This is a genomic window from Bacillus cereus group sp. Bce019, from assembly GCF_051781745.1.
Lineage (GTDB): Bacteria > Bacillota > Bacilli > Bacillales > Bacillaceae_G > Bacillus_A > Bacillus_A cereus.
Map to the genome: position 1 here is coordinate 460,360 of NZ_JBPWJX010000002.1, position 57,671 is coordinate 518,030.

Here is a 57,671-nt window from a genome sequence, read left to right on the forward strand (position 1 = left end):
TAAAGTCAATTAACAACTCGAAAAAAGTGAGTGTTAAGACGAATCGTCAAGAAATCATTGATGGATTACTTGATATTTATAACGATTATCAATTATTGTTCGATACATTTAAAGATGAAGAATATAAAATTGTAATGGATGTTGTTCATAATTATTTAGTTAAATTGACAGAGAAAAAATAGTTAACTAGAAAGAGAGAATAAATTGAACAACAACATATGCAGTATAAGGTATGCCTACAACTATTAAAAAAATAAAAAGCCACTTTATAAGAGAGTCTGCCCATTGATCTTCATGCATGAACTCTTCTTTTGTTTGTCCTACTTCATATTGATTTTCCATTATTATTTCCCCCTTTGAATAGCTTGTACTACAATCGTATGCATCTCGTCCAAAGCTTATGACCTATAAAAAAATAAAATCTATTTTTCTAATCTCATATACATAATTTTGAGATTTTTTCATAAAACAGAAATAAAGGAGTGATGCTCATGAAGGAAATTGAAGTCGTGATTGATACGGAAGAGATTGCGGAGTTTTTTTATGAGCAACTAATTGAAAGAGGGTACGTCCCAAAACGAGAAGAAATTGAAGATCTCGCAGATATTACATTTGAGTATTTATTAGAGAAATGCATGATTGATGAAGTTTTTGATGAAGAGGATGAATGAAAGTAACGACGGGCATAACTCGTCGTTTTTTACTCTTTACAAACCTGTCACAAATATAGTCAATAATTATTGGTATAATGAAAAGGAAATTTTACTCAAGAGGTGAAGGAATGTTCAAAAAAATTATTGATTCTTTATTAGGAAAGAAAAAATATCGTTCGTATTCAAGTAGTGATTATCGTCGTAGAGGGCGCTCGTATTCAAGTAGCGATTATAAACGACGTTCATCTGGTTATGGACACCAACATTATAAAAGAAAACGTAAAAGCCGTAGCTTCTTTTCAAGTAGCTGATGAAATGGCGTCGTGTACTAGCATTATTTGATAGACCACTGCGAAAAAATACAATTGTTGCAGAGCGTTATAAAATTGAATCAGTAATTGGAATGGGCAGTTATGGGGTTACATATGTCGTTAATGATTTACAAATAAATAGATATAAAGTCTTAAAACAATTAAGACAAAGTAAACAAAGATATGAGTCTGGTAGAAAATCATTTGAACAAGAGAAAATGATTTTACAAACATTAAATCATCATGCAATTCCTAGTCTATATGATCATTTCCTATGGGAGAAAAAGAGCTTCTTTGTGATGGAGTACATGCCTGGTAAAAATTTTGAAGATTATATTTTCATAGATGGGTATGTATATACAGAACGTGAAGTTTTTGAGATTTTATATAAAATATTAGAAATTGTATCGGTGTTTCATAGTGAAGGCATTATTCATCGAGATTTACGCATTCCAAACATACTAATGAAAGAAAATCAAATTAGTATTATCGATTTTGGATTGGCTAAATGGAAAGGTGAAGATGATGAGCGAGCTACAACTTACGAAGGTGAACAAGCTTTGATGCGAGAAGTTCACTTTCGTAGCGACTTTTATGCGCTCGGTCATTTCTCATTATTTTTATTATATGCAGGATATGAATCTAATGAAAAACAGGAAAAACCATGGTACGAAGAATTAACTTTGGAACATTATAATCGTGAAATGCTTATGCGAATGTTACAAATAAAAACGCCGTACTATGAGAATGTACAAGATTTAAAACAAGATGTAGCTTCTGCTTTAGAAAGGATGGAGACTCCATGTTTCAAAAGTTTTTAGCAAGCGTTGGTATTGGAAGTGCAAAGGTAGATACTGTTCTTGAAAAAGATGAGTATATTGTTGGGGAAGAAATAGTTGGAAAGGTTCATATAACTGGAGGTTCAGTTAGCCAACAAATTGAAAGCATTTACTTAACATTATCGACGTCGTATGTACGAGAAGTGGATGATAAAAAAGTAACAGCAACATATGATTTAGAGCGAGTACGCTTAACAGAACCTTTTTCTGTAGAACCGAATGAAAAAGTTGAAATTCCATTTTCTTTTCCAATGCCAATTGAAGCACCACTTACACTTGGTATGAAAACGGTTTGGATTCATACAGGTCTTGATATTAAACATAGTATAGACCCAAGTGACCGCGACTACGTTCAAGTGTTACCTAATGCATTATTAAGTAGTGTTTTAGATAGTGTAAATGAATTAGGGTTTAAAGCACGTCATATAGAATGTGAAGAATTACCGCATCGATTACGTAAGCAAGTTCCATTCGCACAAGAATTTGAGTTTATTCCGGTTTCTGGAGAGCATTATGGGAAATTAGATGAATTAGAATTATTAATCTTGCCACGTGCATACGACCGACTAGAAATTATTATGGAAGTAGATAGAAAATCCCGTGGTTTAGCTGGATTATTCGCTGAGGCGCTTGATCTTGATGAGAAGGTGATTCGTTTTACCGTAACAAGAGAAGATATCCCTGAGATGAAGCGAAAAATTAATAATTATATTTTTTAATAAACTATGCATAAAAAAGAAATGGAGAGGAAAACTAAAACAACCGCTCCATTTTTTTGCATAGTGAGGTTATGTATGTGAAACGATATCGACATTTATACTTACTAAGTTTTACGTTACTCATTTGTTTTGTCGTATTATCACTTTCGTATCATACCGCTTGTATTGAGAACTTTGACAATATAGTCGCACATTTTATTCAAAGCTTTCGAAACGATTATTTGACGACCTATTTTACTTGGGTGTCTTTTATCGGTTCCAAAAGAATATATTTTCCATTACTCATTATTCTTGTAATGTATTTTCTCGTTAGAAAAAAGTTACTTAGTGCGTTACTTCTAACAATTAATTACTACGGATCTCGTTATTTAAACAGTATGCTTAAACTATGGTACGAACGAGCAAGACCTGATGTCACGCAGCTTGTTACTGCAACTGGATATAGTTTTCCGAGCGGTCATACGATGAATGCTACTGCTTTTTTAGGATTTATTGCATACGTCACAATTACTGAAGAGCGTATTTCGTTGCATAAAAAATTATTAATTATTCTTATAGCAAGCTTTGTTGTATTATCTATTTCAGTTAGCCGAATATATCTTGGCGTGCACTATCCATCTGACATATTAGCAGGATGGGCAGCTGGCGGTAGCTGGCTCGTTTTATGTGTTATATTCCATAAAACGTTCATAAAAAAAGAACCTATGTCATAATAGGTTCTTTTTTCATTGGCTCAACATGAATGTGTGCATGGTAAATTCCAAACTTTTTGCGCAGCATAGCTTCGATGTTGTCGGTAATACAGTGACTTTCTCCAACATCCATGCGAGCATCTACTTCAATTGTAATATCAACGTACGTTTGATTCCCATACATACGTGCTCGAATATCTACAATGTTTTCCACACCGCCAATATGCTCTATAGCATCAGCGTATTCTTCCATTTTATCAGGATCAATTCCATCTGTTAGCATATGAGAAGATTCTACGAAAATCTCCCATGCAGTTTTACAAATAATAAGACCGACAATTAAAGCGGCAATAGGGTCTAAAATAGGCATTTGGAACTGAGAACCGACAATACCTACTACGGTACCAATACTTACGAGTGCATCTGATAAATTATCCTTTGCAGCGGCTTCTAATGATTTACTTTTTGTTCGTGCTGCAATTTTTTTCGTATACAAATACACGCAGTACATAACGACAGCAGAAAATAAAGCAACCCATGCAGCGAGTACATTAGGTGCTGCTTGTTTCGGATTTAAGAAAGATTGAATGGCACTAATAACAACTTCTAATCCGACTGTTGCCATAATGAAGGACGCAACAAGTGATGCGATTTGTTCGGCCCGCGAATGCCCATACGGATGATCTGGGTCACGAGGTTTACGAGATATTTTTAGACCAATTAATATCGCTAAAGAAGCACCGATATCCGTTAAGTTATTTAAACCGTCAGCACGTAATGCACTAGAGAGGGTAATATAACTGATGATGATTTTCATAGAGGATAAAAATATGTAGGCCATAATGCTGACAATAGCACCTTTATCAGCTTCTTTATGAGAAAGAGTATCCATTTTAATCACTCACCTTTCTTTAAAGGAATTCTTTCTATAAATAGAGTATCAAACGAAAGTCGTGTGGGTCTATACAAACATTGTTGACGTTTTATAGCTTTTTAAGAAGGGGATAACAAAGTTTCGTGAAGGAAAAATATGTTGAAAAGTACAAAGTCAGGGTGTAAACCGAATTGGAGTTTATTTACTAAAGAGATAGGAGGGGAGATGGATGAAGAAACGAATACTTTTCTTACTATGTATTATTCTTATCATGACAAGGTGTAATTCATTAAACGATGAAAAACGTCAAAAGATAAGTGTGAAAATAGATGAAAGCCCTCTGAAAAATATTTTCCAGAGGGCTTTTATTTTAGTATGCTTCTAAAAACTCAGTAACTTGCTCTTCAGTTTTTGCGTTAGCACTATGTAAGTGGCCTAACTTCTCACCATTTTGGTATACAAGTAAACTTGGAATACCCATTACTTGATATTCTTCAGCGATACTTGGAAACTCATCTTTATTAATAGAATACCATTCAAATTTATTGAACTCTTCCATTACATCTCCGATAAAGTTGTCCATACGTACGCAATCTGGGCACCATGTAGTAAAGAACTTAACAACTACAGGCTCCTCGCTTGCGATGATGTCTTTGAATTCCTTGTCAGATTTGATTTCTCTCATGTTTTGTTGCTCCTTTTTCACTTGTAATATTTTAGTTTTTTTAGGCGGTGTTTCTGGTTAGAAACGAAAAATTTTCTTTCCGAATAATTCTTTTGCCAATTGATCCACCACAGTCTTTTGCAATCCTGATATAACTTGCGAGTAGGTGTTCGGCGTGATACCTACTTGTATGTTCTAATCGTTCACTTACCATCTTTGGATGAATATGCCTTAGATTATGGAAACGAATATCAGGAACCTCACTTTTCTTTATAAGCTTTTTCTAGAGCTGTGTCAAACTTCTGAAATTACATGGGTTATCGTTATAAGGTGGGCATACCAAAATATATTAGTATTATTTTTATAAGACAATATAATAAAAGAGAAACAAGGTAAGGGACAGTGTGGCGTTTTAACAGATAGCTGTGTAATTGAATAGGATAAAAGTAATTATTTAATGTTGGGATAGGTTATAAATGGAGAACCAATTAAAAGAAATATTTGGTGCATTGATAGCAGCTATAGGTACAATAACTTCCGCTATTGGAAGTACACCATTCTATTTTATAAGTAGTAATGTAAGGGAGGATCTGAATGTATATGGAAACACATTACAAGCAGTTGGTAACGCTTTAGAAGCTGATGGTCAGGGCGAAATATCTCTTGAAAAAATTGGGAACGAAATACAATCAACGGGTAATGTAACTGTAATATCAGGATTGGTTATTGATTTTAAAGATGAAACTAAAATTAAATTAGTGATTGCTGGAAATTGGATACAGGCTTTAGGAGGACTTACAGCATTAGCAGATGAATTTGAAGATGCTTCAGATAAAGATGAAACTTTTAATATTGTAGGAAATTTATTACAAGCTATAGGGAATTCCTTGCAGGCAATTGGAGGAGTTTACGAGCTGAAAAGTATTAGAGGAGAGCAGCATGATAGTAAAGAAGATCTAGTAAGTGATACAGGGGAAAATTTAGACAATCAAGTAAATAGTGACCCGGATAAAAAGAAAGAAGGTCAGTCAATAGATATCATAGGAAGTTGGATCCAAGCTGTAGGTTCTGTATTTTCATTAATTGGACAAATACGTGAAGAAAGTGAGGAGTTAGAAGGGGATGATAAATAGACTAGTTTTAAAAGAACCTCATATAGTGCGCATATTTAATGGTAAGAAACTTTTTTATTGAATTCTAAGTTTAAAATTATATGATGCAGTAGGTAAAATGGGTTTAAGGAGTATTATTAGTTTAATAAAAAAGAGCTGTTAGTAAAAACTAAAAGATTTCATAAAAACTGGTAATAGAAACTGCTTTTTAGAAAATAACTTATACTTATTAATAATGGAATAGTAAATTTAAATTGAGAGAATGAAAGAGAGCTCCTATGGAAAGAGGCTCTTTAATTAATAAATTATTGTAATGGAACCAACGCTAAAATCAAATTAATTCCGCTATTTGCGGGCAGTAAGATCCCTACCTCAAAATTAAGCGCAAGCAAAGAAGTTAGGTGGGGATCAGGCTGCCCGTAAACGCCCAATTGGTGAGGACTGATTAAAGTTTCACTTTATTAATACATTTTAGTGTTATCACTATATTTTTGAAAAGACATATGAATAACCTTGCTTTTTGAAGAATGATTTCTATATAAAAACCATAAGCTATTTTGTAAGAAAAGAAAATAGCTTATAATTTATTAAATGCTCATTAAGAGTGCCTTTTGTATATGTTTGCAACCTCGGATGTGACTGCTTTTTTATTGAACATAATGACCGTTTAAATAGAAGGTTAATAGTGCGGAAGACATTAGAAGAATTAGAAAAATGTTATTAAATGAAGGAGTAGAATATGTAGCTGTTCAGATTAGAATGGATGGATTTTCTAGTGATGAAGTAATTGTTAACGACAAATATAACATATATTCGAAACTAGCATATTACAAGGAAACGTACAATGAGGATTTAGAACATAGATGGAATCCAGGAGTTCGTATTTTAGGATTTGCATATGGTTATTCGTTCTCAGGAATTATACATGAATTAGGATTATTAATTTAGTAGTGATGAAACTTATGGTGAATATTTCAATAGATACCATTATCCAACTGGTGTCTTTTTTAATGTTAAGGAATAAAAAAGAGAGCTTAAGCCCTCTTTTTTATAACTATCTAACTTATTATGCACAAATTGGAATTCCTAATGCTATTAAAGTCAATGCTACTTGAAGAGAAAGTTCTAATCTAGCAATTTCGATTCCAGCAACTGAAACGACTAAAAGAGGTTGTCCATTAACGAACAAAACACAACTTTCCATGCTTACACCTCCTTTCTAGTAATCTAATATAGTATATGGATTAAACTTAAAAAGTGTAATAGTTAAATGTATGAATTTAATATAATTAATAAATTAAACTATTATATTTAATAAATTAAAATTAACCTAACAGCTGCTTTTTTGTCACTTTATAAGAAGGATCAGAATATATTAGAAGTATAAAAATTATAGGAGTGATAGATATGTTCTTTGCAAAGTTGCGTGGTAGAAATGAAGTTCCACCAGTAGAAACAGATGCTCGAGGAGAGAGTTTCTTTAAATTAAGTCGGGACGAGCTTAGCCTAAGGTTCAAGTTAGATTTATTCAATATAGAGGATGTAGTAGCTGCCCATCTGCATCTTGGATTAAAAGGAACGAACGGCCCTGTTGTAGCCTTTTTATTTGGACCGATAACAAATCCAGTTTCAATAGAGTGCGCAACTCTTACGGGAATGATTACTCAAGAAGATTTGGTTGGACCGTTAGCGGGTCAAACATTAGGCACTCTTGTAAATGAGATTATATCTGGAAACATATATATTAATGTTCATACAGTACAACATCCTAATGGTGAAATTCGTGGACAACTAAATTATTGCTAATGAATAATGGTAGTAGGAACATTTAGCGAGAAACAAAAAGCATCCGTTGAGGGTGCTTTTATTTGGAGAATGATATTTATATTAAAAATGTTTAAACTTAATAAAAGCTAGTGAATTAGCTTTCAGCACTCACTGAAATATAGAATCATAACATACTTTGTAATAAATTATACGGAAGTGAGTTGAAAATCATGTTTTATTCATATTTTAATTCTGAAACTGGTATGCGACCAGCGTATGGTACATCTATAACGTATAGTGGAGCACAAAGTACAGTCCAAGCTATTCAACAAGCATTGCAAATGCAACAACAAATGCAAATGCAGCAGCAAGGTGTACAACCGTATTATTCATCCGTAGAGTATTTTTACCCAGTACATCATGTTACACCGTACGGAAGTTCTTTTCTTACTATTCCATATGGAACTGTATACAACTTATAACTAATAAGGAATGAAGTGGTGTATATAAATAAGGGTGCAGGTTAATAGCGCCCTTATGAATAATAAAATAGCTAGTCCAAACCTTATAAATCAATCTTACATAATATGTAGTAATAAGTTTGAAAGGGGAATTAGTATGTCTTGTTATTACTACTGTAAGTATTGTAAGGAGTATAAAAAGAAGCATCATGATTGTTGTAAGAACACTTGTAAGTGCCATGATAACAAGGACAATCTTGTTAGAGCATCGGCATTTAGAGCTAGAAATACTGTGAATCAAAATGTTCCTGCTAATACTTTTGTGAAAGTGTTATTTCAAAATGAACAATTTGATTTAGCGAATGAGTATAATCCAGCAACATCTATTTTTATGCCGAAGACTAAAGGTGTATATTCTATTATTGGAACGATTGGTTTCTTTCCAAACGATCCAACTTTAAATTATAGAGCGCGTGTAGAAATTCGTGTGAATGGAAACGCAGCGATAGCTATAGATAATGACTTTTTTGGTCCAATAAGTTTTGGAAATGTCGTAAGTGTTTCGACGATTGTTCAATTGAATGCAGGGGATGAAGTTGAGATTTATGCACAAAGTAGTATAGATGGAGTTTTAAGTCCTTTAGAAGATGGTGCACATTTTGAAGCAGCAAGATTTCCTTCTCCAATTAAATAAAGTCATTAAACAATGAGTTTGCAGAAGCTTAAAGGTAAACCCTCACCGAAATGGTGAGGGTTTTTTAATCTATTAAAAATAGTAACAGGTCGTCCAAGCTATTCTAATCTATATAGCATACTATGTAAAAATAAGTGTAAAGGGGGACTAACTATGTCTTATTATTACTGTAAGTATTGTAAAGATTACAAAAAGGAAAGTCATGATTGTTATAGGAAAAGTAGTAAATGTGATAGGAAGTATGTAAAGGTGAAGTGTTGTGATGATAAGAAAGAGGAGCTTGTAAGGGCATCGGCATTTAGAGCTGTGAATACAGTTAATCAACCTGTTCTAGCAAATACTCCTGTTAAAGTATTATTTCAAAATGAACAATTTGATCTAGCGAATGAATATAATCCAGTAACGTCGATTTTTACTCCGAAAACTAGAGGGGTATATAGTGTATTAGGAAATATAACATTTTCTCCAAATGATTTTAATGTAAATTACAGAGCTAGAGTAGAAATTCGTGTAAATGGCAATCCGGCAATAGCGATAGATAATGATTTCTTTGGAACAGGAGTATTTTTTAATAATGATGTTTCCGTAACTACTATTCTTCAATTAGAAGCAGGAGATTTAGTTGAAGTTTTTGCAGAAAGTAGTATTGCTGGCGTAATTGTACAAAATGTTAATGGTGTAAATACGGTTCACTTTGAAGCGGCAAGATTTCCTTCTCCAACTAAATAAAACTGATTATTAAATGTTTTTTAGTAGGTTTAGTTAATCCCCTTACCAAATGGTGGGGGATTATTATTGTTTTTCTAAAATATATAAGTAAATAGGTAAAGCGTAGTTTAATTTGTAGGGGCTTCAACCTTCTTCAGATAATAAACAGAATAATAAGTAACATGCTTGTAAAAACGCATTGTTAGTAAGTTTACTAGTTTTCTTATAGAACAAGAAAGACGGAATACATAAAAGATCGTATCATTATGTTTTTTCTTTACTATATAGAAATTATATATTGAACATAGATTTGTGTAGGGAATGCTAATACACTGAAAAGAATAGCATAAAGGCGATTACACTATATAAAAACAAAATCAATCCTAAGATGAGTAGTATTGGATGCAACTTGAACATATTTGACCTCCTTGAGTATATAAAGAATTTTAATATATTGTTGGTCAATTTAGAAGGGGGACGGTTACATAAAAAAAGAGCATACATAAAAAGTACGCTCCAAAGAAAGATAGGTTTTATGAGTGGATAATCTCCATACGATAATATATGTTCTTTTCATAAAAACGTGTAAAAAATCAATGAATTATCAATGGAATATCATAACATGAGTAATTTTAGTCTAGGAATGCAGTTATTTTCTTTCTCGGTTATTTTAGGTAATAAAGTTGTGAAAATCGTGCATTATGCGGACTAACAACGGGATAGCGATCGTACTTCCGTTACATATTTCTTAAAGTCTGGGTATTGCGTGATAGTTTGACATTTAGGGGTGCATAGTTGATTAATTATAGACACATTTGTAATTACTTCGTTACAAGGACCGAAAAATGTAATTTTTAGCTTTGAATTTGGTGGGATTTTGAACACGATAGGTTTTTTTTCCATGAAATCAGCTCCTAATATTGAGTATTATAATTTAATGGATATAGAGTCGTATTAGTATAATATGAAATTTCAGTGGATTTGCTTATAATAAAGAATTTTATAGTAGTAAAAGTGCTTAAAGATGTAAAGGGGAAATTGAGAATGGGAAATAAAATGTTTAATTAATATAATCAATAAATACGCAAATGGTTAATATAACTAATGCATTTTTTTGTTTGTTACATATTATGTTAGTAAGAATGGTATAAGGAGGTAGTATAAAATAGTGGAAAAAAATGTACAAGCTCAGCTTTCACCACCGTGGATCACATATTTTAATGAATTAAAAAATTCAATAGGTGCTGATCCAACTGTTACAGTTGGGCCGCTTATTCCTGTTGGTGGTAATTATATTATTTTAGTGCATGCGTTAAGCAACGAAAAAGCGAGAGCATTAGCAACGCTTTTAAAATCTTTTGTACAATTTGGGAATGTAAGTGTGACAATTATTGTAACGAATAATGAGAATGAAATTGTAAATCCATTTCCTTGTCCACTAGATGCATTTGAAATAGCTCATTTATTTCAAGTAGCACTAGAAAATAATCCTTATTTTGAACAAGTTGTGGTACAGCCTCAGTTCCCTGGCGGACCGAATGTTGTTTTTCCGGTTTTCGCTGCGGAAGTCATTCAGTTTTTCAATGACGATATTTCTAACTTATGTCAAACGTTTACAGGTGTTGCGGCCAATGTGTTTCGTGATGTAATGAATGATGAGGTTTGTGGTATCCCAATTCTATTTTCCACAAGTTGTGTTATGAGCAGTGAAAACTCACAATTACAAAATACAGATTTAGCACCAAAGTTGTTTTATTAAACTGTAAAAAGACATTTTCAGTAATAGAAAATGTCTTTTTTATGCACCAATAGTGTTCAGGTTGGAAAATTGCAATTTAATAGGAGTAAACTTCAATTAATTAAAATTTTTCTAAATCTCAAATTTTATGTAGAGGTAGTAATTTTGACTTAAGAATATATAGAAAATGAGGGATGAAATTTTTTAGTTGAAAGGAAATTGATACTGAAAGTTATAATTTAATAATATAGGGGGGGCTAATATCTGTAAAAATGATTAATAGGACGAGATTACATAATAAATGAATAGTAGGGTGTATTTCGAATATTTTATGTGACATACATGTTAAAACTAATAGAAATATTTCTGAAAGAGAATATATTTTGAAAAACAGTAAAGATTCTTTTTATTTATATTATAGATAGCTAGTTTTAGAGAGAGGAGGCTTACAATAAAACAAGCTATGAATAAGTCATTAAAAAGGAGCTGGAATGTATGGGGTATATTGTAGACATTTCAAAATGGAATGGAACTATCAATTGGGATATTGCAGCATCTCAGCTAGATTTAGTGATTGCTAGAGTTCAAGATGGCTCTAATACGGTGGATTTTATGTATCAAAATTATGTTAGTGAAATGAAAAAGCATAGTATCCCATTTGGTAATTATGCTTTTTGCCGTTTTATATCTATCGCTGATGCGAAGAAAGAGGCGCGAGATTTTTGGAATCGTGGTGATCAATCAGCTAAGCTTTGGGTGGCGGACGTAGAAGTTCAAACGATGGCAGATATGCAAGGCGGGACACAGGCATTTATTCATGAATTACGCCGTTTAGGTGCGGAAAAAGTAGGATTATATGTAGGGCATCACACGTATTTATCATTTGGAGCACGTAATATTGAAGCTGATTTCATATGGATCCCTCGTTATGGAGGGAATAAGCCAGCATATCCATGCGATATGTGGCAATATACGGATTCAGGGAATGTTCCTGGGATTGGGAAATGTGATCTGAATCGATTAGTAGGAAATAAGTCACTTTCTTGGTTTATAGATTCGAACAAAGCAAATCAATCTAACATAGTGTATACACAGCAACCGAATGGCATTGGTATTGCAGTTTCGAAATATCCCGATGGATACGCAATAAATTTATATGAAACCCCCATGACCCCTCAATTTACAGGTGCACTCACTCAGAAAATTCCATATTTAATCTTAACAGGTTATTGGGGAGGCGATGAGCAAGATATGATTTGTTTAGGGAACGATAAGCAGTGGGCATATTTAAAACATTTTAATGTGAAATGGTTTTATGCAACTTCGAAATATCCTGTCGGTTACGGAGTAAATTATTATGAAGAGCCTGAATGTATGAATTATAAAGGGAATATAGATGGATCGACATCTTTTCGAGTATGGGATAGAGTGGGAAATGCGGTAGATATCGGGCAGAATAGTTGGATACCTGAAAAACATGTAATTATTAAGTAACTATAGAAGCCATATTTTTTTGAGGAGTATATAAAGGGTCTTCTTACTATACATAGTAAGAAGACTCTTTATATTTAAAAGTGAAAATACATGATACATAGTCTACTCATATGAAATGAATTACATGCAGAAAACACACTGTTTTCACAATGACTGTGTATAGTTAATTTGCATAATGATAAAAGTGAGGTATTTGAATTGAAAAAGAAAAAAATATTTATTGGAACGATTATTTCATGTGTGATGCTAGCATTATCTGCATGTGGTTCCTCAGACAACGTAGTAACATCAAAAGTAGGAAATGTTACAGAGAAAGAATTGAGTAAAGAATTACGACAACAATATGGAGAAAGTACTTTATATCAAATGATGTTAAGTAAGGCATTGTTAGATAAATATAAAGTTTCAGATGAGGAAGCAAAAAAGAAAGTAGAAGAAGCAAAAGATAAAATGGGTGAGAACTTTAAATCGACTTTAGAACAACTTGGATTGAAAAATGAAGATGAATTAAAAGAAAAAATGAAGCCAGAAATTGCATTTGAGAAAGCGATTAAAGCAACAGTCACAGAAAAAGATGTGAAAGATAACTATAAACCAGAAATGAAAGTAAGTCATATTTTAGTGAAAGATGAAAAAACGGCTAAAGAAATAAAAGAGAAAGTAAATAATGGTGAAGATTTTGCTGCCTTAGCAAAACAGTATTCAGAAGATACTGGTTCAAAGGAACAGGGCGGGGAAATATCTGGTTTTGCTCCTGGGCAAACAGTGAAAGAATTTGAGGAAGCTGCGTATAAATTAGATGCAGGCCAAGTAAGTGATCCAGTTAAAACAACTTACGGTTACCATATTATTAAAGTGACGGATAAAAAAGAATTGAAGCCATTTGATGAAGTAAAAGATAAAATTCGTAAAGATATAGAACAACAAAGACTACAAGATACGACAGGTAAATGGAAACAACAAGTAGTCAATGACTTATTGAAAGGTGCTGATATTAAAGTGAATAATAAAGAATTTAAAGATACATTTAAATTTCTAGAAAAGAAATAATGACTGTAATCATAATTAGAAAAGGGAACTCATATAGAGTTCCCTTTTCTAATTAGTGTGTGAGTTATAAATAGATAGTAAGACAATACAATATTACATTTAAATATTAAGAATTACAATGGGAAATTATGGTTTTTAATTATTTCAACGAAAGTGGATATTTTACGGTTTTCATTATGCAAGTTTATTACATATATTTACTCTTTAATAATGGATATCGAACATAATTTAAAAAATAATACATATAATGTTTTTGAATAAATATTTAACATGGATAATTAGTAAAAAGCTGAGCATTCGATTGGAAAGGATGTTCTTTTTCGTATGAAAAATTTAGGATAAAGAATGAATCATTTTAAACGCGTCATTTACCACATCAATAAATTAAGGTGGGGAGAATATATGAAAGTAATCTTTCAAGGAGAGGGCGGCGCGAAAATTTTTGAGTCATATGATGAAAATGTAAGTGATTTATTAGCTATATTAAAAGAAACGAAAGGGATTAAAATCGGGATGGTTGAGTATAAAGTGTTAAAGTACAAACTTAATTATTTTCGTCATCCGAAAAAAGCGGATACAGAGAGAGAGTTACATATAATAGTACAACCTAAGTATATGTAATAAAATATAATAGTAAAAATTACTGATTCAGCTTTGTAAAGTTTCATAGAGTATGTAAGAAAAGAGAGTGTTGTAAATGCTCTCTTTTCTTATGCTTTGTGAGTTCGTTCATCATAGTATATGTTTTCAGTTATAGATGGTTAATAAAAGAAAAAAATTAAAACTTTTTCGTTTAGGAAGGGATTTTATATTTGAGTAAATAAATATACTATGAAGTATTTTTTATACGAATATTGGAGGAGTATAAAATGAGTTTAGCAAGTTACATAGGCTGTAATGTAGAAATTCCGTTAACGGATTCAGATTCTAATGATGTAATTGTTTTTGGATCGTGTTTTTCAGATGAAAGTATGCTTAAAATTGTACAAGAGTATCAATTCCAAACAAATTACACATATGAGGTTTCAACTAGTTGGGGAATTGAACTTGTCGAGTGGCAAAACGTAAAGAAAAAAAAGAAGCGAAAGAAAAATTTTTAACCTTATGCAAGATTATGGAAGGCTATTTGGAAGATGGAGACTATTTCGAATTATTTAGTTGTTGGGTTGGTGATGAAGATAAGGAACGAGTAGGGGAATTGAACTTAAAAATAAATCATTTTAATATAGATGAATTATGTATTCCAGAAAGAACATTAGTTAGGATAGAAAAATAAACATTGAAATATTTTTTAGAAAAAGGCGATTTCACTTTGTGTGAAGGCGCCTTTTAGTTTTTATATGCATTTTATATAAGGAATGAAAAGTTTATTTAATAAAGGAAAAATATGGAGATAAATAAAATTATGTTTTTTGTTAAGAAATAATAAGTATGGCTCTTCTCAAAGGAACGTAGGTTCGTGTATAATAAGAACGAATGTTCTTTTAAGAGGTAACCTAATTATAGTTTAGAAGTAAATTCGAGTTTAGTAAGTATTAAAAATAACTAAGGGATAGCATGAATAAATAAATGTATAAATGATCAAGGAGATAAAAAATGAACGATGTAAAGATACAAAAAGAAGAAAGAGAGTGGGTTCCGTTTACAGTAATGTCCGAACAACTTTTAAATATGAGAAAGATTATTGGAGAGAAATTAAAAGTACAAAAACCGCTTTTAACAAATGAAGCAAAAGAGAGAATTTCTGATAAATTATTAACGTCATTACTGTCTGAGAAAGAAATATTGGTAACATATTTTGAAGATGGTTACATATTAACAAGCTACATGACTGTTGTACATATCAATCCGGTAAAACAAATTGTAATTTGTACGGACGCCTTTTATAAAACTTACGTATTTAACGCTATGGATATTATTGAAGTAATGTAAAAGAAGCTGAATATTAAATGGCAGCTTTTTTTATTTCTGATTTATGTGATAAATAATACAAGAAAAAGCAGCTAGCTTCGTGCTAGCTGCTGAGCCCCAGGGAAAGGGAGAAAAAGATAGGGTACTCCAAAATCGACAAGAGCTGTCAACCAGCCTGATTATAGTATAGACAAATTAAAATTTTCTATACAGAAAGTTGAACATAAGATTAGGCTGTACCCACTTGGTTTTGATCTGCAAGGTCAGAATCAAATGTATTGGTCGCGCTAACACCGCTAAAAGTATTAACAACAAAACCAACGTTTGATGCGCCGGAACCATTATAAGCTTTCGTATTTTCTTTCGGAGAAACGTTGTAGAAATCACCTAAGTTAAATGATCCATTACTATTTTGTACAACTAAATTTCCTACAACTGATGGCATAATTTTCACCTGCTTTATAATAAGTTGTTAACATTACTATATGGAGTTATAGTCCAGATGGTTCATATAATAAAAATTGTGGAATAGTAAAACGTTTGGAGCATGGATTTCAATAAAAGTGTGTTAAAATTAATATAATAAAGTTGAGTAATTTTTTTAAAAAATTTGTATAATTGATATATATGAAAATAAAGGAGGCAAAATGTAATGAAAGATATTATGAAAAAAGTTGATTTAACAGATGCCAAATCAAGTAATCTTGTTGCACTAATTTATAGTAATGAAGTTATATTAGTTGAAGACGCATTTTGTCCAAATGAAATAAAATTAAAGTTTAATGAAATTGCAATTTTATCTGCAATTAAAACAGCTCATATTGCGAAAGTGTCTATTAGGAAAGAACTTGAAGCGCTTTTTCATGATACGGGTGTTATATTAGTGAAACAAAATGTTGATTATGGTAGTAGCCAATCTATTACCATGCATTTTGAGCAATTTAAAAAATTGCAAGATGAGATTGAACATTTAAATAAAAGTATGTAATAAAGCAGCTAAATAAAGGTTCTATCATAAAGGTGGAATGTGTTGTGTTGAAAAAGTGGTTTAAAAATTATTTGAGTGAATCGCATTGTAAACATAAATATATTTTTATTAAGATGCAGGATAATGAGGATTTTAAAAAAGGTACATTAGGTGTAGTTTATATTTACCAGTGTGAGAAATGTGGAAAAGAGAAGTTGAAATGTAAAAACAATAATGAAATAAACAATGAATTTTTAGATATATAGCAAAAAGTAACCATGATGGTTACTTTTTTGGTTTATGTATACAATATCAAAATTATTACTAAAGTATAAGTTGAGTTGATACTATAGTAAATCGCTGAATAAAAATGAAGAGAGTAAGATATAGGGAAGGAGGATGAGAGAAATGAGGCGAAAAGAAATTAGTAAATCTGTAATTATTACAGGCGTGACACAAGGGTTAGGACGTGCGATGGTTGATCGATTTCATGAATTAGGGTGGAACATATATGGTTGTGGACGTTCAAAAGATAAAATTGAAGAACTAAAAAAACAGTACAGTAAAATACATGATTTCCAAGTAATTGATGTTTCAGATTCTCAGCAAGTTAACAATTGGGCAAATTATATACTTAATACACATACAGCTCCCGATATGATAATAAATAATGCATCGATTGTAAATCAAAATGCAAAACTTTGGAAAGTTACGGCTCAAGAATTCGAAAATGTAATCAATGTAAACGTGAATGGTGTAGTAAATGTAATAAGAGCATTTGTTCCAGCGATGGTAGCTAGGAAAGAAGGAATTATCATTAATATGAGTTCTAGTTGGGGGAGAGAAGGTGAGGCTGAGCTTGCGCCATATTGTGCCTCGAAATTTGCTATTGAAGGTATCACTAAATCTATGGCCCTGGAATTACCCCATGGCATGGCTGTAGTTGCTTTAGATCCTGGAGGGAGTATTAGTACTCCAATGCTGAAGTCATGTGCGCCACAATATATAAATGAATCGCCTACACCTGAAACTTGGTCACATAAAGCAATTGAATATATATTGAATATAACAATAGATAAAAATGGAGATTCATTGACATGCCCAGCATGCATATAAAAAGCACCTTTAAGGTGCTTTTATATTAGTAGCACATTATATCATTCACAAAATTACATCTAAAAAATAAAATAAAAGATTAAGGGTGAGATTTGTTTGTTTTGAAAGCTTTAGAAAATATTTAAATAGGTGATAAAAATGAATCCAAGCAGTTTAAAAGTGACAGGGGCATGGTTTCAAGTGGGAGGGAATCTTACAGCTGCTATTGGAACGACAAGAGGATTTATTGGAGAAGAGAAAGTTGAATCGGATCTTGTTATTGTAGGAAGCTCATTACAAGCCCTCGGATATATATTACAAATCATTGCGAGCAATTATGATGATGGGGAAGAAAAAAGAGAAAATCAAAATATAGGCTTAGAGAATCAAAGTAAATTACTTAATCAAATAGGAATTGAGTTATTAGCATTAGGCAATATATCAAATGTAATAGGAACATATTTTAATATAAATGAACAATTGAAAGAAAATGATTATCTTATCATTACAGGGAACAGTTTACAATCGATCGGTGCTTTTTTAGGAGTAGAAGCAGCTTTGTTGGATATAAATGTATTACAGAAAATTATTATACTGGGTAACTCCATGCAAAGTTTAGGGGCTGGATTACAAGTGTATCAAGGTGTTTCAAATGTATTGAAAGATGAGAGAGAAAATGAAGATAGTATTTTTGATAAGAAGGATGAGAGAATCATTGCACTCATTGGTATTTAGATACAAGCGATAGGAACGTTAATTTCTGCAATTGGAGTAACTGCAATAGAGGAAGAAAATAGGCTAGAAAACAATGAAAAGGTTGAAATACTTATATAAATAGAAGGAGATACATTGATTTTAGAGGTAGGTTAAGATTAAAATGGTAGTAGGTTTTTTTGCGTATATTTTGAAAAGTGATATATAAAATACAAAATAAGGAGTTTTCAAGGGATGATGTATTTATTAGCAATTTTTCTTCCGCCTGTTGCTGTACTATTTTGTGGAAAACCAATTCAGGCAATAATAAATTTCATATTAACATTAATATTTTGGGTTCCAGGAGTTATACATGCAATTCTTGTAGTGCATGATAAAAAAGCTGATCGGCGTTTGAAAAAACAAATTCAAGCATATGATGAAATTAATAAGAGGAATCGAAGATAATTCATCTGTGAAATGTTTTTAAAAGAAAGGAGGATTAACCTCCTTTTTTTAGTGGGTGTTAAGTTTAAATTTTTGTGTGGCGGAAAGAATTTTTAATATAAGTTTTATGATAATAACTTTTAGATTGTGCATGTAATAGGCCAGTATAAATACTTTCTGGTACATTAAAGAAATCGTACATACCGTTCTTTAATTGGATTCGCAAAATCATAGAAAAAGGATTATAGCCAACAGCAACTATATTTTTTGAAATCACGGGAGATAGCTTCATCATTACGCAACTCCTCACTTTTCATTTTTAATAATTTCTTGTATATGTTGAGGTTGTGATGTTGAAATCCTTATAATTTAAGAGGTATTATACTTATATGCAATATATTAAATGTTTGTTATACGTAATTATAAGGAAGTTCACACGAAGTACATATCGTTGTGCTATTTTTATTTCACCTTTGATTTATAAATAAGAAAATATTGACCATTTGAAAAAAAGGTATATTATTTATACGAGGTATTAAAAATTCACTTTTTACATTCTATGCTTAAAGGGGCAGCGTTATTAGGAAAAATAGAAGTGAAAATAGTTTGTATAAGAAGTATTCTAAAATTTATAATCTGTGAATTGGGAAAATATTGAATGCTCCAGGTCAATATACTTTCTTAATCAAATGCATTTTAGAAAGTGACCTCAATATTTTTAAGTAAATCAACGGGAGAATTGAAAGGCAGGAGAAAGTAACATGTCAGAAAATTATCGTTCTCGAGAGGAACGACGACAAGTTAAAAAGAAAAAACAACCAGCTTCTAAAACACAAAAGCCAAAAGGTAAAACATCATTCTTTCGCAAGTTTTTAATTACTTGTTTATTACTTGGTATTGTTGGTTTAGTGGCGGGGGTTGCTACCTTTTTCGTAATGATTAAGGATGCACCAAAACTTGAGAAAGCAAAACTTGTTAATCCGTTATCCTCAAAAATTTATGATAAAAACGGGGATTTGGTATATGAATATGGAAAAGAAAAAAGGACGAATGTTACGTATGAGCAAATACCTAAATTAGTAGAAAATGCATTTTTAGCGACAGAAGATTCACGTTTTTATGAGCATAGCGGAGTAGATTTTAAAGGTACTGCCCGTGCTGTTCTAGTAAGTCTTAAAGGAGATTATGGTTCTCAAGGTGGAAGTACGATAACACAACAAGTTATTAAAAACTACTTCTTATCAATGGACAAAACACCAAAGCGTAAGGCGCAAGAAATATATTTAGCTTATAAGCTAGAACAACAGTATTCAAAACATGAAATATTAGAGATGTACTTAAATAAAATTAACTTAGGAAACCGTTCATACGGGATCGCAACAGCAGCACAAAACTACTATGGTAAAGAATTGAAGGACTTAACATTACCAGAAGTTGCGATGCTTGCAGGTTTACCGAAAGCACCGAATAACTATGATCCAACGAAAAAAGAAAATGTTCAAAAAGCAACAGAAAGAAGAAATGTTGTTCTAAACTTAATGAACCGACATGGATATATAACAAAACAGGAAATGGAAGAAGCAGCAAAAGTTGACGTAGAAAAGGGGCTTAAGCCTGCAGCTCAACTACAAACAATGCCATACCCTGCATTTATGGATGCAGTTGTAAAAGAAGTAGAAAAAGAATTGCCAGATGCTAATATCGGTTCTGATGGTTTAGAAATTTATACAACGTTAGATCCGAAAGCACAGAAACTTGCTGATAATATTTTAAATAATAATATCATTGATTATCCGAACGATAAATTCCAAGGTGCATTTACATTTATGGATACGAAAACAGGAGAAGTTCGTGCTATAGGTAGTGGCCGTGGAGAAAATAAAGCTGTATTTAAAGGGCATAATATGGCAATTGAATTAGATCGTGCAGCTGGTTCAACAATGAAGCCGATTTTCGACTACGCTCCAGCAATTGAATATTTAAAATGGGCTACGTACCATCAAATTGATGACTCTCCATTTAAGTATTCAACGGGTCAAGAAGTACGAAATTCAGATAGAAGTCATATGGGTCCAATTACAATGCGTGTAGCATTAGAAAAGTCACGAAATATCCCAGCAATTAAGACTGCGAAAGAAGTGGGAATTAATAAATCAAAAGACTTCTCTGAGAAATTAGGCATTACATTTAATGCAGCACCGACTGAATCCACAGCGATTGGTACAAATGAAGTATCACCAACTGAAATAGCGGGCGCTTATGCGGCATTTGGTAATGAGGGTAAATATACGAAACCGCATTTTGTTAAGAAAGTCGTTTATCCAGATGGGAAGTCACAAAGTTTTGGACAAAAACCAAAACAAGTTATGGCAGATTCTACAGCATACATGATTACAGATATGCTTCGTTCTGTAGTTACATCAGGTACTGGTACATCTGCAAATATAGCATCTTTAGATGTAGCTGGTAAAACGGGTACGACAAACTACTCATCAAAACAATTAGCTCAATATAAAATTCCAGAAAGTGCAACTCGTGATAGCTGGTTTGCTGGATATACACCGCAATATACGATGGCAGTATGGACTGGGTATATGAAAGATGGCAAAGACGAGTATATTAGTAGTAAAAATACGAAAATTGCACAGTTGATCTTTAAAGAAATGATGAGTGAAATGGCTACAGATAAATCACGATTTAAAATGCCAAGTAGCGTTATTCAAGAAGGTAGTGAGCTACGTATAAAAGGTGAAAAACGCGATTCATCGCCAAATACTAGCGTACCGGATACAACGCAGCAACCAAAACAAGATCAACAGCAAAAAACTGAAGAAGAGAAAAAGCAAGAAGAATTAAAGAAACAAGAAGAACTGAAAAAACAAGAAGAACAAAAGAAACAAGAGGAACTTAAGAAGCAAGAAGAACAAAAGAAACAAGAAGAAGAAAAGAAACAAAATGAACAAAATAACGGAAATGGTCAAGGAACGACACCTCCAGCGAATAACGGAGGAGGCCAAGGAACGACACCTCCAGCGAATAACGGAGGAAACCAAGGGACAACACCTCCAGCAAATAACGGAGGAAACCAAGGAACGACACCTCCAGCAAATAGCGGAGGAGGCCAAGGAACGACACCTCCAGCGAATAATAATGGAGGTCAAGGAACACCAACCCCACCTGCAACAGTACAACCAAATAATGGTGGAAATGCAGGAGAGGTTCCTGCCAATAATGGACAATAAGAAAAATTTATAGAAAAGTTTTCAAAAAAGCACTTAAGATTTGTGGGAATCTACAATCTTAAGTGCTTTTTTCATTTTGCTATAGAAAATTTTATGTTAAGGACTGGATAGAAGAAAAAGAGTGAATGTAGTTTATGTGAAATGTAACGTAAAGAGAGAAATGATTGTACGTGCGGGTTATCCCGGAAAGGGACTAACTGTGATGGATTACATAAAGCATTAAATAAGTGGGAATCATATTCCGATCTTTAATAAATGTCTTTCTTTAACGGTTACTTTAGTTTGGAAAACAATTAAAAAGTCGAATTTCTTATTTAAGGAATTCGACTTTGTTATGTTGAAACTGGATTAAAGGTTCGCTTTATTAAAATGTAAGGGTAATAAAGTGATAGCTATTAAATGTTAAACGTACCATAAAAATTTTGAAAATAAATTGATGGGAAATGATAAAAGACTTGAGCCTGAGGTAGTGGAGCGTGGCTAGGATGATAAAAGGTAGTGCTACTTGGATGGGCACCATGATGCCAAAATGAAGGGGTAGCTTGACCTGGTGATTGGTATTGTTGCCAAATTGCTGGAAGTTCAATGCCGACATCGGAACTTGCTGTATGAACGGCGGGGGCATGTATTTCGGGTATCGAAGGAACCGCGACAGTTACTCTTGATGATAATACCCACATAAAATAATCACTCCTAAGTTGTGATAATAAATTAGTATATTCTTTTCACACGTATAAAGGTACATATATAGGACTTTCGTTTAAAATATGCGTACAAAGTCTTAAGACTAATGTAAGCTGATGGTGGACTATTTAATATGAAAAGATACGTCTATTTGCGGAGGGAAAAGAGATAAAAAAAATGTACAATGAGGGTGTTAATCGTAATATTTTACGAGTGTATGGAGGTATTTGTATGGAACGATTATGGACGAAATCATTTATTCAAATGACTTTCGCAATGTTATTTTTATTTACAGGATTTTATTTACTTGTTCCAACGCTCCCGCTCTTTATTAAAGAGATAGGTGGCAATGAATCGCAAGTTGGACTTATGATGGGGATGTTTACAATAGCTGCTGTTGTAATACGACCGATTATTGGAGGAATGTTAGATCAATATGGTAGAAGATCCTTTATTATTTTCGGACTCATCTTTTTTGGCTTAACGATGTATTCCTATAATATAGCATCGACTATTGTCCTTTTAGCTGTTTTACGTGTTATTCACGGAGTAACATGGGCTGTTTCTACAACAGCTGTTGGAACAGCAATAACGGATATTATTCCAGATTCACGCCGCGGTGAAGGTATGGGTTGGTACGGGATGGCGATGACAATTGCAATGGCGATCGGACCTATGATTGGATTATGGGTTGTGCAAAATTATTCATTTGATGGTCTATTTTTATTAGCGACGTTGTTATCTTTTATGGCAGTCGTATTATCATTAATAACGAAGATCCCATTTACGCCACAAAAAGAAAAAGGGAAAATTCAGCTATTTGAGAAATCCGTATTAACAATCACGATTGTAGTATTCTTTTTATCGTTTGCATATGGAGGAATAACAACCTTTTTACCGTTATTTGCATCATCAATTCATGTAAACCCGGGAACTTTCTTTCTTGTATATGCAATTGCATTAACAATTGTAAGACCAATTTCAGGGAAACTATTAGATAAGTATGGAGAAGTATTCATTATACTTCCAGCATTATGTATTACTATTTTAGCTATAGTTGTTTTAACTATTTCAAATGGTTTGATAGGTGTAATTATCGCAGCAACATTATACGGTATTGGATTTGGTTCAGCGCAGCCAGCTTTGCAAGCGGCAATGCTTACAATTGTCGATCCGAGTAAAAGAGGAGTTGCAAATGCTTCATTTTTTACAGCGTTTGATTTAGGAATCGGGTTAGGTGCTATTTTACTTGGAGTTGTTTCACAAATGTTTGGTTATCGTATTTTATTTTCAGGGAGTGCAATTTCAGCATTGATAGCCTTAATTATTTTCGTCTTCTTTGTAAAACAACGATTAGGAAAAAAAGAGTTTGCGTAAACTGGAGGAATAAAGATGAGAATTTCAATTGATCGTAAAGCTCTGCAATGGTTCCAGGAAGAATTACGTATAAAGCACGGTGAATCTGTACGTTTTACTGTAAGGTACGGAGGGGATAGTTCAATTCAGCCCGGATATTCTTTAGGGGTTGTTGCTGAGAAACCCGATGGCGAAATAGTGTCAGTTGAGAAGGAAGGTATTATATTTTTTGTAGATTCTGATGATCTTTGGTATTTTCAAAACTATGATTTATTTGTAAGTTATCATGAGGAAATGGAAGAAATTCAATTTAATTATGTAAAATAATAACTTTATTAAAAATGAATAAGTTTTATATAAAAATTATATTTAAGAGATAGTGAAATAAATATCATATAGTAACGAGCTGTACTTATGTACAGCTCGTTTTTTCTATTTCTCAAATAAAATTAGAATAATTGTATATTTGGCGGTGTTATATGAAAAATCTTTATATCTTGTTTTTGAAAATACGCAAAGAAGTCTATCCTTTCTTTATAAAATATAAGAATTATTTTCAAAAAATTGTATTGTTACAGTAAGAAAAGTGTAGGAAACTTATCATTATAAAATAAATTGAAATCTTCTAAAAACTCTGATACATTGAAATAGAAATGTAGTTTCACAATATTGTAAAGGCTTACAGTTATGTGCACGAAGATCTATTAGGATTGGAGGAAATAATGATGAAAGCTGAAGAGAAATTTTCCCCGGGATTAGATGGTATAGTGGCAGCGGAGACGAAAATCTCGTTTCTTGACACAGTAAAAGGTGAAATTGTAATTCAAGGGTATGACTTAATCGAACTCTCAAAAACAAAAGAGTATTTAGACATTGTGCACCTTTTATTGGAGGAACACCTACCGAATGAAGATGAAAAAGTAACACTTGAAAAGAAATTAAAAGAAGAATATGCAGTACCAGAAGGTGTATTCAACGTACTAAAGGCATTGCCTAAAGAGACGCATCCCATGGATGGATTACGTACAGGTGTGTCAGCGTTAGCTGGTTACGATAATGATATCGAAAACCGCTCGTTAGAAGTGAATAAAAGCCGAGGGTACAAGCTGTTAAGTAAAGTGCCAAACATTGTAGCGAATAGCTATCATATTTTAAATAATGAGGAGCCAATTGAACCTCTTAAAGAATTATCTTATAGTGCGAATTTCTTCTATATGTTAACTGGTAAAAAACCAACTGAACTTGAGGAAAAGATCTTTGATCGTTCCCTTGTTTTATATAGTGAGCATGAAATGCCAAACTCTACATTTACAGCTCGCGTTATTGCATCAACACAATCAGATTTATACGGTGCTTTAACAGGTGCAGTTGCATCTTTAAAAGGAAGTTTACATGGCGGTGCAAATGAAGCGGTTATGTACATGCTTTTAGAAGCTGGTAATGTTGAGAAATTTGAAGAGTTATTACAGAAGAAACTATATAACAAAGAAAAAATTATGGGCTTTGGACACCGTGTTTATATGAAGAAGATGGATCCAAGAGCACTTATGATGAAGGAAGCTTTAAAACAGTTATGTGATGTAAAAGGTGATTATACACTATATGAAATGTGTGAAGCTGGAGAAAAGATTATGGAAAAAGAAAAAGGAATTTATCCAAATCTTGATTATTATGCAGCTCCAGTATATTGGATGCTAGGTATTCCAATTCAACTTTACACACCAATCTTCTTTAGCTCTAGAACAGTGGGGTTATGTGCGCACGTTATTGAGCAACATGCAAATAATCGTTTGTTCCGTCCTCGTGTAAATTATATTGGCGAGCGACATGTACTTAGTAAATAAGAACAACTGGGGAGTTGTTAGCGCCGCCCGCCAGATGGGTGTTTGACCGACACCCATCATTAATAATAACGAATTTTCGACAGAAAGGGAAGAATAGCATGATTAAAACAAATGAAATTAAGCAAAAAGATGCATTATTAGAAGAGATTACCGATTATGTATTAAATAAAGAGGTTACTAGTGCAGAAGCATTCAGTACAGCTCGTTACGTATTACTTGATACACTTGGATGTGGAATTTTAGCACTGCAATATCCAGAATGTACGAAATTACTAGGACCAGTTGTGCCAGGAACAATCGTGCCAAATGGTACACGTGTACCAGGTACGTCTTATGTACTAGATCCAGTAAAAGGTGCATTTAATATCGGATGTATGATCCGTTGGTTAGACTATAACGATACTTGGCTTGCAGCAGAGTGGGGACATCCATCTGATAACCTAGGCGGAATTTTAGCAGTTGCAGATTATATTAGCCGTGTTCGTATTTCAGAAGGAAAAGAAGCTTTAAAAGTACGTGAAGTATTAGAAATGATGATTAAAGCACATGAAATTCAAGGCGTGCTTGCTTTAGAAAACAGCTTAAACAGAGTTGGTCTTGACCATGTATTATATGTAAAAGTAGCAACAACTGCAGTAGTTGCGAAAATGCTTGGCGGAACACGTGAAGAAATCTTTAATGCATTATCACATGCGTGGATTGATAATTCTAGTCTTCGTACATATCGTCATGCTCCAAATACGGGCTCACGTAAATCATGGGCTGCAGGTGACGCAACGAGCCGCGGTGTTCATCTTGCAATGACTGCTCTAAAAGGTGAAATGGGTTATCCAACAGCATTATCTGCGCCAGGATGGGGATTCCAAGATGTATTATTCAATAAACAAGAATTAAAATTAGCAAGACCACTAGAGTCATATGTAATGGAAAATGTATTATTTAAAGTGTCATATCCAGCAGAATTCCATGCACAAACGGCTGCAGAATGTGCAGTGAAGTTGCATCCGGAAATTAAAGAGAGATTAGATGAAATTGACCGTATTACAATTACAACTCATGAATCAGCAATTCGTATTATTGATAAAGAAGGTCCATTAAATAACCCAGCTGATCGTGATCATTGCTTACAATACATTACGGCAATTGGTTTATTAAAAGGAGATATCGTTGCAGACGATTATGAAGATGCAGTAGCAAACGATCCACGTGTAGATGAATTACGTAATAAGATGGTTGTTGTTGAAAACAAACAGTACAGTTTAGATTACCTTGACCCGAACAAGCGCTCAATCGCCAACGCTGTTCAAGTTCACTTTAAAGATGGCACAGTAACAGAAAATGTGGAATGTGAATATCCGCTTGGTCACCGCTTCCGTAGAGACGAAGCAATTCCAAAAGTTGTTCAAAAATTCACTGCAAATATGGCAGGTCATTATTCTAGTAAGCAACAAGAACAAATTCATGAAGTTTGTTTAAATGAAGAAAAACTAGAAAATATGAATGTAAACGAATTTGTAGATCTATTCTTAATTTAATAATAGGGGGAATTTAGAATGGCTTGGGTTGTGAAAAAGCAGTCAACACAAGAGGAGCTTGCGAATCGATTCCGAGCTTTAGTAGAAGCAAATGAAATTTTGCAAATTCCAGGTGCTCATGATGCAATGGCGGCTTTAGTTGCAAAAAATACAGGTTTTTCAGCTCTTTATTTATCAGGAGCTGCTTATACTGCAAGTAAAGGCTTACCAGATTTAGGTATCGTGACGTCTACTGAAGTGGCTGAGAGAGCAAGAGATTTAGTAAGAGCTACAGATTTACCTGTTCTTGTTGACATTGATACAGGATTTGGTGGTGTACTAAATGTGGCGAGAACAGCTGTAGAAATGGTGGAAGCGAAAGTAGCAGCTGTCCAAATTGAAGATCAGCAATTACCAAAAAAATGTGGACATTTAAATGGTAAGAAACTTGTTACTACAGAAGAATTGGTTCAAAAAATTAAAGCGATTAAAGAAGTTGCACCGAGCTTATACATTGTAGCACGTACTGATGCTCGTGGCGTTGAAGGATTAGATGAAGCAATTGAAAGAGCGAATGCATATGTAAAAGCAGGTGCAGACGCAATTTTCCCTGAAGCGCTTCAATCAGAGGAAGAATTCCGTCTATTTAATAGTAAGGTAAATGCACCTTTGCTTGCGAATATGACTGAATTCGGAAAAACTCCATATTATAGTGCAGAGGAATTTGCGAATATGGGCTTCCAAATGGTTATTTATCCTGTAACTTCACTTCGCGTTGCAGCGAAAGCGTATGAAAATGTGTTTGCTTTAATTAAAGAAACAGGTTCTCAAAAAGATGCACTTTCTAATATGCAAACGAGAAGTGAATTATACGAAACAATTTCATATCATGACTTTGAAGAGTTAGATACTGGTATTGCAAAAACAGTATTATCAGAAGATCAATAGATAAAGCAGCGAAGGCGATGAAAATACATCTTTGGCAAAATAAAATGCTTGATGTGAAAAATCATCGTCTTCTATTTTCAAAAAAGATATTCCACTCATCGTAGACGAGCATAAGCAAAAAGCTATGAAAGCCGAATGATAGGGGGATACATATGGAGAAAACGAAGTTACCATGGGATGAATTCTTTTCACTTAATAAAGATATAAATCATACTTACTTTACACCAGAAGATTTTTCAGGTGATGAAGATTTAATCGCAAAAACGACAGAACAATTCGTTAAACAAGAAATTGTTCCACAAATGGAGAAGATTGAACAACATAACTATAAAGTTTCTCGTCAATTATTTGAGAAAGCTGGGGAACTTGGATTATTAGGCATTGAGGTACCAGAAGATTATGGTGGGTTCGAGTTAGGAAAGGCTGTCTCAGGTCTTGTAGCAGAGAAAATGGGTTACGCTGGTGCGTTTAGCGTTTCTTTTAATATACACGCTGGTGTCGGTACATTGCCTTACATATATTATGGAACGAAAGAGCAAAAAGAAAAATATTTACCGAAAATCGCATCGGGAGAATGGATTGGGGCTTATGCTTTAACAGAGCCAAATGCTGGTTCGGATGCATTAAGTGCAAAAACAAGCGCCGTATTGAATGAAGAGGGAACAGCTTGGAAGTTAAATGGTGAGAAGCAATGGATTACAAATGCTCATATGGCAGATGTATACGTTGTTTTTGCGAAGACAAATAAAGGAATGACAGCGTTTATTGTCGAAAGAACATGTGAAGGTGTATCTATTGGATTAGAAGAAAAGAAAATGGGGATTAAAGGTTCTTCAACAGCGACTCTTATTTTAGAAGATGTTGTCATCCCTGCTGAAAATGTTTTAGGGGAAGTTGGGAAAGGGCATCACGTAGCCCTTAATATTCTTAACTTTGCTAGACTTAAACTTGCTTTTGGAAATATTGGAACAGCAAAACAAGCAATTGGTTTGTCGGTTCAATATGGAAAAGAGCGAAAACAGTTCCAAACGGAATTAGTAGACTTTACGATGATTCAAGAGAAAATTGCAAATATGATCATTGCTACATATGGAGCCGAAAGTGCAGCTTATCGTACGGCAGGTGTAATCGATGAAGCAATTCATGAGAGCGATGAAGATCTTATGAAGAAAATGTCCCAATTTGCAATTGAATGTGCACTGAATAAAGTAAATGCTTCTGAAACACTTGCTTATATCGTAGATGAAGCTGTACAAATTCATGGTGGTTACGGTTATATGCAAGAGTATGAGGTAGAACGATTATATCGTGATGCTAGAATTAGTCGTATTTTTGAAGGAACGAACGAAATTAATAGATTAACAGTTGCCAAAATGTTAATGAAGCAAATCGAACAATTAGAAGATACTGAAGTAGAAAGTGATGTAGCAAATGTAGAAAGAAACCATCGTTACATTTTATTAGCGAAAAAATTGTTGAAACAATCTTTGAAAACGCTCTCTAAAACTCCAGGTCTAAAAATTGACCAAGAACAAGAATATTCACGTGTAATTTCAAATATGTTGACGGACGTGTACGTCATGGAATCAGCGTTTTTACGTACGAGAAAAGCGGTAAGTAAAAATGGTGAGGAAAAAGAATGTACGAAGCAATTAATAACGGATGTTATTTGTGAAGAAGGATACCGTAAAGTAGAAGAAGCGGCGATTTCTGTACTTTCAGCGGCTGTCACAGAAGAACAAGATAGACATGTGATTTTAGCTGAAATCCGTCAATTATTAGTGCCTTTATACACGAACGTATTTACGAAGAAGAGAGAAATTGCGAAAGCTATTATAAATCGCGGGAAATATATTGTGTAAATAGGAGGAAAGCGATATGAAAAAGATTGGTTTTATCGGTTTAGGTAACATGGGCCTTCCAATGTCAAAAAATCTAGTTAAATCAGGTTACACAGTATATGGCGTGGACTTAAATAAAGAGGCGGAAGCGTCCTTTGAAAAAGAAGGCGGAATTATCGGTCTATCAATCTCAAAACTAGCAGAAACATGTGATGTAGTTTTTACAAGTTTACCTTCACCTCGCGCTGTTGAAGCGGTATATTTTGGAGCAGAAGGATTATTTGAAAATGGTCACTCGAATGTAGTTTTCATTGATACAAGTACGGTATCGCCGCAGTTAAACAAACAGCTAGAGGAAGCTGCAAAGGAAAGGAAAGTAGACTTTTTAGCAGCACCTGTGAGCGGTGGTGTAATTGGAGCCGAAAACCGTACATTAACGTTTATGGTTGGTGGATCAAAAGACGTATATGAGAAAACGGAATCTATCATGGGCGTACTAGGCGCGAACATTTTCCACGTTAGTGAGCAGATTGATAGTGGTACAACTGTTAAGTTAATTAATAACTTATTAATTGGTTTTTATACAGCTGGTGTGAGTGAAGCTTTAACATTAGCGAAAAAGAACAATATGGATTTAGATAAAATGTTTGATATTTTAAATGTAAGTTACGGTCAAAGTAGAATTTATGAACGTAATTATAAAAGTTTTATAGCACCTGAAAACTACGAGCCAGGATTTACTGTGAACTTATTGAAGAAAGATTTAGGATTTGCAGTTGACTTAGCTAAGGAAAGCGAACTCCATTTACCGGTAAGCGAAATGTTATTAAACGTATATGACGAAGCGAGTCAAGCTGGATATGGTGAAAATGATATGGCTGCTTTATATAAGAAAGTTAGCGAGCAATTAATTTCTAATCAAAAATAAATTATACAAAGGAGAGAATACAATGATTACAACTGAAATTAAACGAGTAAAAAATCACATTAACGGTGAGTGGGTTGAATCGACAGGTACGGAAGTAGAAGCAGTTCCAAATCCAGCGACTGGAAAAATTATCGCTTACGTTCCACTATCTCCAAAAGAAGATGTTGAAAAAGCTGTTGAAGCGGCAAAAGCAGCATTCGAAACATGGTCTAAAGTACCAGTTCCAAATCGTTCAAGAAATTTATATAAATATTTACAGCTATTACAAGAAAACAAAGATGAGCTTGCAAAAATCATTACGCTAGAAAATGGTAAGACGCTAACGGATGCAACAGGTGAAGTACAGCGTGGTATTGAAGCGGTAGAACTTGCAACATCTACGCCAAATTTAATGATGGGTCAAGCACTTCCGAATATCGCTAGCGGAATTGATGGATCGATTTGGCGCTACCCAATCGGAGTTGTTGCTGGTATTACACCGTTTAACTTCCCGATGATGATTCCGTTATGGATGTTCCCACTTGCAATTGCTTGCGGTAATACATTCGTATTAAAAACATCTGAAAGAACGCCACTTTTAGCGGAGCGACTTGTAGAATTATTCTATGAAGCAGGTTTCCCAAAAGGCGTATTAAATTTAGTGCAAGGCGGAAAAGATGTTGTAAATAGCATTTTAGAAAATAAAGATATTCAGGCTGTTTCGTTCGTTGGCTCTGAGCCGGTAGCTCGTTACGTATATGAAACAGGTACGAAACACGGAAAACGTGTACAAGCATTAGCAGGTGCGAAAAACCATGCGATTGTAATGCCAGATTGCAATCTTGAGAAAACAGTACAAGGTGTAATTGGATCTGCATTTGCAAGTAGTGGAGAGCGCTGCATGGCATGCTCAGTAGTAGCAGTAGTGGATGAAATTGCTGATGAATTTATTGATGTATTAGTAGCAGAAACGAAAAAATTAAAAGTAGGCGATGGCTTTAACGAAGATAACTATGTTGGACCATTAATCCGTGAATCTCATAAAGAGCGCGTTTTAGGCTATATTAATAGCGGTGTAGCAGATGGGGCAACTTTATTAGTAGATGGCCGTAAAATTAATGAAGAAGTTGGAGAAGGTTACTTTGTAGGTGCGACAATCTTTGATGGCGTGAATCAAGAAATGAAAATTTGGCAAGATGAAATTTTTGCTCCAGTATTAAGTATTGTACGTGTTAAAGATTTAGAAGAAGGTATTAAACTAACAAATCAATCTAAATTTGCAAATGGTGCGGTTATTTATACTTCAAATGGTAAACATGCACAAACATTCCGTGATAACATCGATGCTGGTATGATTGGCGTAAATGTAAACGTTCCAGCACCAATGGCATTCTTCGCATTTGCAGGAAATAAAGCTTCATTCTTTGGTGATTTAGGTACAAATGGTACAGATGGCGTTCAATTCTATACACGTAAAAAAGTTGTAACTGAGCGCTGGTTTTAATATAGAGTAAACAACCAAATCAGTTATTAAATGAAAACCACCACTATTAATAGTGGTGGTTTTCATCTTGTTAATTATTTTTTTCAAAAGCTAGTTTAATACCAAATCCAATTAGGACGACTCCTGTTAGCCCTTGAATATAACGTTGCGTCTTCGGTTTTTTCATAAAAGCACTAATTTTATCAATTAAAAATATATAAAATGCAAACCAAATGACTGTTAAAACGAGGTAAGTAAGGCCCATTACAAGAAGTTGAATAAATGTATTATGATTTGGATTTAAAAATTGCGGTAAAAAAGTTAAAAAGAAGACTGCTACTTTAGGGTTTAATAAATTTGTAAGAAATCCTTGGCGAAAGCAAGAAGTATGTTCGTTTTCATTATTCAAAGATTGATCATTTGTATCTAAGTTTTCTTTGTTTCTTACTGCTAAAAGGGCTTTAATACCGATATATATTAAATAGAGAGCCCCAACGTACTTGAAAATAGAAAATAAAAGAGCTGACTTTACAATAAGTGCAGAAAGACCAATTACAGCAGCTAAAGTATGAATTAATAGTGCAATACATGTACCAAACACTGTTTTCACTCCACCGATTTTACCAGCAACCAATGTGTTTTTCGTAGCCATTGCGGTATCTGGACCAGGTAAAATGATAAGGCAAATAGACATAATGATGAAAAGAAGATAATTTTCTATCATAGCCGCCCCTCCTTTTTATTTTTAGAATATTTGATTAAAATCAGTGTAGCACAAAAATGGATTTAATAAAATTAAATTTTATTAAAAATCATTAAATAAAAAAGGCTATATAGTAGCTGTAATTACACTACTATATAGCTTCGATTTTATACCGCTATTTGCGGGTAGTAAGGTTTTCACCGCACAAGATTTAGCTGAAGCAAAGAAGTTAGGTGGGGGATGAACAAAACATCCCCTCATGACAATTTCATTTTATGCATTAAGTAAGTTAAAGAAACGATTCACATCTTCTTCTGAAACGTCACTTAACTGTTTATATTTATAATTCGGATTTTGATCTTTATCAACGACAACGGAGCGTACTCCTTCGAAGAAATCTTCATGTCTCATGAAATTTTTAGCAAGTATAAGGTCCGTAGCGAAACATTCTTTAACGGATTTATCTTTTCCATCAATAAACTGTTTTAATGTTACTTTTAGTGAAATAGGGGATTTTGATAACAGTGTTTCTTTCGTTTTTAGAGCAAAGGAACTTTCATCTTTCTCCAATGAATGGATGATTTCTTCAATTGTATCGAAAGCAAAATGTGAATTGATTACTTCTAATGAAGGAGCGAGCTCGCTTTCTAAGTTTGGAGCAGTTGCAAATGTACGAATAACTTCTTTTAAATTAGTATGTACATCATCTTCTTTATGCCAATTTACACTTTCAAGTTCAGTAAGAAACTCTGGTAATGAATCAGATGTCATAAAGTAATCAGCAGCATTAATAAATAATACGTCAGAAGCTTTTAAAATAGATGCTGTTAAAGCAACGAATCGTCCTGTATATCCAGGCGCTTTATTTAAGAAATATGCAGCTCCGACGTCTGGGAAGAAGCCGATATTCATCTCTGGCATTGCCCATTTCGTACGCTCAGTTACAATGCGATACTTCGCACCATTTGTAAGACCGACACCACCGCCCATTACAATTCCATCTAAACAAGCAATAATCGGTTTTGTATATTGATAAATATATGTATCAATTTCATACTCTTCTTCAAAAAAACGTTCTGCATGTTGCAATGCCACTTCATTGGAACGCGCTTCATAAAGAGTTTTAATGTCGCCGCCTGCACAAAAACCTTTTGTGCCAGCTCCTTTTAACACGATAAGTGCAATACGCTCATCGTGTTCCCACTCTTTAAGTTTTTGTCCGATAGGTTGTAACATGTCATAAGATAAAGAATTAAGTGCTTTTGGACGGTTTAAAGTAATTGTCGCAACGCCGTTTTCACTAACAGAAAATAAAACTTGTTCAGTCATAATGCATCCTCCCTTACATATCTTCTTATTCTTAATTCTTGATATGTACTGAAATGTCCTTTATAAATTTTGTCAAAAGTTGACGGTAAATATTAATTTGGTCACTGCATATTTTGACGAGTTATCTTTGCAGGATTTCAGAGACTGAGGGGGAATATTACAACATTACTGTAAGTGTAATTATTTGAAGTTATAATGATAAAAGCGCTATTATATAGGTGTGAAATGTTCATTATCAATTCTAAAAGTGTGTTTGAAGAAAAAATAAATCGTACAATTGTAATAAAAAATTTTACACTGAATTAGAAATAGAGAAAGGAGAAATCGGAATGCCAGGACCTTTACTATTGTCGGTTATTATTTTGTCTTTTTTAATGATAGGAATAACGCAGTATTTTCATCATACAGATACGACAGAAGAAGTGAAGGATAAAGTACGTCTCGTATTTCCGATTTTTATAATATCTATTTCATTCTGTATTTTATTAAATAAAGATGGCTACATTGTCGCAGTATTCTCATTTTTCGTCGCAATCGTCTTAATTACCGTTTTATATTATGTAATGAAAGACTTTATACAAAAATAAAGATGTCACAATAGGCATTTTTATTTTGGGGAAAATGTAAAATTTCACATACCGTATTTTATATAAAATACATAAAGCATATAACAATAGAAAAGTGTGTACTTTGCTGTGTATGTACTTGTCAATCTTGCATAGCCACTATACTATTAAAATGTAGAGATTATAAAAAGGGGTTGTATCTATCATGAAATTTGAGATGCACACAAAAATTATTTCAAATGAAAAAGAAGTAAGATTACATATTGAAGAAAATATATTTCAATTAATATTGGATGGTTATCACTTATTTACAATTCAAGAAATATTGCCTTTATATAAATCAAATGAAGAAAGAATTGGAAGTGCAACGATATTGAAACTAGAGTGGGAGAACGGAAAAACTACAATAAACTATCAACTCGTTTCACTAAAATCAGTAAATTAAAAGGAGTAGAAAAATATGAAGTTATTTCATACAGCGGATTGGCATTTAGGAAAGCTTGTTCATGGCGTGTATATGACTGAAGACCAAAAGATTGTATTAGATCAGTTTGTACAGGCTGTTGAAGAAGAAAAACCAGATGCTGTAATTATTGCAGGGGATTTATATGACCGAGCAATTCCACCTACAGAAGCAGTAGACTTATTAAATGATGTGCTGCAAAAAATAGTTATTGATTTACAAACACCAGTTATTGCAGTAGCTGGTAATCATGATAGTCCGGATCGTATCCATTTTGGAAGTAGTTTAATGAAAAAACAAGGATTACATATTGCAGGTCAATTTCAATTCCCGTACGAACCTGTTGTACTAAATGATGAATATGGAGAGGTTCACTTCCATCTAATACCGTATGCAGACCCAAGCATAGTTAGACACGTGTTGAAAAATGAAGACGTACGTTCTCATGATGATGCGATGCGCATTTTTATGAATGAGCTCTCTGAAACGATGGATAAAGAAGCTAGACATGTATTTGTTGGACATGCATTTGTAACTTCTTCAGGAGAAGCGGAGGAGAATACAAGTGATGCAGAACGACCACTTTCAATTGGTGGTGCTGAATATGTAAATAGTCATTATTTTGATAAGTTTCATTACACAGCGCTTGGACATTTACATCAAGCGCATTTCGTACGTAATGAGACCATTAGATATTCAGGTTCACCACTTGCCTATTCAATTTCTGAAGAGAAACATAAAAAAGGTTATTACATTGTAGAACTGAATGAAACTGGTGAAGTAGCAATTGAAAAAAGGTTACTTTCACCACGTCGTAAAATGCGAACAGTAGAAGCGAAAATAGATGAATTATTACAGCACCCAGTAAGTGAAGATTACGTATTTGTAAAATTATTAGACGAAAACCCTGTCTTACAGCCAATGGAGAAAATACGATCTGTATATCCAAATGCAATGCACGTTGAAAGAGCGATGCAAAGGCGAGAACTCACAGATACAAATGAAGTAACGGTTTCAAGGCATAAAACGGATGATTTATCTCTTTTAAAGGCTTTCTATAAAGAAATGAAAGGGTTAGATTTATCAGAAGAGAAAGAACGCCTATTTATAGATGTATTACAAACAGTGCAAGAACGGGAAGGTGAACGAGGATGAGACCGATTCAGCTTATTATGACAGCATTCGGGCCATATAAACAGAAAGAAGTAATCGATTTTGAAGATCTTGGAGAACATCGTATTTTCGCTATTTCTGGGAATACGGGAGCTGGAAAAACAACGATTTTTGATGCGATTTGTTATGTGTTATATGGTGAGGCTAGTGGAGAAGAACGTAGTGATACGAGCATGCTTCGAAGTCAATTTGCTGATGATAATGTTTATACAAGTGTTGAATTAACCTTTCAGTTAAAAGGGAAACGCTATGAAATAAAACGACAACTTGGACATAAAAAACAAGGGAATAAGACCATTACAGGACATGCAGTAGAATTATATGAAGTTATTGATGGAGAAAACGTTCCAGCCGTCGATCGTTTTCATGTAACAGACGTAAACAAAAAAGTGGAAGATTTAATTGGGTTAAGTAAACATCAATTTAGCCAAATTGTTATGTTACCCCAAGGGGAATTCCGAAAACTATTAACATCTGAGACGGAAAACAAAGAAGAGATTTTACGTCGTATTTTTAAAACGGATCGTTATAAATTAATGCGTGAGTTACTTGATCAAAAGAGAAAACAATGGAAAGATGTCTTGCAAGAAAAACAAAAAGAGAGAGAGCTCTATTTCCGTAATGTTTTTAAATTACCAATCCGTGATGGAGCATTATTAGAGACATTAGTGGCACAAGAACATGTAAATACGCATCAAGTAGTAGAAGCGTTAGAACAAGAAACAACCGTGTATAAGACAGAGGTTGAGCAATTACAAGTAGAACAAGATGTTCAAACGAAGCAATTAAAGGATGCAGAAACACGTTTTCATGCAGCAAAATCTGTAAATGAGAAATTTATAGATTTACAACAAAAGAATGAGAAATATAACACTTTACAAGAGAACCGTGCAGCAATTGAAAGGAAAGAAAAATCCTTTAAACGTGCGGAACAAGCAAAGCGCTTATTACCATTTGAACAATGGTATGAAGAAGCGATGGAAAATGAGCAGAAAGCTGAAAGTTTGTTAAAACAGATAAGCGTCAAACAAGAACAGATAATGAATAGCTTTGAACTTGCTCAGGAGAAGTATGAAGTAGTAAAGAATAAAGAAGCTGAGCGAGAAGAGGCTAAAAAACTTGTTCAAAGATTAGAAGAGTTACAAGCGATTATTGAATCATTAGCTGAGAGAAAGCTGAATTTACAAAATACCGAAATCCAAATAGGGAAATTAAAAGAAAGTATGCAAAAGTTAGATCAACAACTAGAAGAGCATACAAACAAAAAACAGAGAATGTCTGATGAATTGCAGCAATTAGAACAAGCACTTGAGCAATATGTAGCTAAAGTAGAAGAACTAACGAATATGCGAGAAGATGCAAAAGTTTTAAAGCAAGCATATGATGTTTGGCAAGAAAAACAAAAATTCGAGCAAGAAAAAGAAGCGGCAAATAATAAAATGCAAGTGGCAGTTCGTGCATATGAAAACATGGAGCGCCGCTGGTTAAGTGAACAAGCTGGTATATTAGCTCTTCATTTACATGACGGTGAATCTTGTCCGGTATGTGGTAGTACGAATCATCCGCAAAAAGCTACAGAGCAAAGTAATGCGATCGATGAGAAAGAGTTAAACGATTTAAGAGATAAGAAGAACATTGCTGAAAAATTACATGTGCAAGTAGAGGAGAAATGGAATTTCTATCGACTACAATATGAACAAGTGATAGAAGAAGTTGTGAAGCGCGGCTACAACTCGGAAAAATTAGCTGAAACATATAGTGCACTTGTTCAAAAAGGAAAACAATTAGCTGCAGACGTTAATACGCTAAAAGCAAGTGAAGAAACACGTAAGCAGATTGCTGCGAACATGAAAAGCGTAGAAGAAAAAATAGAAGAACTTCAGAAACAAAAACGAGAAGTGGAAACAATGCAGCACCGTACAGAAATGGAGTGTATGCAACTTCGTACGTCATATGAACATGATAAACGAAATATTCCAGAAAACTTACAAACAGTACAAGCTTGGAAAGCACAGTTTGACCAAGCTATGCAGGAACTTAGGTTAATGGAGGACGAATGGAAGAAAGTGCAGGAAGCGTATCAGCATTGGCAAAATGAAAATATACGTATTCAAGCAGAACAAAAAGGTGCTTCTAATCAATTTGAAAGTGCAAAATTAAAGAAAGAAGAGACTTTCGCACGCTTTATGAAAGAGCTAGAACAAAGCGGGTTTACAGACGAATTCACGTATAAAGAAGCCAAATTAAGCAATCACGAGATGGAAATGTTACAAAAAGAAATTCAAGGTTATTATTCATCGCTTGAAGTGCTTGCAAAACAAATTGAAGAGTTACAAGCTGAATTAAAAGATAAAGAGTATATGGATATTACAGCGTTAGGTGAACACATAACAGAATTACAAATTAATCTCGATATCATTAAAGAAAAACGTCAACGTGCGCAAAATGCGGTAACATATATTTCTGATTTACATGAAAACATTAGACGTATTGATGAGCAAATTCATGAGGAAGAAAAAGCGTTCCAAGAACTTGTTGACTTATATGAAGTAATGAAAGGTGATAACGAGAGCCGTATATCATTTGAACGTTACATCTTAATTGAGTATTTAGAACAAATTGTTCAAATTGCAAACGAACGATTACGTAAATTATCAAATGGACAATTTTATTTAAAACGAAGTGAACGAGTTGAAAAGAGAAATCGTCAAAGTGGATTAGGCTTAGATGTGTACGATGCATATACTGGCCAAACACGCGATGTAAAAACACTATCCGGCGGAGAGAAATTTAACGCATCACTTTGCTTAGCGCTAGGAATGGCAGATGTCATTCAAGCATATGAAGGTGGTATTTCCATCGAAACGATGTTCATCGATGAAGGGTTCGGTTCATTAGATGAAGAATCATTAACGAAAGCAGTTGATGCCTTAATTGACCTACAAAAATCAGGCCGATTTATCGGTGTCATTTCACACGTACAAGAGTTAAAAAACGCAATGCCAGCTGTATTAGAAGTAACGAAGCAGAAGGATGGGTGTAGTCAGACTAGGTTTGTGGTGAAGTAAGCTTAGAGAATGGAGTAGGGAATCTACCGATACTTTTAGTGTCGTATGTAATAAAACAAAACGTCGTCTCTTCATTATAGACGACGTTTTGTTTTATTTACATATCTATGAATTATTAGAAGAAGGCGGCGTATTCTCCAAACGATTATAAGCTTTAAAAGCTGAAATTGCCGATATAACCCCGCCTACTAAAAATAAAGTCGATCCTCCAACTAAGATGATACGACTGACATATGTTTCCCGTGCTTCTTCGACTTCTTCTTGTAACGCTGTAGGCATATGAATCCCTCTTTATAAAAGTTGTTTTATCTCGCTATTTGCCGTGCAGTAAGACCCACATCTAAAAATTCAGAGGAAGCAAAGAATTTAGGTGGGGCCCTGCTGCCCGTAAAAGCCCGATTGGTGAGGGCTGATAATCAGTGGGGGATGAACAAAAGCCCCACTGATTAAAGTTTCACTTTATAAATAGTATATACAAACGCCTAAAATGTGTTAAAATAACTGATGATTTTATGCAGTGAGTAATTAGATGAGTAGGATGCGAGTGGCTAAGTAAATCTTCATCACAAATTTATGTGAACTTCACATAGAGCACATATTAACATTGTATTATGTATATGTACCAAATAAATAAATAAATAAAGTGAATGTAAGTTCTGTTTTCAAAAATTTAAAATCCTTTTATTTCTATATGAAAGTTTTAATCAAGGGTTTTAAAAAATTTGGAAATAGATCTTATGAATATGGAATTCATATAAAAGGGGAATGTCTTATGACAACATATACGAGTGAAATGAGAAAAACTTTAGTTTCAGAAGAAGATGTAGATATTTTAAAAATTATGGCGCATCCAATCAGACTGCAAATTGTAAATGAATTAAGTACGAGAAAAACTTGTAATGTAACACAATTAACAGAGTTACTGAATATTCCGCAATCTACTGTTTCACAACATTTATCAAAAATGAAGGGTAAAGTGTTACGAGCAGAGAGAAGAGGTTTAGAAATTTATTATCATATTAACAATTTAAAAGCGAGTAAGATTGTTAATGTTTTAGGGTATATAAACTAGTGAAATATTTTTATATAAAATAGCCCCTGCTGTTGAGCAGGGGCTATTTTGTGTTGTTTTATGTATTTGTATTTAAAACTTTATAGTTTTTATGATTTACAATTGTTCGATCAAATTCAAAAGTACCACCGCTTACATTTGTAATTTCAACTAAGACCGATTCAGTATAAAGTTTTAATACAGATCCTGTAATCTTTAAATTATTTCGTTGAAAAAGTATAGTATCCCCTACGTTTGCTTTCATAGTACCTCCTCATTAAAGACAGAAATATTTTTTTATTATATATATTAAACCACGGATAGATATATTAGTGAATATTTAGTTTTATTTATTGGAAAAAAATTTGTTCTCTAATAGAAGAGTATAAAGTACTCTTATGTTAAAAGTTATATTTTATTTAAGTTTATCCCGCTATTTGCTGGGCAGTAAGACCCCCACCTCAAAATTCAGTGGAAGTAAAGAAGTTAGGTGGGGCCCTGCTGCCCATAAAAGCCCGATTGGTGAGGGCTGATTAAAGTTTCACTTTATTATAAGTAAATTGTTTTCAGCATTAGCGAAACAATATTTCTATGTAAATACTGCAGAGAAGCAAATTATTCAAAAAACAGACACTATGTAGCACAAAACGTAAAGTAGATAAGTAAAGTTTTTTTCAGGAGTATAAGAAAAATATACGTTTATTAATAAGATCTCTAATTGGTAAAATTCCAATTAAAAACATAGAAAAACTTTAATATAAAAAGGTAATCAATTACAAATGGAGAAGTAATATATACGAAAGGAGAGATTTATATGAATAAAGGGAAAAAACAAGTTAGTCAACTTAGTTTTCTGGTGAATTTTATGAACGACAAGGGGAGTCTTGTGAAAATTTAATAGTATTATAGTATCCCCTTGTGAAAAAATGGTTGGGGGAATATATAAATGATAACAGAAATGAATATTAAAGTAGTTTGTGAAGAATCGTTTTCAAAAAGAGAAATAAAAATTTTAGAGACGTTTCTTTCAACTTTATCGGGGCATTCTAATGCTCTCGTTACAAAAGAGGGGATGTTTTTAAACCCATTAAGTAAAGAGAAGAGTGTGATTTATTATCACAACTTTGTATTTGTAAAATCACTTACAGAAGAAATGTGTGCAGAATTAAAAGAAGTTTTAACAAGACGTATTAAAAATGCTTTCATTATGATGGAATTTGTAGAGCCAATTGTTACATTTGAAGAAACAATTATAAACGTATAAAAAAAGTCAGGCTTATGAATTGACCTAATAAAACCGTCTCTTTAATAAATAGTAAAGAGACGGTTTTATTGTTTCACTTTTTAAAAAAGAGTTCAAAAATAAATGTAAATCGATCTTATACAAAAACTACTTATTAAATACGTGTTACGTATTTAATAAGTAGTTTTTGTATTTCATCCTTCGTTTTTTGTAACTGATTCTACGTTTTTGACGCCCTGTCTTGTAAGTGCTTACATAAACGAAAACATCTTATACAATGAAGGTGTCAAATCAAAAGAGGTGACGAAAATGAACATAAAAAAAGTAAATTTAGCGAATAGCATTGAAATAGAAAGAGGAGGCGGAAAGGTATGAAAAAATCAACTGTTAATCCATGGTTTGTTGTCCTTGGCACAGTTATAGTACAAATGGGGCTTGGGACGATATATACATGGAGTTTATTCAATCAGCCTTTAGTTAGTAAATACGGTTGGAGTCTTAACGCTGTTGCGATAACTTTCTCAATTACTAGTCTTTCTTTAGCATTTTCAACTTTATTTGCGAGTAAATTGCAAGAAAAATGGGGACTTCGTAAACTTATTATGATAGCTGGATTAGCATTAGGACTAGGATTAATACTTAGCTCACAAGCGTCCTCATTAATATTACTTTATGTACTAGCGGGAGTTGTTGTAGGTTATGCAGATGGTACAGCATATATCACTTCACTATCAAATTTAATAAAGTGGTTTCCAGAGCGTAAAGGTTTAATTGCTGGTATTTCTGTCTCTGCATATGGTTCAGGTAGCTTAATCTTTAAATACGTTAACGCACAGTTGATTGAATCAGTTGGTGTATTGCAAGCATTTATATACTGGGGTTTAATTGTTACAGCTATGATTGTAATTGGTGCTTGTTTAATCCATCAAGCTGCAGATCAAGGAGCAGTTCATGAAACAAAAACTAAGGAATACACAACGAAAGAAATGTTAGGCACAAAACAAGTATACTTATTATTTATCATGTTATTTACATCATGTATGAGTGGCTTATACTTAATTGGTATGGTAAAAGACATTGGTGTTCAACTTGTAGGACTTAGCGCAGCAACAGCAGCTAATGCGGTGGCTATGGTTGCAATCTTTAATACATTAGGTCGTATCATTTTAGGACCGTTATCGGATAAAATTGGGCGTTTAAAAATCGTTACTGGTACTTTTGTTGTTATGGCGAGTTCAGTCTTAGTTCTAAGTTTTGTAGATTTAAATTATGGTATTTACTTCGTATGTGTAGCAAGTGTAGCGTTTTGCTTTGGTGGAAATATCACTATTTTCCCAGCTATTGTTGGTGATTTCTTCGGTATGAAAAACCATAGTAAGAACTACGGAATTGTGTATCAAGGATTTGGATTTGGGGCGCTTGCAGGTTCCTTTATCGGTGCACTTCTAGGTGGATTCAAACCAACGTTCATGGTGATCGGTGTATTATGTGTCGTGTCATTCATTATCGCAATTTTAATTCAAGCACCTAAACAGAAAAAAGAACAAGAAGAAGAGTATCGCAGCGTAGCATAAGTATACAAATCTTCTATAACACTATGATTACGAAAAAGCATCCTATTCTATTAATTAGGATGCTTTTTTATGAGTTATTTTAACAAGGTTAAATTACTTTTGTGATTTTCATAGATGTAAAAGTGAGTGAAATGCAGATTTGGATTATATTGAAATATAATAAATCGATACATCGTATTCGAAATATATATTAAATCTTAAATGACAAAAAAGACATTCATTAGTATTTGTAAGATATATTTTCAGAAAAATATTGAGAAAATATATACTTGAGTTTTTCATAAAGCATTGTAAATGAACGTATCTCTAGTTTAGCTTCTTCAATTTTAAAAAGAGGACTTTGAATTTTATTTATAATATAAGTACTTTTAATGCGTTTACATATGATTTTATTAAGAAGCATTAAAATACTTTATCTGAAAAATAAAAAAAGATTGACAAGTTTATTGAGAAACATTATCATTTCGGTGTAAGATAGTAAATGAAAAACATTATCAATAAAATGGATTTTAAAGTAATGCGCACTTGACCAATTAGTTTAGTAAGTGTATTATTTTTTACAACACAACTGATAATGAAAATCAATATCAATCGTGTCACTTAATGAAATTAATGTTTATGTGAAAGGATAGAGAAAATGAACTTAGGGGAATTTGATGGGCAAACAGTTTTAGTAACAGGTGCAGCACAAGGCATAGGCAGTGTTGTTGCCAAAATGTTTTTAGAAAGAGGAGCCAAAGTTATTGCGGTTGATCAAAATGAAGAGGGGTTAAATGTACTCTTAAATCAAAATGAATTAAATAATACACGTATGAAAACGTTTCGTTTAGATGTGAGTGATAGCGCTGCTGTTGAAGACATGGTAAATCATATTGCAAATGAAATAGCGCCAATAGATATTTTAATAAATGTTGCAGGGATTTTACGTATGGGACCAATTCATTCGTTAAGTGATGAAGATTGGAATAAAACATTCTCTGTAAATACTACAGGGGTTTTCAATATGTCCCGAGCGGTAAGTAAAAATATGATGTTAAGAAAATCAGGGGCAATTGTTACAGTCGGTTCAAATGCGGCAAATACGCCGAGAATGGAGATGGCTGCGTATGCTGCGTCAAAGGCTGCAACGACGATGTTTATGAAATGTTTAGGACTAGAGCTTGCGGCATACAATATACGCTGCAACTTAGTTTCTCCAGGTTCTACTGAAACTGAGATGCAAAGATTACTATGGGCTGATGAGAATGGAGCTAAAAATATAATTGCTGGTTCTCAAAATACATATAGACTCGGAATTCCATTACAAAAAATTGCACAACCTTCAGAAGTTGCTGAAGCCGTGTTATTTTTAGCCTCAGATAGAGCAAGTCATATTACAATGCACAATTTATGTGTCGATGGCGGTGCTACGTTAGGAGTTTAATAAAAATTCAGGAGGTTATTATATTATGAATGAACATATAGCTGTAAAGGAATTGTCAGAAAAACTTTTAGAAGATTATAAGACTGAATCTTCATTCTTTTTCGCTTCACCAACTCGAACGATATTAGCAGAAGGAGAGTTTACTACAGTAAAGCATCGTGAAATTGAAAATTTCCCAGAGCTTGTGCAAGCGACATTAAGTAATGCGAAACAAGCTGGAAATCCAAATCCTATCGTTGTGGGTGCTTTGCCATTCGATCGTAGAAAAGAAGTCCAACTGATCGTACCAGAATATAGTAGGATTTCTGAGCGTTTACAATTGGATACAACAAATCAGCTTGAAACAAATGAGAACGTAACATTTGAAATGACGCCAATGCCAGACCCTGAAGTTTATATGAATGGTGTGAAGCAAGGAATTAAAAAAATACAGGACGGTGATTTAAAGAAAATCGTTCTATCTAGATCGTTAGATGTTAAATCTTCGGAAAAGATTGATAAGCAAAAACTTCTGCGAGAATTAGCAGAACATAATAAGCATGGTTATACATTTGCTGTGAATTTACCGAAAGATGAAAAAGAGAACAGTAAGACGCTAATTGGAGCAAGTCCTGAATTACTTGTTTCACGCAATGGTATGCAAGTTATTTCTAATCCGTTAGCTGGTTCAAGGCCACGTAGTGAAGACCCAGTAGAAGATAAAAGAAGAGCAGAGGAATTACTTTCTTCTCCAAAAGATTTACATGAACATGCGGTAGTAGTTGAAGCGGTTGCCGCTGCACTTCGTCCGTATTGTCATACATTACATGTTCCAGAAAAGCCATCAGTTATTCATAGTGAAGCAATGTGGCATTTGTCTACAGAAGTGAAAGGTGAACTTAAGGATCCAAATACTTCTTCTTTACAATTAGCAATTGCCCTTCATCCTACGCCAGCAGTTTGCGGAACTCCGATGGAAAAAGCAAGAGAGGCTATACAGCATATTGAGCCATTTGATCGCGAATTCTTTACAGGAATGCTAGGATGGAGCGATTTAAATGGAGATGGAGAATGGATTGTTACAATTCGTTGTGCTGAAGTACAAGAAAATACACTTCGTTTATATGCAGGAGCTGGAGTTGTTGCTGAGTCAAAACCAGAAGATGAGTTAGCAGAAACATCAGCTAAGTTCCAAACAATGCTAAAAGCTTTAGGGTTAAGAGATAGTTCACTTAATGAAAAATAGGGGGAAGAAAGAATGCTAGTAGGTTATACAGAATGGCCAAAAGAATTTGCCGATCATTATCGAGATGAAGGATGTTGGCTTGGTGAAACATTTGGAGGAGTGTTAAGAGAGCAGGCTGAGAAATATGGAGAACAAATTGCGATTGTAAGTGGTAAGAAGCATATAACATATAGTGAACTTGATAAAAATGCAGATCGTTTAGCAGCAGGTTTACTGAATTTAGGAATAAAGAAAGAGGACAGAGTTGTAATCCAGTTACCTAACATTATCGAGTTTTTCGAAATATGTTTTGCACTATTTCGAATTGGAGCGCTTCCTGTCTTTGCACTACCTTCACATCGAAGCAGTGAAATTAGTTATTTTTGTGAGTTTGGCGAGGCGAGCGCTTACGTTATTTCAGATAAGGCTCTCGGTTTTGATTATCGAAAACTAGCAAGAGAAGTGAAAGAGAAAGTGCCAACTTTACAACGTGTAATTGTAGTGGGGGAAGAAGAAGAGTTTGTGAACATAAATGATCTGTATATGGATCCCGTCTCATTACCAGAAGTTCAGCCAAGTGATGTTGCATTTCTCCAATTATCAGGAGGGACAACAGGTCTTTCTAAATTAATTCCTAGAACACATGATGACTATATTTATAGTTTACGTGTAAGCGCTGAAATTTGTAATTTGAATGCAGAAAGCGTCTATATGGCAGTTCTTCCAGTAGCACACAATTACCCAATGAGTTCTCCAGGGACATTTGGAACTTTCTATGTGGGTGGAAAAGTGGTATTGGCAACTGGTGGTAGTCCAGATGAGGCATTTGCTCTTATTGAAAAAGAAAAAGTTACAATTACAGCGCTCGTTCCGCCATTAGCAATGATTTGGCTTGATGCTGCATCGTCTCGTAATACCGATTTATCGAGCCTAGAGGTTATTCAAGTAGGTGGTGCTAAGTTTAGCGCTGAGGTCGCAAAACGTATACGCCCTACATTTGGTTGTACGTTACAGCAAGTATTCGGTATGGCGGAAGGATTAGTGAACTATACAAGATTAGACGATCCGGAAGAAATTATTATTCATACACAAGGTAGACCAATGTCTGCACTCGATGAAGTACGAGTTGTTGATGAAAATGATAACGATGTACAATCTGGCGAAGTAGGTAGTTTATTAACACGAGGTCCATATACAATTCGTGGTTACTATAAAGCCGAAGAACATAATGCACGATCATTTACAAAGGATGGATTTTATCGCACAGGTGATCTTGTAAAAGTAAATGAACAAGGATACATCATTGTAGAAGGAAGAGATAAAGATCAAATTAACCGTGGTGGTGAGAAAGTTGCTGCGGAAGAAGTTGAAAATCATTTATTAGCACACGATGCGGTCCATGACGTAGCAATTGTATCTATGCCTGACGATTATTTAGGTGAACGCACCTGTGCTTTTGTTATAGCTCGCGGACAAGTTCCGGCAGTAAGTGAATTAAAAATGTTTTTAAGGGAACGTGGTATAGCGGCTTATAAAATTCCAGATCGAATTGAATTTATTGAATCATTCCCGCAAACAGGAGTCGGAAAAGTCAGCAAAAAAGAACTACGTAAAGTCATTGCTGAAAAACTTATTACAGTAAAACAATAATAAAAACCGGAAGGAAGTGATTAGATGGCTATCCCATCTATTTCAGTATATAAAATGCCAATTGAATCAGAACTACCAAAAAATAAAGTGAATTGGACACCAGACCCGAAACGTGCAGTACTTTTAATTCATGACATGCAAGAATATTTTCTTGATGCATATAGCGATAAAGAATCACCAAAAGTAGAACTTATTTCAAATATTAAAATGATAAGAGAAAAATGTAACCAACTTGGTATACCAGTTGTTTATACAGCGCAACCTGGTGGACAAACGTTAGAACAAAGAGGTTTATTACAAGACTTTTGGGGTGACGGTATACCTGCTGGACCAGATAAAAAGAAAATTGTTGATGAACTTACTCCTGATGAGGATGATATATTCCTAACAAAATGGAGATATAGTGCATTTAAAAAGACAAATCTATTAGAAATTTTAAATGAAAAAGGAAAAGATCAACTCATTATTTGCGGTATTTATGCGCATATTGGCTGTCTTTTAACAGCGTGTGAAGCATTTATGGATGGTATAGAGCCGTTCTTTGTAGCAGATGCAGTTGCTGATTTTTCACTAGAGCATCATAAACAAGCATTGGAGTATGCATCTAATAGATGTGCAGTAACGACATCAACAAACCTACTGTTAAACGATTTACAAAGTGTAAAAGGTGATGAGAGTGAAGGAACCAGTATACAGGAAGTGCATGAACTAGTTGCACAACTACTTCGTGAGCCAGTAGAGAGTATTGATATTGATGAAGACTTATTAAATAGAGGGCTTGATTCGGTCAGAATTATGAGTTTAGTAGAAAAGTGGCGTCGTGAAGGGAAAGAAATCACTTTTGCAGATTTAGCAGAACGTCCAACTGTTGCAGGTTGGTACAGTTTACTATCTTCACAAACAGCACAGGTGCTGTAACAAATAGACTACATAATAAAGGGGTAGTAAAGAATGCCTAACAGTCAAAAGATTCGTCATTCGTTATCATCTGCGCAGTCTGGTATGTGGTTTGCGCAACAATTAGATCCGCTTAATCCAATTTATAATACTGGGGAATATGTAGAAATAAACGGAAATATTCATCAAGACATTTTTGAATTAGCTGTACGTAAAGTTGTAATGGAAGCAGAAGCACTTCATGTTCGCTTCGAAGAGGATGAAATTGGCCCATGGCAAGTTATTGAAGAATCACAGTTTCATATGCATTTTATTGACGTTCGTAAAGAAGAAAATCCTGAAGAAGCTGCTAAAGTATGGATGAAAAATGATTTATCTATGCCAGTCGATTTGAAAAAAGATACTTTATTTACTGAAGCACTTATTCAAGTTGAAAATAATCGTTTCTTTTGGTATCAGCGCATCCATCACATTGTGATGGATGGCTATGGATTTTCACTTCTTAGCCAAAAAGTAGCGAATGAGTATACATCACTTATAGAAGAAACAAACAAGAATGAAAAACCATTTGGTTCTCTTGCAAAAGTCGTGCAAGAAGATATTGAGTATCGTGAGTCTAAACAATTTCAGGAAGATCGTATTTTTTGGTTAGAAAAGTATGCAGATGAACCAGAAGTTGTAAGTTTGGCAGAACGAGCACCGAGAACATCAAATGGATTTTCACGAGAAACAGCTTATTTATCTAGTTCTAGCACGAAAACTTTACTAGAAGATATCAATATTTCGTTAACAAGTTGGCCGGAATTCATTGTCGCTATAACAAGTATTTATATGCATAAATTAACAGGTGAAAATGATATTGTTTTAGGTTTACCGATGATGGGACGTCTAGGTTCTGTATCTATTCATACACCAAGTATGGTAATGAATTTAGTTCCACTTCGTATTACAGTAACTCCAAATATAACTCTTGCGGAATTATTGCAACAAGTTTCTAAAGAAATCCGAGATGTACGTCGCCATTATAAATACCGTCATGAGGAATTAAGAAGAGACTTAAAGTTACTAGGTGAAAATCAAAGGTTGTTTGGACCGTTAGTGAATGTTATGCCTTTTGATTACGGGCTAAATTTTGCTGGAAATCGTGGTATTACACATAATTTATCAGCGGGACCTGTCGATGATTTATCAATAAATGTATATAAACGTTTTGATCAAAATGAGCTAATGATTCATTTTGATGCAAATCCCGAAGTATATAATGACGCGGAGCTAGCATTGCATAAAGAAAGATTTATGAATTTATTTGAATTAGTAGTAAATAATTATGAGAAAAACGAGTCGATTGGAAAAATAAACATTACTCTGCCTGGAGAAAATCATAAAGTTTTATTGGAATGGAATGAAACGAAGGAAGACGATGAATTAATCAGTCTGCCTATATCATTTGAAAAACAAGTGAAAAAAAATCCCAATAAACTAGCGATTACTTGTGACGGTGTAATCCTTACGTATAAAGAGCTAAATGAACGAGCGAATGAACTAGCACATTATTTAGTAGAAGAAGGAATACGACCAAATCAGTTTGTAGCTTTAGTATTCCCTAGATCAATAGAAATGGTAGTTAGTATGCTAGCAGTCTTAAAGGCTGGTGCAGCGTATTTACCAATAGATCCAGAATACCCAGGAGAAAGAGTTAATTATATAGTAAATGATGCAAAACCAGTTTGTATCATAACACATTCATCTGTTTCCTCTAAGTTAGTTATAGAAAATGATATGGAAAAAATTGTATTAGATGAAGAAGAAACGAAACTAGCGTTACATACATATTCTCGTATGAATATAGCATGTAAGAATGATGTATCACTGTTAAACCCAGCCTATACAATATATACTTCAGGCTCAACAGGAAACCCAAAAGGTGTAATTGTTCCTATGAGAGGTTTAAGTAACTTTTTAATGGCTATGCAACAAAAGTTTTCATTAAATGAAAATGATCATTTATTAGCAGTTACAACGTTTGCATTTGATATTTCTGCACTAGAAATTTATTTACCTCTTATTAGTGGTGCAAGTTTAACAATTGCACAAAAAGAAGACATACAAGAGCCTTCTGCATTAACGACACTTTTACATGAAGAAAGAGTGACCATTATGCAGGCTACACCGACGCTTTGGCAGGCGTTAGTAACTGATTACCCAGAGAAGCTACAAGGGCTAAACATACTTGTTGGTGGTGAAGCTCTTCCAGCTCATTTAGCAAATGAATTAAAAGAATTAGATTGCTCAATAACTAATTTATATGGACCAACTGAAACGACGATTTGGTCTACTTTCATGAACATTGATGAAGGTGAAAAGGGTATACCTCCTATTGGAAAACCAATTTGCAATACAGAAGTGTATGTATTGGATGCAGGGTTACAACCAGTGCCACCTGGAGTTATTGGGGAATTATATATTGCAGGGGAAGGACTTGCAAGCGGATATTTAGGAAAACCTGAGTTAACAGCTGAACGGTTTGTTGCAAATCCTTATGGAGAATCAGGGAAGCGCATGTACCGTACAGGAGATCTTGTGAAATGGCGTAGTGATGGTGCGTTAGAGTACATTAGTCGCGCAGATCATCAAATTAAAATTCGTGGATTCCGAATTGAATTAGCTGAAATTGAAACGGTATTACAACGACATAAAAATATTCAACAAGCGGTAGTAATGGTACGAGAAGATCGCCCAAATGATAAGCGCATCATTGCGTATATCGTTGCAGAAGAAAAGGAACCGATTAATCTTTCAGAAATTCGTTCTTATGTTTCAGAAAGTTTAGCGAATTATATGATACCATCAGCATTTGTTGTGCTAGAAGAATTACCATTAACGCCAAATGGTAAGGTTGACAGAAAGAAATTACCTGCTCCTGATTTTAATGGAATGAACAACGAGAGAGTTGCTAGAAATCCGAAAGAAGAAATATTATGTGATTTATTTGCAGAAGTACTTGGTGTTTCTCGAATTAGCATTGATGATAATTTCTTTGAAATGGGTGGACATTCACTTCTCGCATCTCGTTTAATGGCAAGAATTCGTGAAACGTTAAGTGTGGAATTAGGAATCGGGAAACTATTTGAATCACCAACTGTTGCCGAACTGGCGAAACAATTAAACCATGCAAAAAGCGCAAGACCAGCTATTCAGAAAGCAAGTAGGCCAAATGAAGTTCCACTTTCATTTGCACAGCGCAGGTTATGGTTCTTAAATTGTTTAGAAGGTCCAAGTCCTACTTATAATATTCCGCTAGTCATTCGTATGAATGGAATATTGAATCGGGAAGCATTACAAGGTGCTTTTTATGATGTAGTTGAGAAACATGAAACACTTAGAACAATTTTCCCTAACGTATTAGGTAGTTCCTATCAGAAAATTTTAGATATGGAAAACTTAAATCTAGAAATGGTTATAACTAATACATGTAAAGATGAATTAGAAAGTGTACTTTCAGAGGCGGTAAGATATAGCTTTAACCTCGATTTTGAGCCGGCAGTTCGTTTGCAACTTTTTACAGTGAGTGAAAATGAACATGTATTATTAATTCTATTACATCATATTGTAGGTGATGGCTGGTCATTACAGCCGTTAACGAGAGATTTTACAGCGGCGTATAAAGCGCGATGTCAAGGTGACAGAGTTCAGCTGGAGTCACTTCCAGTTCAATACGCAGATTATGCACTTTGGCAACAGCAATTGCTAGGTGATGAAACGACACAAGAGAGTCTTATTTCAACACAATTAGATTTTTGGAAAGAAGAACTTAAAGGTTTACCAGACCAAATGGAGTTACCTACAGATTTCCAGCGTCCAATTGAGACGAGTTACCGTGGGGAAACAATTCATTTTCATATAGATGAAGGTATGCATAGTAGGTTAGTAGAGCTTGCACGTAAAAATGGAGTTAGTTTGTTTATGGTATTGCAAGCAGGGCTTAGTGTACTATTTACAAGATTAGGTGCAGGCACTGATATACCAATTGGAAGTCCGATTGCTGGAAGAAATGATGATGTACTTTCAGATATTGTTGGTTTATTTGTAAATACATTAGTGTTACGTACAAATACTTCAGGAGATCCAAGTTTTAAAGAATTATTAAATAGAGTGAAGCAGGTAAATCTTGCAGCTTATGAAAATCAAGATGTTCCATTTGAAAGACTTGTTGAAGTATTAAATCCAGTACGTACTCGAAACAGCCACCCGTTGTTTCAAGTTATGTTAGCTTTTCAAAATACACCAGAAGCAACGTTTCATGTACCAGATTTAGAAGCGAGCCTTGAAATTCAAAGCGTCGGTTCTGCAAAATTTGATTTAACATTTGAAATTAGTGAGAGTAACGGGGGTGACGGTACTCCGAACGGTTTACATGGATTACTAGAGTTTAGTACCGATTTATATAAACGTGAAACGGTTCAAAAACTAATAGAACGATTCATTTTGTTATTAGATGATGCAACTACAAATCCGGAGCAATCAATTGGCAAATTAGAAATATTAACTGTAGCAGAGAAAAATACAGTGTTAGAAAAGTGGAATGGTGGTTTTCAAATTGCACCAGAAATGACATTGCCACAATTATTTGAAAAGCAGGTTCATATAAATCCAAATTCTATTGCTGTTGTCTTTGAAGATAAGAAATTAACTTATGAAGAGTTAAATAGAAAAGCAAATAAAATAGCTCGATTCCTAATAGCAAAAGGGATTGGTCCTGATCAACTCGTTGCTTTAGCGATGCCAAGATCATTAAACATGGTTGTAAGCTTATTAGCTGTTCTTAAAGCTGGTGCTGGATACCTTCCGTTAGATCCAGATTACCCAGCAGACCGTATTTCATTTATGCTACACGATGCGAAACCATCATGTGTTTTAACGAATTCAGAAGTGGAAATTGAATGTGATGAGGCACTAAAAGTTTTAGTTGATGATGTGAAAGTACTAGCAGAGGTTGAGAAATATAGTGAAGACAATATTGATGAAGTGGAACGAATTAAGCCATTATCTCCATCACATATTGCTTACGTTATTTATACGTCAGGGTCAACGGGCAGACCGAAAGGCGTTATGATACCTCATCAAAATGTAGTGAGACTTTTAGGAGCAACTGATCATTGGTTCCAGTTTGACGGAAACGATGTTTGGACGATGTTCCATTCATATGCTTTTGATTTCTCGGTTTGGGAAATTTGGGGACCTTTATTATACGGAGGGCGTTTAGTTGTAGTTCCACATACTGTAAGTCGCTCGCCGAAAGAATTTTTACAGCTTCTTGTTAAAGAAAAGGTTACGGTTTTAAACCAAACTCCATCAGCGTTCTACCAATTGATGCAAGCAGATCGTGAAAATGAAGAGATTGGCCAAAAATTATCTTTACGATATGTTGTTTTTGGAGGAGAAGCACTTGAGCTAAGTCGCTTAGAAGATTGGTATAGTCGACATCCTCATAACGCACCAAAGCTTATTAATATGTATGGTATTACAGAGACGACAGTACATGTTAGTTATATTGAATTAGATGAAACTATCGTCTCTTTACGGGCAAATAGTTTAATTGGGTGCAGTATACCTGACCTTAAAGTGTATGTGTTAGACAACTATTTACAACCAGTCCCACCTGGAGTAGTTGGAGAAATGTATGTTGCAGGTGCAGGACTTGCGCGTGGATATTTAGGAAGAGCAGGATTAACGGCTGAACGCTTTATCGCAGATCCATTTGGCAAGCCAGGTACAAGAATGTATCGTACAGGAGACTTAGCTCGCTGGCGTAATGATGGGACGCTAGATTATATAGGACGTGCAGATCATCAAATCAAAATTCGTGGATTCCGAATTGAATTAGGAGAAATAGAAGCAGTCATAATGAAGCACCCTAAAGTTGAGCAAGTAGCCGTTATTGTACGTGAAGATCAACCAGGGGATAAACGGTTAGTTTCTTATATCGTTGCATCAAATAATGAAGCAATTGATACGAATGAAATGCGTCAGTTTGCTAGTGGTAGTTTACCAGATTATATGGTTCCATACGCTTTTGTAGTAGTAAATGAGTTACCTTTAACTCCAAACGGTAAATTAGATAGAAAGGCATTGCCAGCTCCAGAATTTATCGCATCATCTTCTAGTCGTGGTCCAAGAACACCGCAAGAAGAAATGTTATGTGACTTGTTTACAGAAGTGCTAAGTGTACCTCAAATTGGAATTGATGACGGATTCTTTGATCTTGGTGGTCATTCACTCCTTGCAGTGCAGCTTATGAGCCGCATGAAAGAGGCGCTTGGAGTGGAACTAAACATTGGTACTTTATTTGCAGCACCGACTGTTGCAGGGTTAGCTGAAAGACTTGAGATGGGGAATGGTCAAAGTGCACTTGATGTGTTGCTTCCATTACGAGCAAGCGGGGATCAATTACCACTATTTTGTGTACATCCAGCAGGTGGATTAAGTTGGTGCTATGCAGGACTTATGAAATCTTTAGGAACAGATTATCCAATTTATGGTGTGCAAGCACGTGGTATTGCTAAAAATGAAGAACTTCCAAAAAGTTTAGAGGAGATGGCGGCGGATTACTTGAAACACGTTCGTGAAGTACAGCCTCATGGACCATATCGTTTACTAGGTTGGTCGCTTGGAGGAAATGTTGTGCATGCAATGGCGGCGCAATTACAAAATGAAGGGGAAGAAGTAGAATTACTCGTTATGCTTGACTCTTATCCTGGACACTTCTTACCGAATACGGAAGCGCCTACTGAAGAGGAAGCGTTAATCGCATTACTTGCTTTAGGCGGATATGACCCAGATAACATGGATGGTAAACCACTTACAATGGAAAGTGCAGTTGAAATCCTTCGTAAAGATGGAAGTGCATTAGCAAGTCTTGAAGAAGAGACTATATTGAACTTGAAAGAAACATATGTAAATTCAGTAGGGTTGTTAGGGAAATATGTACCGAAAGTTTATAACGGAGATATCCTGTTCTTTAGATCTACTGTTATACCAGACTGGTTTGATCCTATTTCTCCAAATACGTGGCTAAATTATTTAGACGGGCAAATTGTGCAGCACGATATTGATTGTAGACATAAAGATCTATGTCAGCCAGGTCCGCTTACGGAAATTGGACAAGTATTAGCGAAATATTTGCAGAATAAGAAAGGGGTAAGTAGAGTATGACGAATCCATTTGAAAATGATAATTACACATATAAAGTATTAATAAATGAGGAGGGCCAGTATTCTCTCTGGCCTGCTTTTCTCGATGTACCTATTGGCTGGAATGTCGTATATGAAGAAGCTAGTAGGCAGAGCTGCTTAGAATATGTTGAATATAACTGGAAAGATTTGAATCCAAAAAGTAATCAAGTTCGCGAAAAAACATTAGCAGGAAAACGATAATGAAAGAAAAACTAAATCCAAAAGTAGTTGTAAGTATCGTTTATATAACTGCGATGTTTATGGCTGCGATGGACGCAACGATTGTAAATGTAGCACTGCAAACGATAAGTAGAGAACTACAAGTACCTGCATCTGCAATGGGGACGGTTAATGTTGGGTATTTAGTTAGTTTAGCTGTTTTCCTTCCGATTTCTGGTTGGTTAGGAGATCGATTTGGTACGAAAAGAGTGTTTTTAATTGCTCTTTTCGTATTTACAATTGCCTCTGCTTTATGCGGAATGGCTAACGATATTACTTCATTGAATATTTTCCGTATTATTCAAGGTGCTGGTGGAGGGCTTTTAACACCAGTTGGAATGGCAATGTTATTTCGAACATTTTCACCAGAGGAAAGACCGAAGATTTCTCGGTTCATTATACTTCCAATTGCTGTAGCACCAGCAATTGGTCCTATCGTCGGTGGTTTCTTTGTAGATCAAATGTCTTGGCGTTGGGCATTTTATATTAATCTACCGTTTGGAATCGTTGCATTGCTATTTGGACTTCTATTTTTAGCAGAGCATGTTGAAAAATCAGCTGGTCGCTTTGATTCGCTCGGCTTTATTTTATCAGCACCAGGATTTGCGATGCTCATATATGCGCTCAGCCAGGGACCATCAAAAGGGTGGATTTCTCCAGAAATTATGAGTACTGGGATAGCTGGGGGTGTATTCATTACATTGTTTATAATCGTAGAACTGAAAGTAAAGCAACCGATGTTAGATTTACGTTTATTAAAAGAACCAGTGTTTAGAAAGATGAGTCTTATATCATTATTTTCATCAGCTGGTTTACTAGGAATGTTATTTGTTTTTCCACTTATGTATCAAAATGTGATAGGAGTTTCCGCGCTGGAATCAGGACTTACGACATTTCCAGAGGCGATTGGATTAATGATTTCTTCACAAATTGTGCCATGGTCATATAAAAAATTAGGAGCGCGAAAGGTAATTTCTATTGGATTAATTTGTACCGTGGTTATCTTTGTTTTATTAAGTTTTGTAAATCACGATACGAATCCGTGGCAAATCCGCGCATTATTGTTTGGTATCGGTATTTTCTTAGGTCAATCTGTCGGTGCGGTTCAATTTTCTGCCTTTAACAATATCACGCCGCCTTCTATGGGGAGAGCTACTACTATATTCAA

Annotated in this window: 57 protein-coding genes and 3 pseudogenes (2 of these 60 only partly in view); 47 read left to right on the forward strand and 13 right to left on the reverse strand. The window is 34.2% G+C overall.

Annotated features, from left to right (window positions below; all coding sequences use genetic code 11):
• Positions 1-182, forward strand: partial view of a hypothetical protein gene (locus ACS2QP_RS05755; RefSeq protein ID WP_000101499.1) — the 3' end only. 481 nt of this gene lie to the left of the window's left edge; 182 of the gene's 663 nt are visible here — the last part of the coding sequence; the start codon falls outside the window, past its left edge; the stop codon is at positions 180-182.
• 4 nt (positions 183-186) lie between these two features.
• Here the strand turns inward: ACS2QP_RS05755 and ACS2QP_RS05760 are convergent, their stop codons facing one another.
• Complete coding sequence (locus ACS2QP_RS05760) at positions 187-342, reverse strand: DUF3930 family protein (RefSeq protein WP_000431486.1); 156 nt, start codon at positions 340-342, stop codon at positions 187-189.
• A 149-nt stretch (positions 343-491) separates the two neighbouring features.
• On the opposite strand from ACS2QP_RS05760, the gene ACS2QP_RS05765 reads away from it, so the two are divergent.
• From ACS2QP_RS05765 to ACS2QP_RS05785, 5 genes are all read left to right on the forward strand, one after another.
• Entirely contained in the window at positions 492-671 is a 180-nt protein-coding gene (locus ACS2QP_RS05765; RefSeq protein ID WP_000658451.1) for a YozD family protein, read from the forward strand.
• Positions 672-781: 110 nt separating this feature from the next.
• On the forward strand, positions 782-964 hold the full coding sequence (locus ACS2QP_RS05770; protein WP_000473371.1) for a hypothetical protein: 183 nt from the start codon (positions 782-784) through the stop codon (positions 962-964).
• Positions 964-1,785: a serine/threonine protein kinase gene (locus ACS2QP_RS05775; protein ID WP_017674112.1), complete on the forward strand. Its 822-nt coding sequence runs from the start codon at positions 964-966 to the stop codon at positions 1,783-1,785. Before ACS2QP_RS05770 ends, ACS2QP_RS05775 begins: the two co-directional genes overlap by 1 nt.
• Positions 1,767-2,522 carry a sporulation protein gene (locus ACS2QP_RS05780; RefSeq protein WP_438882207.1) on the forward strand — a complete coding sequence of 252 codons (756 nt, stop codon included), beginning with the start codon at positions 1,767-1,769 and terminating at the stop codon, positions 2,520-2,522. Before ACS2QP_RS05775 ends, ACS2QP_RS05780 begins: the two co-directional genes overlap by 19 nt.
• 77 nt (positions 2,523-2,599) lie before the next feature.
• Positions 2,600-3,235 (forward strand): phosphatase PAP2 family protein, encoded by a 636-nt coding sequence (locus ACS2QP_RS05785; protein ID WP_000833370.1) that lies wholly within the window; start codon positions 2,600-2,602, stop codon positions 3,233-3,235.
• Here ACS2QP_RS05785 and ACS2QP_RS05790 read toward each other — a convergent pair.
• The 3 genes and pseudogenes from ACS2QP_RS05790 to ACS2QP_RS05800 all read right to left on the reverse strand — a co-directional run.
• The gene (locus tag ACS2QP_RS05790) at positions 3,225-4,106 is read right to left on the reverse strand and encodes a cation diffusion facilitator family transporter (protein WP_000380385.1); all 882 of its coding nucleotides are present in this window, start codon (positions 4,104-4,106) and stop codon (positions 3,225-3,227) included. The genes ACS2QP_RS05785 and ACS2QP_RS05790 overlap by 11 nt on opposite strands.
• A 352-nt stretch (positions 4,107-4,458) precedes the next feature.
• Positions 4,459-4,773: a thioredoxin family protein gene (locus tag ACS2QP_RS05795; RefSeq protein ID WP_001206934.1), complete on the reverse strand. Its 315-nt coding sequence runs from the start codon at positions 4,771-4,773 to the stop codon at positions 4,459-4,461.
• A gap of 57 nt (positions 4,774-4,830) precedes the next feature.
• Positions 4,831-5,095, reverse strand: a pseudogene (locus tag ACS2QP_RS05800) (site-specific integrase); the annotation flags it as partial.
• Between the two features lie 133 nt (positions 5,096-5,228).
• On the opposite strand from ACS2QP_RS05800, the gene ACS2QP_RS05805 reads away from it, so the two are divergent.
• Together ACS2QP_RS05805 and ACS2QP_RS05810 are read left to right on the forward strand one after the other, a co-directional pair.
• A complete protein-coding gene (locus tag ACS2QP_RS05805; protein ID WP_017674109.1) occupies positions 5,229-5,885 on the forward strand; it encodes a DUF6944 family repetitive protein in 657 nt (218 codons plus the stop codon).
• Positions 5,886-6,546: 661 nt separating this feature from the next.
• Positions 6,547-6,812: pseudogene (locus ACS2QP_RS05810) on the forward strand (hypothetical protein).
• A 118-nt stretch (positions 6,813-6,930) separates the two neighbouring features.
• Here the strand turns inward: ACS2QP_RS05810 and ACS2QP_RS05815 are convergent.
• Positions 6,931-7,068 carry a DUF3956 family protein gene (locus ACS2QP_RS05815; RefSeq protein ID WP_000443219.1) on the reverse strand — a complete coding sequence of 46 codons (138 nt, stop codon included), beginning with the start codon at positions 7,066-7,068 and terminating at the stop codon, positions 6,931-6,933.
• Between the two features lie 203 nt (positions 7,069-7,271).
• Between ACS2QP_RS05815 and ACS2QP_RS05820 the strand changes: the two genes are divergently transcribed.
• The 4 genes from ACS2QP_RS05820 to ACS2QP_RS05835 all read left to right on the forward strand — a co-directional run bounded on the left by ACS2QP_RS05820 (position 7,272) and on the right by ACS2QP_RS05835 (position 9,515).
• Positions 7,272-7,670 (forward strand): CHRD domain-containing protein, encoded by a 399-nt coding sequence (locus tag ACS2QP_RS05820; RefSeq protein WP_000464546.1) that lies wholly within the window; start codon positions 7,272-7,274, stop codon positions 7,668-7,670.
• 191 nt (positions 7,671-7,861) lie between these two features.
• Positions 7,862-8,113, forward strand: a complete 252-nt coding sequence (locus ACS2QP_RS05825; RefSeq protein WP_088338513.1) for a DUF3947 family protein — start codon at positions 7,862-7,864, stop codon at positions 8,111-8,113.
• A 136-nt stretch (positions 8,114-8,249) separates the two neighbouring features.
• A complete protein-coding gene (locus ACS2QP_RS05830; protein WP_002183539.1) occupies positions 8,250-8,786 on the forward strand; it encodes a C1q-like domain-containing protein in 537 nt (178 codons plus the stop codon).
• A 153-nt stretch (positions 8,787-8,939) separates the two neighbouring features.
• Positions 8,940-9,515 (forward strand): hypothetical protein, encoded by a 576-nt coding sequence (locus ACS2QP_RS05835; RefSeq protein WP_000122943.1) that lies wholly within the window; start codon positions 8,940-8,942, stop codon positions 9,513-9,515.
• Between the two features lie 687 nt (positions 9,516-10,202).
• Here ACS2QP_RS05835 and ACS2QP_RS05840 read toward each other — a convergent pair.
• Positions 10,203-10,397, reverse strand: coding sequence for a hypothetical protein (locus tag ACS2QP_RS05840; protein WP_000412555.1), 195 nt, complete (start codon positions 10,395-10,397; stop codon positions 10,203-10,205).
• 265 nt (positions 10,398-10,662) lie between these two features.
• Between ACS2QP_RS05840 and ACS2QP_RS05845 the strand changes: the two genes are divergently transcribed.
• The 7 genes from ACS2QP_RS05845 (at position 10,663) to ACS2QP_RS05875 (ending at position 15,708) form a co-directional block, all read left to right on the forward strand.
• Complete coding sequence (locus tag ACS2QP_RS05845) at positions 10,663-11,253, forward strand: hypothetical protein (RefSeq protein WP_088338514.1); 591 nt, start codon at positions 10,663-10,665, stop codon at positions 11,251-11,253.
• 474 nt (positions 11,254-11,727) lie between these two features.
• Entirely contained in the window at positions 11,728-12,726 is a 999-nt protein-coding gene (locus ACS2QP_RS05850) for a glycoside hydrolase family 25 protein (RefSeq protein WP_438882208.1), read from the forward strand.
• A 198-nt stretch (positions 12,727-12,924) separates the two neighbouring features.
• Entirely contained in the window at positions 12,925-13,776 is an 852-nt protein-coding gene (locus ACS2QP_RS05855) for a peptidylprolyl isomerase PrsA (protein ID WP_063536291.1), read from the forward strand.
• Between the two features lie 402 nt (positions 13,777-14,178).
• Complete coding sequence (locus ACS2QP_RS05860) at positions 14,179-14,397, forward strand: hypothetical protein (protein WP_063536292.1); 219 nt, start codon at positions 14,179-14,181, stop codon at positions 14,395-14,397.
• 248 nt (positions 14,398-14,645) lie between these two features.
• Complete coding sequence (locus ACS2QP_RS05865) at positions 14,646-14,876, forward strand: hypothetical protein (protein ID WP_438882210.1); 231 nt, start codon at positions 14,646-14,648, stop codon at positions 14,874-14,876.
• Positions 14,877-14,890: 14 nt separating this feature from the next.
• Positions 14,891-15,052 (forward strand): hypothetical protein, encoded by a 162-nt coding sequence (locus tag ACS2QP_RS05870; RefSeq protein WP_228546502.1) that lies wholly within the window; start codon positions 14,891-14,893, stop codon positions 15,050-15,052.
• 320 nt (positions 15,053-15,372) lie between these two features.
• Positions 15,373-15,708 carry a YolD-like family protein gene (locus ACS2QP_RS05875; protein WP_063536294.1) on the forward strand — a complete coding sequence of 112 codons (336 nt, stop codon included), beginning with the start codon at positions 15,373-15,375 and terminating at the stop codon, positions 15,706-15,708.
• 208 nt (positions 15,709-15,916) lie between these two features.
• Here the strand turns inward: ACS2QP_RS05875 and gerPF are convergent, their stop codons facing one another.
• On the reverse strand, positions 15,917-16,132 hold the full coding sequence (gene gerPF, locus ACS2QP_RS05880) for a spore germination protein GerPF (RefSeq protein ID WP_001141569.1): 216 nt from the start codon (positions 16,130-16,132) through the stop codon (positions 15,917-15,919).
• Positions 16,133-16,339: 207 nt separating this feature from the next.
• Between gerPF and ACS2QP_RS05885 the strand changes: the two genes are divergently transcribed.
• The 5 genes and pseudogenes from ACS2QP_RS05885 (at position 16,340) to ACS2QP_RS05905 (ending at position 18,910) form a co-directional block, all read left to right on the forward strand.
• Entirely contained in the window at positions 16,340-16,675 is a 336-nt protein-coding gene (locus ACS2QP_RS05885) for a hypothetical protein (RefSeq protein WP_000651907.1), read from the forward strand.
• A gap of 44 nt (positions 16,676-16,719) precedes the next feature.
• Positions 16,720-16,920, forward strand: a complete 201-nt coding sequence (locus ACS2QP_RS05890) for a hypothetical protein (protein WP_063536295.1) — start codon at positions 16,720-16,722, stop codon at positions 16,918-16,920.
• 142 nt (positions 16,921-17,062) lie between these two features.
• Positions 17,063-17,770 (forward strand): SDR family oxidoreductase, encoded by a 708-nt coding sequence (locus ACS2QP_RS05895; RefSeq protein ID WP_326264026.1) that lies wholly within the window; start codon positions 17,063-17,065, stop codon positions 17,768-17,770.
• A 138-nt stretch (positions 17,771-17,908) separates the two neighbouring features.
• A pseudogene (locus tag ACS2QP_RS05900) lies at positions 17,909-18,583 on the forward strand (DUF6944 family repetitive protein).
• A 114-nt stretch (positions 18,584-18,697) separates the two neighbouring features.
• Positions 18,698-18,910 carry a YqaE/Pmp3 family membrane protein gene (locus tag ACS2QP_RS05905; RefSeq protein WP_000990219.1) on the forward strand — a complete coding sequence of 71 codons (213 nt, stop codon included), beginning with the start codon at positions 18,698-18,700 and terminating at the stop codon, positions 18,908-18,910.
• A 64-nt stretch (positions 18,911-18,974) separates the two neighbouring features.
• Here ACS2QP_RS05905 and ACS2QP_RS05910 read toward each other — a convergent pair whose 3' ends face one another.
• Positions 18,975-19,184 (reverse strand): KTSC domain-containing protein, encoded by a 210-nt coding sequence (locus ACS2QP_RS05910; protein WP_000977080.1) that lies wholly within the window; start codon positions 19,182-19,184, stop codon positions 18,975-18,977.
• Positions 19,185-19,650: 466 nt separating this feature from the next.
• On the opposite strand from ACS2QP_RS05910, the gene ACS2QP_RS05915 reads away from it, so the two are divergent.
• Entirely contained in the window at positions 19,651-22,131 is a 2,481-nt protein-coding gene (locus tag ACS2QP_RS05915) for a transglycosylase domain-containing protein (protein WP_153581252.1), read from the forward strand.
• A gap of 395 nt (positions 22,132-22,526) precedes the next feature.
• On the opposite strand, the gene ACS2QP_RS05920 is transcribed toward ACS2QP_RS05915, so the two are convergent.
• On the reverse strand, positions 22,527-22,811 hold the full coding sequence (locus tag ACS2QP_RS05920; RefSeq protein WP_000270101.1) for a hypothetical protein: 285 nt from the start codon (positions 22,809-22,811) through the stop codon (positions 22,527-22,529).
• Between the two features lie 235 nt (positions 22,812-23,046).
• Here ACS2QP_RS05920 and ACS2QP_RS05925 point away from each other — a divergent pair, with 235 nt between their 5' ends.
• The 8 genes from ACS2QP_RS05925 to ACS2QP_RS05960 all read left to right on the forward strand — a co-directional run bounded on the left by ACS2QP_RS05925 (position 23,047) and on the right by ACS2QP_RS05960 (position 32,729).
• On the forward strand, positions 23,047-24,192 hold the full coding sequence (locus tag ACS2QP_RS05925) for an MFS transporter (RefSeq protein ID WP_000440662.1): 1,146 nt from the start codon (positions 23,047-23,049) through the stop codon (positions 24,190-24,192).
• 15 nt (positions 24,193-24,207) lie between these two features.
• Complete coding sequence (locus tag ACS2QP_RS05930) at positions 24,208-24,498, forward strand: HesB/YadR/YfhF family protein (RefSeq protein WP_001222842.1); 291 nt, start codon at positions 24,208-24,210, stop codon at positions 24,496-24,498.
• A gap of 395 nt (positions 24,499-24,893) precedes the next feature.
• Positions 24,894-26,015: a citrate synthase gene (gene mmgD, locus ACS2QP_RS05935; RefSeq protein WP_002041090.1), complete on the forward strand. Its 1,122-nt coding sequence runs from the start codon at positions 24,894-24,896 to the stop codon at positions 26,013-26,015.
• Positions 26,016-26,113: 98 nt separating this feature from the next.
• Positions 26,114-27,550: a 2-methylcitrate dehydratase gene (prpD, locus tag ACS2QP_RS05940; protein ID WP_000598123.1), complete on the forward strand. Its 1,437-nt coding sequence runs from the start codon at positions 26,114-26,116 to the stop codon at positions 27,548-27,550.
• Positions 27,551-27,568: 18 nt separating this feature from the next.
• The gene (gene prpB / locus ACS2QP_RS05945; protein WP_000312639.1) at positions 27,569-28,477 is read left to right on the forward strand and encodes a methylisocitrate lyase; all 909 of its coding nucleotides are present in this window, start codon (positions 27,569-27,571) and stop codon (positions 28,475-28,477) included.
• A gap of 152 nt (positions 28,478-28,629) precedes the next feature.
• Complete coding sequence (locus ACS2QP_RS05950; protein WP_438882212.1) at positions 28,630-30,339, forward strand: acyl-CoA dehydrogenase family protein; 1,710 nt, start codon at positions 28,630-28,632, stop codon at positions 30,337-30,339.
• A gap of 16 nt (positions 30,340-30,355) precedes the next feature.
• Positions 30,356-31,246, forward strand: a complete 891-nt coding sequence (locus tag ACS2QP_RS05955; protein ID WP_438882213.1) for an NAD(P)-dependent oxidoreductase — start codon at positions 30,356-30,358, stop codon at positions 31,244-31,246.
• Between the two features lie 22 nt (positions 31,247-31,268).
• Positions 31,269-32,729, forward strand: coding sequence for a CoA-acylating methylmalonate-semialdehyde dehydrogenase (locus tag ACS2QP_RS05960; protein WP_000633344.1), 1,461 nt, complete (start codon positions 31,269-31,271; stop codon positions 32,727-32,729).
• A gap of 70 nt (positions 32,730-32,799) precedes the next feature.
• Here ACS2QP_RS05960 and ACS2QP_RS05965 read toward each other — a convergent pair whose 3' ends face one another.
• Both ACS2QP_RS05965 and ACS2QP_RS05970 read right to left on the reverse strand, forming a co-directional pair.
• On the reverse strand, positions 32,800-33,432 hold the full coding sequence (locus ACS2QP_RS05965) for a LysE family translocator (protein ID WP_063536301.1): 633 nt from the start codon (positions 33,430-33,432) through the stop codon (positions 32,800-32,802).
• 252 nt (positions 33,433-33,684) lie between these two features.
• Positions 33,685-34,740: an enoyl-CoA hydratase/isomerase family protein gene (locus tag ACS2QP_RS05970; protein WP_438882214.1), complete on the reverse strand. Its 1,056-nt coding sequence runs from the start codon at positions 34,738-34,740 to the stop codon at positions 33,685-33,687.
• 329 nt (positions 34,741-35,069) lie between these two features.
• Between ACS2QP_RS05970 and ACS2QP_RS05975 the strand changes: the two genes are divergently transcribed.
• The 4 genes from ACS2QP_RS05975 (at position 35,070) to ACS2QP_RS05990 (ending at position 40,010) form a co-directional block, all read left to right on the forward strand.
• Entirely contained in the window at positions 35,070-35,327 is a 258-nt protein-coding gene (locus tag ACS2QP_RS05975) for a hypothetical protein (protein WP_001119404.1), read from the forward strand.
• A gap of 184 nt (positions 35,328-35,511) precedes the next feature.
• Positions 35,512-35,751, forward strand: coding sequence for a DUF2584 family protein (locus ACS2QP_RS05980; protein ID WP_000667344.1), 240 nt, complete (start codon positions 35,512-35,514; stop codon positions 35,749-35,751).
• A 15-nt stretch (positions 35,752-35,766) separates the two neighbouring features.
• Complete coding sequence (locus ACS2QP_RS05985) at positions 35,767-36,924, forward strand: exonuclease SbcCD subunit D (protein WP_000765150.1); 1,158 nt, start codon at positions 35,767-35,769, stop codon at positions 36,922-36,924.
• Positions 36,921-40,010 carry an SMC family ATPase gene (locus ACS2QP_RS05990; protein ID WP_332283319.1) on the forward strand — a complete coding sequence of 1,030 codons (3,090 nt, stop codon included), beginning with the start codon at positions 36,921-36,923 and terminating at the stop codon, positions 40,008-40,010. Before ACS2QP_RS05985 ends, ACS2QP_RS05990 begins: the two co-directional genes overlap by 4 nt.
• Before the next feature lie 105 nt (positions 40,011-40,115).
• Here ACS2QP_RS05990 and ACS2QP_RS05995 read toward each other — a convergent pair whose 3' ends face one another.
• Positions 40,116-40,289: a hypothetical protein gene (locus ACS2QP_RS05995; protein WP_063536304.1), complete on the reverse strand. Its 174-nt coding sequence runs from the start codon at positions 40,287-40,289 to the stop codon at positions 40,116-40,118.
• A 493-nt stretch (positions 40,290-40,782) separates the two neighbouring features.
• Between ACS2QP_RS05995 and ACS2QP_RS06000 the strand changes: the two genes are divergently transcribed.
• The gene (locus ACS2QP_RS06000) at positions 40,783-41,082 is read left to right on the forward strand and encodes an ArsR/SmtB family transcription factor (protein WP_000214801.1); all 300 of its coding nucleotides are present in this window, start codon (positions 40,783-40,785) and stop codon (positions 41,080-41,082) included.
• A 58-nt stretch (positions 41,083-41,140) separates the two neighbouring features.
• Here ACS2QP_RS06000 and ACS2QP_RS06005 read toward each other — a convergent pair whose 3' ends face one another.
• Positions 41,141-41,326, reverse strand: a complete 186-nt coding sequence (locus ACS2QP_RS06005) for a YkvS family protein (protein ID WP_000646793.1) — start codon at positions 41,324-41,326, stop codon at positions 41,141-41,143.
• Positions 41,327-42,007: 681 nt separating this feature from the next.
• On the opposite strand from ACS2QP_RS06005, the gene ACS2QP_RS06010 reads away from it, so the two are divergent.
• The 9 genes from ACS2QP_RS06010 to ACS2QP_RS06050 form a co-directional block, all read left to right on the forward strand.
• Positions 42,008-42,325, forward strand: a complete 318-nt coding sequence (locus ACS2QP_RS06010; RefSeq protein WP_000627302.1) for a hypothetical protein — start codon at positions 42,008-42,010, stop codon at positions 42,323-42,325.
• Between the two features lie 350 nt (positions 42,326-42,675).
• The gene (locus tag ACS2QP_RS06015; RefSeq protein WP_438882215.1) at positions 42,676-43,878 is read left to right on the forward strand and encodes an L-lactate MFS transporter; all 1,203 of its coding nucleotides are present in this window, start codon (positions 42,676-42,678) and stop codon (positions 43,876-43,878) included.
• Between the two features lie 637 nt (positions 43,879-44,515).
• Complete coding sequence (gene dhbA / locus ACS2QP_RS06020) at positions 44,516-45,301, forward strand: 2,3-dihydro-2,3-dihydroxybenzoate dehydrogenase (RefSeq protein ID WP_153581307.1); 786 nt, start codon at positions 44,516-44,518, stop codon at positions 45,299-45,301.
• 25 nt (positions 45,302-45,326) lie between these two features.
• Positions 45,327-46,526, forward strand: a complete 1,200-nt coding sequence (gene dhbC / locus ACS2QP_RS06025) for an isochorismate synthase DhbC (protein WP_001002068.1) — start codon at positions 45,327-45,329, stop codon at positions 46,524-46,526.
• A 12-nt stretch (positions 46,527-46,538) separates the two neighbouring features.
• Positions 46,539-48,155 carry a (2,3-dihydroxybenzoyl)adenylate synthase gene (locus ACS2QP_RS06030; protein ID WP_438882216.1) on the forward strand — a complete coding sequence of 539 codons (1,617 nt, stop codon included), beginning with the start codon at positions 46,539-46,541 and terminating at the stop codon, positions 48,153-48,155.
• 24 nt (positions 48,156-48,179) lie between these two features.
• The gene (locus ACS2QP_RS06035; RefSeq protein WP_153581310.1) at positions 48,180-49,073 is read left to right on the forward strand and encodes an isochorismatase family protein; all 894 of its coding nucleotides are present in this window, start codon (positions 48,180-48,182) and stop codon (positions 49,071-49,073) included.
• A gap of 33 nt (positions 49,074-49,106) precedes the next feature.
• Positions 49,107-56,264: an amino acid adenylation domain-containing protein gene (locus tag ACS2QP_RS06040; RefSeq protein ID WP_438882217.1), complete on the forward strand. Its 7,158-nt coding sequence runs from the start codon at positions 49,107-49,109 to the stop codon at positions 56,262-56,264.
• Complete coding sequence (locus ACS2QP_RS06045) at positions 56,261-56,485, forward strand: MbtH family protein (protein WP_000184057.1); 225 nt, start codon at positions 56,261-56,263, stop codon at positions 56,483-56,485. Before ACS2QP_RS06040 ends, ACS2QP_RS06045 begins: the two co-directional genes overlap by 4 nt.
• Positions 56,485-57,671, forward strand: partial view of an MDR family MFS transporter gene (locus tag ACS2QP_RS06050; RefSeq protein ID WP_153581312.1) — the 5' portion only. It continues 244 nt past the right edge of the window; 1,187 of the gene's 1,431 nt are visible here — the first part of the coding sequence; the start codon lies at positions 56,485-56,487; its stop codon lies off the right edge, out of view. The genes ACS2QP_RS06045 and ACS2QP_RS06050 overlap by 1 nt, the downstream gene beginning before the upstream one ends.

Excerpts from the sequence above, each read along its gene's own strand:
- ACS2QP_RS05760 (WP_000431486.1), bottom strand. The coding sequence starts at position 342 with ATGGAAAATCAATATGAAGTAGGACAAACAAAAGAAGAGTTCATGCAT.
- ACS2QP_RS05765 (WP_000658451.1), top strand. The coding sequence starts at position 492 with ATGAAGGAAATTGAAGTCGTGATTGATACGGAAGAGATTGCGGAGTTT.
- ACS2QP_RS05770 (WP_000473371.1), top strand. The coding sequence starts at position 782 with ATGTTCAAAAAAATTATTGATTCTTTATTAGGAAAGAAAAAATATCGT.
- ACS2QP_RS05775 (WP_017674112.1), top strand. The coding sequence starts at position 964 with ATGAAATGGCGTCGTGTACTAGCATTATTTGATAGACCACTGCGAAAA.
- ACS2QP_RS05780 (WP_438882207.1), top strand. The coding sequence starts at position 1,767 with ATGTTTCAAAAGTTTTTAGCAAGCGTTGGTATTGGAAGTGCAAAGGTA.
- ACS2QP_RS05790 (WP_000380385.1), bottom strand. The coding sequence starts at position 4,106 with ATGGATACTCTTTCTCATAAAGAAGCTGATAAAGGTGCTATTGTCAGC.
- ACS2QP_RS05795 (WP_001206934.1), bottom strand. The coding sequence starts at position 4,773 with ATGAGAGAAATCAAATCTGACAAGGAATTCAAAGACATCATCGCAAGC.
- ACS2QP_RS05805 (WP_017674109.1), top strand. The coding sequence starts at position 5,229 with ATGGAGAACCAATTAAAAGAAATATTTGGTGCATTGATAGCAGCTATA.
- ACS2QP_RS05815 (WP_000443219.1), bottom strand. The coding sequence starts at position 7,068 with ATGGAAAGTTGTGTTTTGTTCGTTAATGGACAACCTCTTTTAGTCGTT.
- ACS2QP_RS05820 (WP_000464546.1), top strand. The coding sequence starts at position 7,272 with ATGTTCTTTGCAAAGTTGCGTGGTAGAAATGAAGTTCCACCAGTAGAA.
- ACS2QP_RS05825 (WP_088338513.1), top strand. The coding sequence starts at position 7,862 with ATGTTTTATTCATATTTTAATTCTGAAACTGGTATGCGACCAGCGTAT.
- ACS2QP_RS05830 (WP_002183539.1), top strand. The coding sequence starts at position 8,250 with ATGTCTTGTTATTACTACTGTAAGTATTGTAAGGAGTATAAAAAGAAG.
- ACS2QP_RS05835 (WP_000122943.1), top strand. The coding sequence starts at position 8,940 with ATGTCTTATTATTACTGTAAGTATTGTAAAGATTACAAAAAGGAAAGT.
- ACS2QP_RS05840 (WP_000412555.1), bottom strand. The coding sequence starts at position 10,397 with ATGGAAAAAAAACCTATCGTGTTCAAAATCCCACCAAATTCAAAGCTA.
- ACS2QP_RS05850 (WP_438882208.1), top strand. The coding sequence starts at position 11,728 with ATGGGGTATATTGTAGACATTTCAAAATGGAATGGAACTATCAATTGG.
- ACS2QP_RS05860 (WP_063536292.1), top strand. The coding sequence starts at position 14,179 with ATGAAAGTAATCTTTCAAGGAGAGGGCGGCGCGAAAATTTTTGAGTCA.
- ACS2QP_RS05865 (WP_438882210.1), top strand. The coding sequence starts at position 14,646 with ATGAGTTTAGCAAGTTACATAGGCTGTAATGTAGAAATTCCGTTAACG.
- ACS2QP_RS05870 (WP_228546502.1), top strand. The coding sequence starts at position 14,891 with ATGGAAGGCTATTTGGAAGATGGAGACTATTTCGAATTATTTAGTTGT.
- ACS2QP_RS05875 (WP_063536294.1), top strand. The coding sequence starts at position 15,373 with ATGAACGATGTAAAGATACAAAAAGAAGAAAGAGAGTGGGTTCCGTTT.
- gerPF (WP_001141569.1), bottom strand. The coding sequence starts at position 16,132 with ATGCCATCAGTTGTAGGAAATTTAGTTGTACAAAATAGTAATGGATCA.
- ACS2QP_RS05885 (WP_000651907.1), top strand. The coding sequence starts at position 16,340 with ATGAAAGATATTATGAAAAAAGTTGATTTAACAGATGCCAAATCAAGT.
- ACS2QP_RS05895 (WP_326264026.1), top strand. The coding sequence starts at position 17,063 with ATGAGGCGAAAAGAAATTAGTAAATCTGTAATTATTACAGGCGTGACA.
- ACS2QP_RS05905 (WP_000990219.1), top strand. The coding sequence starts at position 18,698 with ATGATGTATTTATTAGCAATTTTTCTTCCGCCTGTTGCTGTACTATTT.
- ACS2QP_RS05910 (WP_000977080.1), bottom strand. The coding sequence starts at position 19,184 with ATGATGAAGCTATCTCCCGTGATTTCAAAAAATATAGTTGCTGTTGGC.
- ACS2QP_RS05915 (WP_153581252.1), top strand. The coding sequence starts at position 19,651 with ATGTCAGAAAATTATCGTTCTCGAGAGGAACGACGACAAGTTAAAAAG.
- ACS2QP_RS05920 (WP_000270101.1), bottom strand. The coding sequence starts at position 22,811 with ATGTGGGTATTATCATCAAGAGTAACTGTCGCGGTTCCTTCGATACCC.
- ACS2QP_RS05925 (WP_000440662.1), top strand. The coding sequence starts at position 23,047 with ATGGAACGATTATGGACGAAATCATTTATTCAAATGACTTTCGCAATG.
- ACS2QP_RS05930 (WP_001222842.1), top strand. The coding sequence starts at position 24,208 with ATGAGAATTTCAATTGATCGTAAAGCTCTGCAATGGTTCCAGGAAGAA.
- mmgD (WP_002041090.1), top strand. The coding sequence starts at position 24,894 with ATGATGAAAGCTGAAGAGAAATTTTCCCCGGGATTAGATGGTATAGTG.
- prpD (WP_000598123.1), top strand. The coding sequence starts at position 26,114 with ATGATTAAAACAAATGAAATTAAGCAAAAAGATGCATTATTAGAAGAG.
- prpB (WP_000312639.1), top strand. The coding sequence starts at position 27,569 with ATGGCTTGGGTTGTGAAAAAGCAGTCAACACAAGAGGAGCTTGCGAAT.
- ACS2QP_RS05950 (WP_438882212.1), top strand. The coding sequence starts at position 28,630 with ATGGAGAAAACGAAGTTACCATGGGATGAATTCTTTTCACTTAATAAA.
- ACS2QP_RS05955 (WP_438882213.1), top strand. The coding sequence starts at position 30,356 with ATGAAAAAGATTGGTTTTATCGGTTTAGGTAACATGGGCCTTCCAATG.
- ACS2QP_RS05960 (WP_000633344.1), top strand. The coding sequence starts at position 31,269 with ATGATTACAACTGAAATTAAACGAGTAAAAAATCACATTAACGGTGAG.
- ACS2QP_RS05965 (WP_063536301.1), bottom strand. The coding sequence starts at position 33,432 with ATGATAGAAAATTATCTTCTTTTCATCATTATGTCTATTTGCCTTATC.
- ACS2QP_RS05970 (WP_438882214.1), bottom strand. The coding sequence starts at position 34,740 with ATGACTGAACAAGTTTTATTTTCTGTTAGTGAAAACGGCGTTGCGACA.
- ACS2QP_RS05975 (WP_001119404.1), top strand. The coding sequence starts at position 35,070 with ATGCCAGGACCTTTACTATTGTCGGTTATTATTTTGTCTTTTTTAATG.
- ACS2QP_RS05980 (WP_000667344.1), top strand. The coding sequence starts at position 35,512 with ATGAAATTTGAGATGCACACAAAAATTATTTCAAATGAAAAAGAAGTA.
- ACS2QP_RS05985 (WP_000765150.1), top strand. The coding sequence starts at position 35,767 with ATGAAGTTATTTCATACAGCGGATTGGCATTTAGGAAAGCTTGTTCAT.
- ACS2QP_RS05990 (WP_332283319.1), top strand. The coding sequence starts at position 36,921 with ATGAGACCGATTCAGCTTATTATGACAGCATTCGGGCCATATAAACAG.
- ACS2QP_RS05995 (WP_063536304.1), bottom strand. The coding sequence starts at position 40,289 with ATGCCTACAGCGTTACAAGAAGAAGTCGAAGAAGCACGGGAAACATAT.
- ACS2QP_RS06000 (WP_000214801.1), top strand. The coding sequence starts at position 40,783 with ATGACAACATATACGAGTGAAATGAGAAAAACTTTAGTTTCAGAAGAA.
- ACS2QP_RS06005 (WP_000646793.1), bottom strand. The coding sequence starts at position 41,326 with ATGAAAGCAAACGTAGGGGATACTATACTTTTTCAACGAAATAATTTA.
- ACS2QP_RS06010 (WP_000627302.1), top strand. The coding sequence starts at position 42,008 with ATGATAACAGAAATGAATATTAAAGTAGTTTGTGAAGAATCGTTTTCA.
- ACS2QP_RS06015 (WP_438882215.1), top strand. The coding sequence starts at position 42,676 with ATGAAAAAATCAACTGTTAATCCATGGTTTGTTGTCCTTGGCACAGTT.
- dhbA (WP_153581307.1), top strand. The coding sequence starts at position 44,516 with ATGAACTTAGGGGAATTTGATGGGCAAACAGTTTTAGTAACAGGTGCA.
- dhbC (WP_001002068.1), top strand. The coding sequence starts at position 45,327 with ATGAATGAACATATAGCTGTAAAGGAATTGTCAGAAAAACTTTTAGAA.
- ACS2QP_RS06030 (WP_438882216.1), top strand. The coding sequence starts at position 46,539 with ATGCTAGTAGGTTATACAGAATGGCCAAAAGAATTTGCCGATCATTAT.
- ACS2QP_RS06035 (WP_153581310.1), top strand. The coding sequence starts at position 48,180 with ATGGCTATCCCATCTATTTCAGTATATAAAATGCCAATTGAATCAGAA.
- ACS2QP_RS06040 (WP_438882217.1), top strand. The coding sequence starts at position 49,107 with ATGCCTAACAGTCAAAAGATTCGTCATTCGTTATCATCTGCGCAGTCT.
- ACS2QP_RS06045 (WP_000184057.1), top strand. The coding sequence starts at position 56,261 with ATGACGAATCCATTTGAAAATGATAATTACACATATAAAGTATTAATA.